Origin of the sequence: Ensifer sp. 4252, from assembly GCF_050434565.1 — a bacterium.
GTDB lineage: Bacteria > Pseudomonadota > Alphaproteobacteria > Rhizobiales > Rhizobiaceae > Ensifer.
Map to the genome: position 1 here is coordinate 1 of NZ_JBNDIU010000006.1, position 56,579 is coordinate 56,579.

At 62.9% G+C, this 56,579-nt stretch carries 55 protein-coding genes and 1 pseudogene (1 of these 56 running past the window's edge); 28 read left to right on the forward strand and 28 right to left on the reverse strand.

Going from position 1 to position 56,579, the window contains the following annotated elements; all coding sequences use genetic code 11:
• The 6 genes from ABIE33_RS14370 to ABIE33_RS14395 form a co-directional block, all read right to left on the reverse strand.
• Positions 1-485 (reverse strand): TIM barrel protein (locus ABIE33_RS14370; RefSeq protein ID WP_429125991.1); only part of this gene is annotated, 485 nt, incomplete at its 3' end.
• 140 nt (positions 486-625) lie between these two features.
• Positions 626-1,585 (reverse strand): substrate-binding domain-containing protein, encoded by a 960-nt coding sequence (locus tag ABIE33_RS14375; RefSeq protein WP_429125993.1) that lies wholly within the window; start codon positions 1,583-1,585, stop codon positions 626-628.
• 73 nt (positions 1,586-1,658) lie between these two features.
• Positions 1,659-2,663, reverse strand: a complete 1,005-nt coding sequence (locus ABIE33_RS14380; protein WP_429125995.1) for an ABC transporter permease — start codon at positions 2,661-2,663, stop codon at positions 1,659-1,661.
• A gap of 15 nt (positions 2,664-2,678) precedes the next feature.
• On the reverse strand, positions 2,679-4,202 hold the full coding sequence (locus ABIE33_RS14385; protein WP_429125997.1) for a sugar ABC transporter ATP-binding protein: 1,524 nt from the start codon (positions 4,200-4,202) through the stop codon (positions 2,679-2,681).
• A gap of 82 nt (positions 4,203-4,284) precedes the next feature.
• Entirely contained in the window at positions 4,285-4,548 is a 264-nt protein-coding gene (locus ABIE33_RS14390) for a hypothetical protein (protein WP_429125999.1), read from the reverse strand.
• 194 nt (positions 4,549-4,742) lie between these two features.
• Positions 4,743-5,111, reverse strand: a complete 369-nt coding sequence (locus ABIE33_RS14395) for a hypothetical protein (RefSeq protein ID WP_429126000.1) — start codon at positions 5,109-5,111, stop codon at positions 4,743-4,745.
• Between the two features lie 370 nt (positions 5,112-5,481).
• Between ABIE33_RS14395 and ABIE33_RS14400 the strand changes: the two genes are divergently transcribed.
• Positions 5,482-6,864: a nucleobase:cation symporter-2 family protein gene (locus ABIE33_RS14400; RefSeq protein ID WP_429126002.1), complete on the forward strand. Its 1,383-nt coding sequence runs from the start codon at positions 5,482-5,484 to the stop codon at positions 6,862-6,864.
• A gap of 72 nt (positions 6,865-6,936) precedes the next feature.
• On the opposite strand, the gene ABIE33_RS14405 is transcribed toward ABIE33_RS14400, so the two are convergent.
• The 5 genes from ABIE33_RS14405 to ABIE33_RS14425 form a co-directional block, all read right to left on the reverse strand.
• The gene (locus ABIE33_RS14405) at positions 6,937-7,089 is read right to left on the reverse strand and encodes a hypothetical protein (protein ID WP_429126004.1); all 153 of its coding nucleotides are present in this window, start codon (positions 7,087-7,089) and stop codon (positions 6,937-6,939) included.
• A gap of 111 nt (positions 7,090-7,200) precedes the next feature.
• Complete coding sequence (locus ABIE33_RS14410; protein ID WP_429126006.1) at positions 7,201-7,617, reverse strand: organic hydroperoxide resistance protein; 417 nt, start codon at positions 7,615-7,617, stop codon at positions 7,201-7,203.
• Between the two features lie 166 nt (positions 7,618-7,783).
• Positions 7,784-9,106, reverse strand: a complete 1,323-nt coding sequence (locus tag ABIE33_RS14415) for a sensor histidine kinase (protein WP_429126007.1) — start codon at positions 9,104-9,106, stop codon at positions 7,784-7,786.
• Positions 9,106-9,843: a response regulator gene (locus ABIE33_RS14420; protein WP_429126009.1), complete on the reverse strand. Its 738-nt coding sequence runs from the start codon at positions 9,841-9,843 to the stop codon at positions 9,106-9,108. The genes ABIE33_RS14415 and ABIE33_RS14420 overlap by 1 nt, the downstream gene beginning before the upstream one ends.
• A gap of 123 nt (positions 9,844-9,966) precedes the next feature.
• Entirely contained in the window at positions 9,967-11,019 is a 1,053-nt protein-coding gene (locus ABIE33_RS14425) for an alpha/beta fold hydrolase (RefSeq protein ID WP_429126011.1), read from the reverse strand.
• Positions 11,020-11,371: 352 nt separating this feature from the next.
• On the opposite strand from ABIE33_RS14425, the gene ABIE33_RS14430 reads away from it, so the two are divergent.
• The 4 genes from ABIE33_RS14430 (at position 11,372) to ABIE33_RS14445 (ending at position 15,489) form a co-directional block, all read left to right on the forward strand.
• On the forward strand, positions 11,372-13,147 hold the full coding sequence (locus ABIE33_RS14430) for a cytochrome c biogenesis protein DipZ (protein WP_429126013.1): 1,776 nt from the start codon (positions 11,372-11,374) through the stop codon (positions 13,145-13,147).
• Positions 13,148-13,205: 58 nt separating this feature from the next.
• Positions 13,206-13,961: an alpha/beta hydrolase gene (locus tag ABIE33_RS14435; RefSeq protein ID WP_429126015.1), complete on the forward strand. Its 756-nt coding sequence runs from the start codon at positions 13,206-13,208 to the stop codon at positions 13,959-13,961.
• 149 nt (positions 13,962-14,110) lie between these two features.
• Complete coding sequence (locus tag ABIE33_RS14440; RefSeq protein ID WP_429126017.1) at positions 14,111-14,815, forward strand: DUF899 family protein; 705 nt, start codon at positions 14,111-14,113, stop codon at positions 14,813-14,815.
• A 164-nt stretch (positions 14,816-14,979) separates the two neighbouring features.
• A complete protein-coding gene (locus ABIE33_RS14445; RefSeq protein ID WP_429126019.1) occupies positions 14,980-15,489 on the forward strand; it encodes a DUF1801 domain-containing protein in 510 nt (169 codons plus the stop codon).
• Positions 15,490-15,619: 130 nt separating this feature from the next.
• Here the strand turns inward: ABIE33_RS14445 and ABIE33_RS14450 are convergent, their stop codons facing one another.
• The 6 genes from ABIE33_RS14450 to ABIE33_RS14475 all read right to left on the reverse strand — a co-directional run bounded on the left by ABIE33_RS14450 (position 15,620) and on the right by ABIE33_RS14475 (position 23,182).
• Positions 15,620-16,417 (reverse strand): M55 family metallopeptidase, encoded by a 798-nt coding sequence (locus tag ABIE33_RS14450; protein ID WP_429126021.1) that lies wholly within the window; start codon positions 16,415-16,417, stop codon positions 15,620-15,622.
• A 17-nt stretch (positions 16,418-16,434) separates the two neighbouring features.
• The gene (locus ABIE33_RS14455; protein ID WP_429126023.1) at positions 16,435-17,541 is read right to left on the reverse strand and encodes an aminotransferase class I/II-fold pyridoxal phosphate-dependent enzyme; all 1,107 of its coding nucleotides are present in this window, start codon (positions 17,539-17,541) and stop codon (positions 16,435-16,437) included.
• Positions 17,538-19,214 carry a serine hydrolase domain-containing protein gene (locus tag ABIE33_RS14460; RefSeq protein ID WP_429126025.1) on the reverse strand — a complete coding sequence of 559 codons (1,677 nt, stop codon included), beginning with the start codon at positions 19,212-19,214 and terminating at the stop codon, positions 17,538-17,540. The genes ABIE33_RS14455 and ABIE33_RS14460 overlap by 4 nt, the downstream gene beginning before the upstream one ends.
• A gap of 54 nt (positions 19,215-19,268) precedes the next feature.
• Positions 19,269-20,141: an ABC transporter permease gene (locus ABIE33_RS14465; RefSeq protein ID WP_429126027.1), complete on the reverse strand. Its 873-nt coding sequence runs from the start codon at positions 20,139-20,141 to the stop codon at positions 19,269-19,271.
• Positions 20,138-21,175 carry an ABC transporter permease gene (locus ABIE33_RS14470; protein WP_429126029.1) on the reverse strand — a complete coding sequence of 346 codons (1,038 nt, stop codon included), beginning with the start codon at positions 21,173-21,175 and terminating at the stop codon, positions 20,138-20,140. The genes ABIE33_RS14465 and ABIE33_RS14470 overlap by 4 nt, the downstream gene beginning before the upstream one ends.
• 78 nt (positions 21,176-21,253) lie before the next feature.
• The gene (locus ABIE33_RS14475; protein ID WP_429126030.1) at positions 21,254-23,182 is read right to left on the reverse strand and encodes an ABC transporter substrate-binding protein; all 1,929 of its coding nucleotides are present in this window, start codon (positions 23,180-23,182) and stop codon (positions 21,254-21,256) included.
• 123 nt (positions 23,183-23,305) lie between these two features.
• Between ABIE33_RS14475 and ABIE33_RS14480 the strand changes: the two genes are divergently transcribed.
• From ABIE33_RS14480 to ABIE33_RS14495, 4 genes are all read left to right on the forward strand, one after another.
• On the forward strand, positions 23,306-24,259 hold the full coding sequence (locus tag ABIE33_RS14480) for a LysR family transcriptional regulator (protein ID WP_429126032.1): 954 nt from the start codon (positions 23,306-23,308) through the stop codon (positions 24,257-24,259).
• A 267-nt stretch (positions 24,260-24,526) separates the two neighbouring features.
• Entirely contained in the window at positions 24,527-25,453 is a 927-nt protein-coding gene (locus ABIE33_RS14485) for an ABC transporter ATP-binding protein (RefSeq protein ID WP_429126034.1), read from the forward strand.
• Entirely contained in the window at positions 25,450-26,406 is a 957-nt protein-coding gene (locus ABIE33_RS14490; protein WP_429126036.1) for an ABC transporter ATP-binding protein, read from the forward strand. Before ABIE33_RS14485 ends, ABIE33_RS14490 begins: the two co-directional genes overlap by 4 nt.
• 39 nt (positions 26,407-26,445) lie before the next feature.
• Positions 26,446-27,672, forward strand: coding sequence for an alanine racemase (locus ABIE33_RS14495; RefSeq protein WP_429126038.1), 1,227 nt, complete (start codon positions 26,446-26,448; stop codon positions 27,670-27,672).
• A 129-nt stretch (positions 27,673-27,801) separates the two neighbouring features.
• Here the strand turns inward: ABIE33_RS14495 and ABIE33_RS14500 are convergent, their stop codons facing one another.
• From ABIE33_RS14500 to ABIE33_RS14510, 3 genes are read right to left on the reverse strand one after another with little or no spacing between them, the layout of a single operon-like run.
• Complete coding sequence (locus ABIE33_RS14500; protein WP_429126040.1) at positions 27,802-28,251, reverse strand: flavin reductase family protein; 450 nt, start codon at positions 28,249-28,251, stop codon at positions 27,802-27,804.
• Between the two features lie 55 nt (positions 28,252-28,306).
• Entirely contained in the window at positions 28,307-29,356 is a 1,050-nt protein-coding gene (locus ABIE33_RS14505) for an LLM class oxidoreductase (RefSeq protein ID WP_429126042.1), read from the reverse strand.
• Positions 29,357-29,379: 23 nt separating this feature from the next.
• Positions 29,380-30,003 carry a glutathione S-transferase family protein gene (locus ABIE33_RS14510; RefSeq protein ID WP_429126044.1) on the reverse strand — a complete coding sequence of 208 codons (624 nt, stop codon included), beginning with the start codon at positions 30,001-30,003 and terminating at the stop codon, positions 29,380-29,382.
• 421 nt (positions 30,004-30,424) lie between these two features.
• Here ABIE33_RS14510 and gcvA point away from each other — a divergent pair, with 421 nt between their 5' ends.
• A complete protein-coding gene (gene gcvA / locus ABIE33_RS14515) occupies positions 30,425-31,333 on the forward strand; it encodes a transcriptional regulator GcvA (protein ID WP_429126045.1) in 909 nt (302 codons plus the stop codon).
• 96 nt (positions 31,334-31,429) lie between these two features.
• Positions 31,430-32,410: a sugar-binding transcriptional regulator gene (locus ABIE33_RS14520; protein WP_429126047.1), complete on the forward strand. Its 981-nt coding sequence runs from the start codon at positions 31,430-31,432 to the stop codon at positions 32,408-32,410.
• 97 nt (positions 32,411-32,507) lie between these two features.
• Here the strand turns inward: ABIE33_RS14520 and ABIE33_RS14525 are convergent, their stop codons facing one another.
• Genes ABIE33_RS14525 through ABIE33_RS14535 form a run of 3 tightly spaced genes read right to left on the reverse strand, consistent with a single transcriptional unit; the run spans position 32,508 to position 36,183 of the window.
• Positions 32,508-33,551, reverse strand: coding sequence for a substrate-binding domain-containing protein (locus tag ABIE33_RS14525; protein WP_429126049.1), 1,044 nt, complete (start codon positions 33,549-33,551; stop codon positions 32,508-32,510).
• 51 nt (positions 33,552-33,602) lie between these two features.
• Positions 33,603-34,670: an ABC transporter permease gene (locus ABIE33_RS14530; RefSeq protein WP_429126051.1), complete on the reverse strand. Its 1,068-nt coding sequence runs from the start codon at positions 34,668-34,670 to the stop codon at positions 33,603-33,605.
• A complete protein-coding gene (locus ABIE33_RS14535) occupies positions 34,660-36,183 on the reverse strand; it encodes a sugar ABC transporter ATP-binding protein (RefSeq protein WP_429126053.1) in 1,524 nt (507 codons plus the stop codon). The genes ABIE33_RS14530 and ABIE33_RS14535 overlap by 11 nt, the downstream gene beginning before the upstream one ends.
• Positions 36,184-36,328: 145 nt before the next feature.
• Between ABIE33_RS14535 and mtnK the strand changes: the two genes are divergently transcribed.
• Genes mtnK through ABIE33_RS14560 form a run of 5 tightly spaced genes read left to right on the forward strand, consistent with a single transcriptional unit; the run spans position 36,329 to position 41,752 of the window.
• On the forward strand, positions 36,329-37,600 hold the full coding sequence (mtnK, locus tag ABIE33_RS14540; RefSeq protein WP_429126054.1) for an S-methyl-5-thioribose kinase: 1,272 nt from the start codon (positions 36,329-36,331) through the stop codon (positions 37,598-37,600).
• A complete protein-coding gene (mtnA, locus tag ABIE33_RS14545) occupies positions 37,597-38,691 on the forward strand; it encodes an S-methyl-5-thioribose-1-phosphate isomerase (protein ID WP_429126056.1) in 1,095 nt (364 codons plus the stop codon). The genes mtnK and mtnA overlap by 4 nt, the downstream gene beginning before the upstream one ends.
• A 3-nt stretch (positions 38,692-38,694) precedes the next feature.
• Positions 38,695-39,630 (forward strand): transketolase, encoded by a 936-nt coding sequence (locus tag ABIE33_RS14550; RefSeq protein ID WP_429126058.1) that lies wholly within the window; start codon positions 38,695-38,697, stop codon positions 39,628-39,630.
• Positions 39,631-39,632: 2 nt separating this feature from the next.
• A complete protein-coding gene (locus tag ABIE33_RS14555) occupies positions 39,633-40,634 on the forward strand; it encodes a transketolase family protein (RefSeq protein ID WP_429126060.1) in 1,002 nt (333 codons plus the stop codon).
• On the forward strand, positions 40,634-41,752 hold the full coding sequence (locus tag ABIE33_RS14560; protein WP_429126061.1) for a RuBisCO large subunit C-terminal-like domain-containing protein: 1,119 nt from the start codon (positions 40,634-40,636) through the stop codon (positions 41,750-41,752). Before ABIE33_RS14555 ends, ABIE33_RS14560 begins: the two co-directional genes overlap by 1 nt.
• 139 nt (positions 41,753-41,891) lie before the next feature.
• Here the strand turns inward: ABIE33_RS14560 and ABIE33_RS14565 are convergent, their stop codons facing one another.
• Complete coding sequence (locus tag ABIE33_RS14565) at positions 41,892-43,175, reverse strand: MFS transporter (RefSeq protein ID WP_429126063.1); 1,284 nt, start codon at positions 43,173-43,175, stop codon at positions 41,892-41,894.
• Between the two features lie 244 nt (positions 43,176-43,419).
• Between ABIE33_RS14565 and ABIE33_RS14570 the strand changes: the two genes are divergently transcribed.
• The gene (locus tag ABIE33_RS14570) at positions 43,420-44,148 is read left to right on the forward strand and encodes a GNAT family N-acetyltransferase (protein ID WP_429126065.1); all 729 of its coding nucleotides are present in this window, start codon (positions 43,420-43,422) and stop codon (positions 44,146-44,148) included.
• Between the two features lie 122 nt (positions 44,149-44,270).
• Here the strand turns inward: ABIE33_RS14570 and ABIE33_RS14575 are convergent, their stop codons facing one another.
• The gene (locus ABIE33_RS14575; protein WP_429126067.1) at positions 44,271-44,456 is read right to left on the reverse strand and encodes a hypothetical protein; all 186 of its coding nucleotides are present in this window, start codon (positions 44,454-44,456) and stop codon (positions 44,271-44,273) included.
• 353 nt (positions 44,457-44,809) lie between these two features.
• Between ABIE33_RS14575 and ABIE33_RS14580 the strand changes: the two genes are divergently transcribed.
• The 8 genes from ABIE33_RS14580 to ABIE33_RS14615 all read left to right on the forward strand — a co-directional run bounded on the left by ABIE33_RS14580 (position 44,810) and on the right by ABIE33_RS14615 (position 53,563).
• Positions 44,810-45,574 carry an IclR family transcriptional regulator gene (locus tag ABIE33_RS14580; protein ID WP_429126069.1) on the forward strand — a complete coding sequence of 255 codons (765 nt, stop codon included), beginning with the start codon at positions 44,810-44,812 and terminating at the stop codon, positions 45,572-45,574.
• Complete coding sequence (locus ABIE33_RS14585; RefSeq protein ID WP_429126071.1) at positions 45,574-46,686, forward strand: ABC transporter substrate-binding protein; 1,113 nt, start codon at positions 45,574-45,576, stop codon at positions 46,684-46,686. The genes ABIE33_RS14580 and ABIE33_RS14585 overlap by 1 nt, the downstream gene beginning before the upstream one ends.
• 129 nt (positions 46,687-46,815) lie before the next feature.
• Positions 46,816-48,534, forward strand: coding sequence for an ABC transporter permease (locus tag ABIE33_RS14590; protein ID WP_429126073.1), 1,719 nt, complete (start codon positions 46,816-46,818; stop codon positions 48,532-48,534).
• A complete protein-coding gene (locus tag ABIE33_RS14595) occupies positions 48,527-49,606 on the forward strand; it encodes an ABC transporter ATP-binding protein (RefSeq protein WP_429126075.1) in 1,080 nt (359 codons plus the stop codon). The genes ABIE33_RS14590 and ABIE33_RS14595 overlap by 8 nt, the downstream gene beginning before the upstream one ends.
• A gap of 22 nt (positions 49,607-49,628) precedes the next feature.
• Positions 49,629-50,843, forward strand: coding sequence for a CaiB/BaiF CoA transferase family protein (locus tag ABIE33_RS14600; RefSeq protein WP_429126077.1), 1,215 nt, complete (start codon positions 49,629-49,631; stop codon positions 50,841-50,843).
• Positions 50,840-51,688: an HpcH/HpaI aldolase/citrate lyase family protein gene (locus ABIE33_RS14605; RefSeq protein ID WP_429126078.1), complete on the forward strand. Its 849-nt coding sequence runs from the start codon at positions 50,840-50,842 to the stop codon at positions 51,686-51,688. The genes ABIE33_RS14600 and ABIE33_RS14605 overlap by 4 nt, the downstream gene beginning before the upstream one ends.
• Before the next feature lie 46 nt (positions 51,689-51,734).
• On the forward strand, positions 51,735-52,763 hold the full coding sequence (locus ABIE33_RS14610) for a hydroxyacid dehydrogenase (RefSeq protein WP_429126080.1): 1,029 nt from the start codon (positions 51,735-51,737) through the stop codon (positions 52,761-52,763).
• Positions 52,764-52,885: 122 nt separating this feature from the next.
• Positions 52,886-53,563 (forward strand): RraA family protein, encoded by a 678-nt coding sequence (locus ABIE33_RS14615; RefSeq protein WP_429126082.1) that lies wholly within the window; start codon positions 52,886-52,888, stop codon positions 53,561-53,563.
• A 229-nt stretch (positions 53,564-53,792) separates the two neighbouring features.
• Here ABIE33_RS14615 and ABIE33_RS14620 read toward each other — a convergent pair.
• Positions 53,793-53,885 (reverse strand): annotated as a pseudogene (locus ABIE33_RS14620) (heme-binding protein); the annotation flags it as partial.
• Positions 53,886-54,278: 393 nt separating this feature from the next.
• On the opposite strand from ABIE33_RS14620, the gene ABIE33_RS14625 reads away from it, so the two are divergent.
• Positions 54,279-55,130, forward strand: a complete 852-nt coding sequence (locus ABIE33_RS14625; RefSeq protein ID WP_429126406.1) for an alpha/beta fold hydrolase — start codon at positions 54,279-54,281, stop codon at positions 55,128-55,130.
• A 140-nt stretch (positions 55,131-55,270) separates the two neighbouring features.
• On the opposite strand, the gene ABIE33_RS14630 is transcribed toward ABIE33_RS14625, so the two are convergent.
• Positions 55,271-55,450: a hypothetical protein gene (locus tag ABIE33_RS14630; protein WP_429126083.1), complete on the reverse strand. Its 180-nt coding sequence runs from the start codon at positions 55,448-55,450 to the stop codon at positions 55,271-55,273.
• A gap of 153 nt (positions 55,451-55,603) precedes the next feature.
• On the opposite strand from ABIE33_RS14630, the gene ABIE33_RS14635 reads away from it, so the two are divergent.
• Together ABIE33_RS14635 and ABIE33_RS14640 are read left to right on the forward strand one after the other, a co-directional pair.
• Positions 55,604-55,801, forward strand: coding sequence for a hypothetical protein (locus ABIE33_RS14635; RefSeq protein ID WP_429126085.1), 198 nt, complete (start codon positions 55,604-55,606; stop codon positions 55,799-55,801).
• A gap of 103 nt (positions 55,802-55,904) precedes the next feature.
• Positions 55,905-56,291 (forward strand): YciI family protein, encoded by a 387-nt coding sequence (locus ABIE33_RS14640; protein ID WP_429126087.1) that lies wholly within the window; start codon positions 55,905-55,907, stop codon positions 56,289-56,291.
• Positions 56,292-56,361: 70 nt separating this feature from the next.
• On the opposite strand, the gene ABIE33_RS14645 is transcribed toward ABIE33_RS14640, so the two are convergent.
• Positions 56,362-56,579, reverse strand: partial view of a GNAT family N-acetyltransferase gene (locus ABIE33_RS14645; RefSeq protein WP_429126089.1) — the end only. The gene runs 370 nt beyond the window's last position; the window shows 218 of its 588 coding nt (coding positions 371-588); the start codon falls outside the window, past its right edge; the stop codon is at positions 56,362-56,364.

A 56,579-nucleotide genomic window follows, 5' to 3' on the forward strand; every position in this document is an offset into this window, starting at 1 on the left:
AAGGCGGTCTCGACCAGGCCGGCCGGGCGCTGCGGCCAGGGATAGACGAACGGCCAGGCAAGCGCCCCGGAAAAGCTCGCCATCGCCTCGAGCCCAAGGTTCTTCGAGGCCGTCAGCGCCAGCTTCACCTGCTCGACCGCCCATTGCTGCCGGGCTTGTGGATTGCCGCGCACCTCCGGCACGGCAAAGCCGTCGAACACCTCGTCATAGGCCGGATGGGTGGCGACCAGCTGGCCCTGCAGATGGGTCGACAGCTCGGTGATCGCGACGCCGTTGTCGCGGGCAATGCCTGAAAGCTCGTCGCAATAGGTTTTGGACGTCGCCGCCAGCTTCAGATCGATCAGCCGCGCATCCCACGTCGGCACCTGCACGCCCTTGTAGCCGCAATCGGCCGCCCATTTCGTGATCGACGCAAACGAGTTGAACGGCGCCGCATCCCCCGCAAACTGCGCAAGAAACAGCCCGGGGCCCTTGATCGTTTTCATGATTCATCCTCGTCTAAGCTGTTGTGATCGGTGTCACGCCCAGGAGGCGCCGGACACAGGGTCGGCCAGGCGCGCTTTCGACCTGAAAAATGAGCGGGAAAAGAAGAGGGCGCGCCCGACCAGCGGGCGCGCTCGATTTATCAGAACGGAGAATCCGGGAAGTAGAACTGGTCCGCATTTTCCTTGGTCACCAGCGTGGCGTCGAGGATGTATTCGCCGCTGACCGGGACCTGGTCATAGAACTTGGCGGCCGTGAGCTGCATCGCGGTTGCGACCATCGCCGGCGGGTAGAGCACATCGACCGGGACCATCTTGTCGCCGTCCATGACCTTCTTGATCATGTCCTTCGAGCCGGCACCGGCAACGATGTACTGGATGTCCGTGCGCTTTGCCTGGCCGATGGCTTCGAGAACGCCGACGGCCATGTCGTCGTCCTGGCACCAGACCACGTCGATCTTCGGATACTTCGTCAGGTAGTCCTGCATGACGCGGAAGGCGTCATCGCGGTTCCAGTTGCCGTACTGGCGGTCGAGAACCTTCACGTTGGAGCCGGCAATGCCCTTGTCGAAACCGTCCTGACGCTGCTGATCGATCGGGATCGGCAGACCGCGGATAACGACGACTTCGGCATCCGGCGTCGTCTTCTTGATGTATTCGCCCGCGACCTGGCCAAGCGCCGGGTTGTTGCCGGCGACATAGAGATCGCGGATCGAGCTGTCGTTGACCGACGGCGCACGGTCGACGAGCGCGACGAAGGCGCCGGAATCCTTGACCTGCTGGATGGCGTTGACGAGCGGATCGGGATCCGACGGCAGGATGACCAGCGCATCAAGCCCCTGGACCGCGAGGTCCTGCACGGCGTTTGCCTGAGTGGCGGCATCGGGCGATGTCTTGACGATAACGTTCAGGCCCGGATGCTCCTGCATCAGGAGCTTGGCGACGCGTTCGGCGTGGAAGACGACGCCGGCCGTCCAGCCATGGTCGGCAGCCGGGATCGATACGCCGATCGTGACCTTCTTGTCCTGCGCCCAGGCGCCTGGTGCGGTGCCCGCAAATGCCGCCACGGCAGCGACGGTCAAACCAATAATTGTCCTACGCATAGTCTCCCTCCCAAGAGTTCCACGGGGCCTCGATTGCGATGAAACCGGGCTCGCCCCAACGGCCCGGCCAATCTCATGTGCGGCGCATGAGCGACCGCTGCACCAGCATGGCGATGATGATGATCGCGCCCTGGATGGCACCGATCAGGTATTCGCTGACGAAGTTCGAGAGCAGCATGATGTTGCCGACGATCTCCAGGATGAAGGCACCGCAGACCGTGCCCCAGACGCGGCCGACGCCGCCTCTGAGCGCCGTCCCGCCGACGACGACGGCGGTAATCGCCTGCAGCTCCCAGAGAATGCCGGTGGTGGCTGAGGTCGAACCGAGACGCGGTACGTAAAGCAGGACGGCAACCGCAACGCAGAGGCCCTGGATCACATAGGCGATCGTCCTCACACGGTTGACCGAGATGCCGGAATAGCGCGCGACATCCTCGTTCGAACCGACCGCGACGACATGACGTCCATAACGGGTGCGATAGAGCACGAAGGCGGCAATCGCTGCGGTTACGAAGATCACGATGATCGGCACGGGAACGCCGGCGATCGAGCCGAAATAGACAGGCCGATAGATCTGCTGCAGTTCGCGGTCCTGCAGGGTGATTGCCCCGCCTTGCGACAGCCACGTCGTCAGCCCTCGATAGATGCCCATGGTGCCGAGCGTGGCGATAAAGGGTTCGATCCTGCCGACGGTGGTGATGAGCCCGTTGACAAGCCCGCAAGCAGCACCGAGCACCAGCGCCAGGATCGCGGCGCAGATCAGCATCAGGACCGGATCGGCGATGACGCCGCTGTTCATGAACAGGATCATCAGGCTGGCGACGAAGGCGACCATCGAACCGACGGACAGATCGAGCCCGCCGGACGAAATCACGTAGGTTGCGCCCAGCGCAATGATGGCGATGAAGGCGCTGCGCGTGATGACGTTCAAAAGGTTGGCGACGGAAATGAAGTTCGGATTGGCGAAATAGCCAAGGATGAGCAAGAGCGCCAGCGCGACAAAGGGCGCGATGGCCGCCATGTCCCAATCTCGCGACGTTCTCGGCGCCCTCTGCGTTTCGGTTGCAACATTCGTCATCATCGTGCCCCGCGCTTACGCGGCCTCCTCGGTGTTGGCGCCTGTCGCAAGAACGACGATCTCGTTTTCGTTCATCTTGTCTCCCGTAACTTCGCCGACGATATGGCCCGCCCGCATGACCAGGATGCGATCGGAAATGCCGATCAACTCCGGCATTTCCGACGAGACGACGATGATCGACCGCCCCTCTTCTGCGAGCTTGGCGATGAATTTGTAGATCTGTTCCTTGTTGCCGATGTCGATGCCGCGCGTCGGTTCATCGATGATGACGATCTCCGGGTCGAGCATCATCATCTTGGCGAGCAGGAGCTTTTGCTGATTGCCGCCGGAAAGCTGTCCGGCAAGAATGTCCTTGCGGCCGGTTCGAATGTCGAACTCGCGGATCGCCTCGTCGAGCGCGTCACTTTCCTTCTTGCGGTCGATCTGCAGGGTTTTGACAAAGCGGGAAAGCGACGCAAGCGTCAGGTTCACCCTCAGGTCCTTGGTCAGCAGCAGGCCCTTGCCCTTTCGGTCCTCGCTTAGATAGACCAATCCGGCCCTGAGGCTTGCCTCGACGCTCGAAAAGTTCACCGCCTGGCCGTGATGCCTGATCCTGCCATGGCCCGGCCGAAGCCCGGCGATGCCCTCCATCAACTCAGTGCGGCCCGCGCCGACAAGCCCGGCAAAGCCAAGGATTTCACCCTTGCGCAGTTGAAAGGTGGCGTTGCGCGCATAACCCGGCACCGAAAAATCCTCGACCTCGAGCACGACTTCGCGCGCCGGCCCACCGTGGCGTTCGGGATAGAGTTTTGCGACATCGCGTCCGACCATCAACCGCGCCATGTCGGCCGGTTGCACGGCGGCGGCATCGTGGGATGCGACGACGCGCCCGTCGCGCAGCACGGTCACCCGATCGGCGATCTCCTTTACCTCCGGCAGGCGGTGCGAAATGTAGAGAACGCCGACGCCCTTGGCGCGGATGTCCTTGATGACCTTGAGCAGCGCTTCTGTTTCGTGCGGCGTCAGGGATGCCGTCGGCTCGTCGAAGATCACCACCCTGTGCGGCACCAGCAGCACCCGTGCAATCTGAACCAACTGGCGTTGCGCGATCGACAGGCGGCGGACAATGGTCCGCGGGTCGATCTCGGCGCCGAGATCGCGGATCGCCTTGGCCGCGCCATCGTTCATGGCCCGGTCGTCGACCGTAAGACCTTTGCGCAGCTCGCGACCGAGATAAATGTTCTGCGCCACCGTCAGATCCGGCGCCAGCAGGATTTCCTGGTGAACAAGGACGATGCCGGCCTGCTCGGCATCGACAGGACCGGAGAAACTCACCGGCTGTCCATCGATCGCCAGCTCGCCCCGGGTCGGCAAATGGTTGCCGGCCAGGATCTTCATCAGCGTGGATTTGCCGGCGCCGTTTTCGCCGATGATGGCGTGGACTTCGCCGGGCCGCACGGACACATCGATGTCGCGCAGAACCTCGACGATACCAAACGTCTTTGAAACGCCCCTCGCCTCCAGGACGGGTTGCGCACTCTGGGATGCCGCAGCCGTCATGTGGCGACCGCAATCGTCAAGCCACGCCCCATAGGGTCGGCCGCCACGCCCCGTGCTCGGGCACGAACGCAACGAAACAATGTCATAAGAACTCCTCCGGGAGTACTGCTAACGTATTTTCTGAGGTACGTAAATCAGAATTTGTTTTTTCAGTCTGCTGATTTCGAACGGCCGCCTCGTCGCTAGGGTCGGAAAGCCAAAGCGAGAACCGCGGCCGAGACGGCATGATGTCAGCAAGGATGATCGATTTTCCGAAAGGAGATGTCCGGTCGCTGCCGGCCTGATGCGGCGTTCCAAATAGCGTGGAAATAAGCGCGGTTCGGCGCGTGGGATCAAAGGAAGGCATGCAGGGTGCCATCCGGCACTCTCACAAACCGAGAGAACACCGCGGACTGGCAGCCACAAGCCGTATCCGCCAGTCCCATTGTCGCATGATCGGGTGTGCTCCGAGCGGGGGCGCCGATTGGAACGCACGCCGCATCAACACACACGCGCGTGCCCAGCCGATCCGCAACAGTCTTGTCGCCTTCGTACTTACGCCTAGAAGCGCGAGAAGCCTTTGAGCGGCGGCATGATCATGCCGCGGCCGTCATCCATGAACTGGGACACGCCTCTCGCCACCTCCTCGTTCGGATCGCCATAGACTTCGAATTTTTCGACGGTGCAATGCTCGGACACGCTTTGAATGTGTGCATCCGACATCTGCCAGTGGCGCAGGACGTCGGCCGAACTTCGATAGAGCTGGTAGCTGACCGCCCGCATTTCGGCCTCGTCGATGAACGTGCGGACCATCAGTTGCGGAGCGTTTTCTTCCACGAAGTCGACCGCGGCCCGCACCGCTTCGCGGAAGGGCTGCAAGTGCCCGGCTTTGATCTTCATGACATTTCTAAAGAGCAGTTGGTCGGTCATCATGTTTCTCCGTAGCGCTGTACGGAGTGCCTTATAGAAGCTCACGCATAGCTGAGGTCAATGGGCGTAATCCGCCGACGGCAAGACCTCACATCAGACTTTGGTCTTGCGGGGCGGGCCGGCAGTACTCCGCATGATTGCGTTCAGCACCAGCGAAACAGCTTCACGTATTTCTGGTGAATGAGAAACGTCGAATTCAGCTAGCTTTCGCCGCGCACCCAACGTTGGAGGACGGCGGGCGCCGCACCGAATGTTTCGAGACATTCGGCGATCGACAAGGAGGAACAATGTCGAAACTTTCAGCGGATCACCGGACTTCAAAATCGTGCGCCCCGATCCTGCTCGTGACCCTGACCAAGGGCCGACGCGCATGAACATACACAATCCTACCGCCGCAACAACGCGGCCGAGCGAACTCGTTCTCGGGCTCGACGATCGCCCCTCGCCGCCGATCGCCTTTCTTGCAGCCTTGCAGCATTTGCTGGCGATCATCGTGCCGATCGTCACGCCTGGCCTGCTGATCTGCCAGGCGCTCGGGGTCTCCCTTCGCGACACCAACATGATCGTGTCGATGTCGCTGGTCATCTCGGGGATCGCAACCTTCGTTCAATGTCGCCGTTTCGGCCCGCTCGGCGCCGGGTTGCTGATCGTCCAGGGGACGAGCTTCAATTTCGTCGGCCCGCTGATCGCCGGCGGCGTGTTGATGGTCAAGCAGGGCACGCCTGTTGAAACCGTGATGGCGTGCATATTCGGCGTCGTCATCGCCGGATCCTTCATCGAAATGGGCCTGTCGCGGGTGCTGCCTTTCGTCAAGCGTCTGATCACCCCTCTCGTCACCGGCATCGTCGTCCTGATGATCGGCCTCACCTTGATCAAGGTTGGCCTGATCAGCATGGGCGGAGGCTTTGCCGCGATGTCACAGGGCACCTTTGCCAACGGCGAAAACCTGCTGCTGTCAGGCGTCGTGCTCGGGCTTATCATCGCGCTCAACCGCATTCCCATCGTCTGGGTCCGCAGCAGCGCCATCATGCTGGCGCTCGCCGCCGGCTATCTGCTGGCGGCATGGATGGGCCGCCTCGATTTTGCCGGCGTGCATCAGGCAGCCTGGTTCCAGGCGCCGGTGCCGTTTCATTTCGGCATCGACTTCTCGTGGTCGCTGTTTGCGCCGATGGTGGTCATCTATCTCGTCACGTCGCTCGAGGCGATCGGCGACATCACCGCAACCAGCAAGATCTCGCGCCAGCCGGTCGAAGGTCCGCTGTGGATGGAAAGGATCAAGGGCGGCGTTCTCGTCAACGGCGTGAACTCGCTGCTGGCGGGCATCTTCAACACCTTCCCAAGCTCGGTGTTTGCGCAGAACAATGGCATCATCCAGCTGACCGGGGTCGCCAGCCGCCACGTCGGCATCTACATCGCCGCGGTGCTGGTTTTGCTCGGGCTGTTCCCGACGGTTGCCGGCGTCATTCAGGCCGTGCCCGAACCGGTGCTCGGCGGTGCCGTCATTGTCATGTTCGGCGCAGTCGCGGCCTCCGGCATCAACATCCTCGCCGGCGTTCATCTGGACCGCCGCGCGCTTCTGATTATCGCCATCTCGCTGGCGCTCGGGCTCGGCGTCTCCCAGGTTCCCGAGTTCGTCACCCATATGCCCCGGGCTCTGGCGGACGTCCTGGAATCGGGCGTGGCGACCGGCGGCATCTGCGCGGTCTTCCTCAACTGGCTCCTGCCAGAGCACCGGGAGGAAATCACCGACTGACGATCAGGGGATCAGCGCCCCGACCGGCCCGGCTCAGCTGAGCGGCGGCCTGTCGGGGCGGTTTTCGCGAGGTCAGCGCCTCATCGGCTCAACGGTTGCACCGTCAATCGCCGAGGCGGCAGCAACAAGCCCTATCAACGGCGAAGGTTCTTGCGAGCTTACATCATAGATGCAGGGTGTTGCAAAAACCGCCGCTCCGAGAGCGATGATGATCATCAGCTTCATTGGATCCTCCGGTGGCGACGCTCAAGCATCGCCCGTTCCCTCTTGCGGCTCCCGTTCCAAAGAATGCACGCCGCGACGCGGAGCCATTGCGCGGCGTGCATTCATCATTTTCTAGGCGATCGTCAGCTCGACATTGATGTTGCCGCGCGTCGCCTTGGAATAGGGGCAGGTCTGGTGCGCCTCTTCGACAAGCGCATTGGCCAGTTCCCGCTCGATACCCGGCACGTTTACCTTCAGCCGTGCCTGCAGCAGATAGGCGCCGTCGGTGGTTCCGAGATCAACCTCGGCAAGGACGGAAAGATCGGTCGGAAGCCTGAGCTTGCGCTTTCCCGCGGCAATGCCGATGGCGCCGATGAAACAGGCCGACCACCCGGCCGCGAAAAGTTGCTCGGGATTGGTCCCGGGCTGGGCGCTTCCCGGCGGCGAGAGCTTGACGTCCAGCTGCCCATCGTCGCTGCGCGAGGCGCCGTCGCGCCCGCCACTGGTGTGCGTCCTGGCGGTATAGAGAACCTTGTCGACCTGTGTCATGGAACACTCCGTTGTTGTGTCGCCCCTGGGCGACTGCGTTGACGGAGAAAGATTTGACCGGCTGAGGTATCCGGCATGTTTCCGAAATCGCCGGAAATGTACCAAAGCGTAGCGGCGGCCGCACCTGACACGCACACGTACAAAGCGCTTCGACGAACTTGCGAGATCAGCGGATGACGACTTCCGCCGCCAGGCCGCCGCCGGCGCGATTGTAGAGCCGCACCGAGCCGCCGATGGCCCCGGCCAGTTGCTGGGCAATCGCAAGGCCGAGCCCGGTGCCGCCCGTATCTCGATTGCGGGACTGTTCAAGCCTGAAAAACGGCTGCATCGCCGCCTCGAGCATATCATCCGGAATGCCCGGCCCACGATCCACCACCGTGATGGCGATCTCGCCACTTTCCCTTCGCTCGACGCTGATCTCTGCTGCTCCGGCAAACTTCAGCGCGTTGTCGATGAAGTTGGAGAGGATGCGGCGAAGAGCATGCGGCTTGGTGGACACCGTCCCTTCAACGGTACTGACGACGCTCACGGATTTTCCGGTGTCCCGATAATCGTAGGCCAGGCTGTCGATGAAGGATGCGAGATCGATGCGCGAGGTCTTCTCGACATTGCCGTGCGCGCTTCGGGCGTAGGCGATGCCATCCTGCACCAAGCGTTCGATCTCGCGGAGATCCTGCACCAGTTTATCCCTCTCCGGAGACTCGTCCGCCATGTCGGCGCGAAGTCGCATGCGCGTTATCGGCGTCTGGAGATCGTGGGAAATGGCAGCAAGGATCTGCACGCGCTCTTGGAGATAATGGGCGATCCTGTCGCGCATGGCATTGAAGGCCCGGGCGGCATGCGCGACTTCACGTGGGCCGGCCTCGCTCAACGGCGCGGCCTTCCTGTTCGGGTCCAGCGCATCGGCGGCAGCGGCAAGGTCGCTCAAAGGGCGGACGACCTGGCGCACGGCAAACCAGACGCAAAGGAGCAGAAGCGCCATCTGGGTCGCCAGCACATAGGGCAGCCATTCGGCGATCGGCATGACGCCCCGTGGCGTCACGTCTATCGTCAGGGGTGCGCCGTCGCTCAGCGTCAGATGGGCCTGCAATCTCTTGTCGTCGCCTGGAATTGCCTCCACGCGCAGCGGAAAGCGATGCCCGGCCGCCTCCTCGATCTTGGCAGCGATCTCCCTGCCGCGGCTGGACAGGTCCGGCACGCCGGGAAGGCCCGGTCCCAGCACGAAACGATAGCTCCCGCGGCTGAGACGATCGAGCCAGCCCGCTCGCTCGTTCGCCGGCAGCCGATCGAGAATGGCGATCGATGTTGCCACATCGGTTTCCAGCGTGCCGAGCATAACCGCCTTGGCAGACATGTAGCGTTCGAGAAAGAGAATGCTGAAGGAAAGACCGTAGGCGATTGCCAGACCCAAGAGGAGAACGAGGAAAAGCCGGGCCCGCAAGGTGCTCGGCCAATACCAGCTGGCGCTCGAGGTGACGCCCAAGCTCATTACCTCGGCTCCGAGATTTCGACAGGAACGGAGAAGACGTAGCCTTCGCTGCGCAGCGTCTTGATGTAGGTCGGTTCACGCGCATCGTCGCCGAGCCGCTGGCGAAGGCGGCTGACGAGAAGATCGATCGAGCGGTCGAACAGCTCGGCGTCGCGCCCCTGTGTCAGGTTGAGCAGCTGATCACGGTTGAGCACGCGCTGCGGATGATCGATGAAGACACGCAGCAGCCGGTATTCGGCACCGCTCAAGGCAATCTCCGTGCCTTGCCTGTCCAGAAGGCGACGGCCGACCGTGTCGAGCTGCCAGTCGCCGAAGGTCAGCAACTGGCCGGCCTCGCTGATCTGCAGGTTCGGAGGCAGCATGCGAGCTCGGCGCAGCACGGCCTTGATGCGTGCCAAGAGCTCGCGCGCTGCAAATGGCTTCGGCAAATAGTCGTCCGCGCCCATCTCCAGCCCGATGATCCTGTCCATCTCGTCGCTGCGGGCAGTCAGCATCAGGATCGGCGTCGCCTTGTGCTTGCCGGCACGCAGTTCCCGGCACAGAACCAGCCCGTCGTCGCCGGGCATCATCACATCGAGCACGATCAGATCGACGGTGTTGGCTTCCAGGAAGGCGCGCATCTGGCGGCCATCCGCGGCAACGGCGGTGCGCAGCCCGTTCTTCTTCAGATAGCTCGACACCAGCTCGCGAATTTCGCGATCGTCGTCGACGATCAGGATGTGATCGACGTGTTCCATATCAGACTTCCCACTCCCCTATGCACTCGGCGGCAACACCGCCTGATAGCCTTAGACCCAAAGCGGCTTGCGCGAGGCACGCATCCACAAGGTTGCGCGCCCTGTTGCCAGACCATCGTCGGTCTAAAAGCGATCCACGTCCATAACCGCCTGTGCGAATGCCTGCGGCGCTTCCTGCGGCAGGTTATGCCCGATGCCGCCGGTGATGTTGCGGTGTTCGTATTTTCCCGAAAACTTGCCGGCATAGGCGGTAGGCTGCGGATGCGGCGCGCCGTTGGCATCGCCTTCCAGCGTGATGGTGGGAACCGAGATCTTCGGTCCCACGGCAAGCCGCTTTTCATAGGCGTCGTACTTGCGTTCGCCTTCCGCCAGGCTCAACCGCCAGCGATAATTGTCGATGACAACAGCGATATGGTCGGGATTGTCGAAGGCCTCAGCCGAACGATCGAAGGTCGCGTCGTCGAATTTCCAGGTGGGCGACGCGGTCTGCCAGATCAGCTTGGCAAAGGCGCGCCGGTTCTCCTCGTAGCCCAGCCGACCGCGCTCGGTTGCGAAATAGAACTGGTACCACCAGGCAAGCTCGGCGCTAGGCGACAGCGGCTTCCTGTTGATTTCCTGGCTTCCGATGAGATAGCCGCTCACCGATACCATCGCCTTGCAGCGCTCCGGCCAAAGTGCCGCCATGATGTTGACGGTGCGCGCGCCCCAGTCGCAACCACCGAGGATCGCCTTTTCGATGCCCAGCGCATCCATCAGCGCGATCATATCCGCCGCAATGGCCGATTGCTGGCCGTTGCGCGGTGTATCCGGCGAAAGGAACCGCGTCGTTCCGTAACCGCGCAGGTAAGGCACGATCACGCGGTAGCCGGCTTGAGCGAGCAAGGGTGCAACATCGACATAGGTATGAATGTCATAAGGCCAGCCGTGCAGCAGCAGAACAGCGGGCCCATCGGCGGGGCCTGCCTCCGCATAACCGATATCGAGCACGCCGGCCCGGATCTGCTTCAGTGCTGCAAAGGAAGTGTGTGTGCCGGGCTTGATGTCTGATACCGGTGCGGCGGATGTTTGCCCCGACTGCGCCATTGCGGCCCCCGTCATACCGAGTTCGACCGCAGCGATGGTCATGGCGGCCATACCGAAAAACCTGCGGCGGTGATGGTTGATTTCGTCAGACATCGGTCTCTCCTTGTAAACTGAGCGTGGTTGCAGAAGGACAGGCCGCATGTATCCCGCGTGTGTCGCGGCCGCTCGATCTTGAATACCAATGTAGCGCCGACCCGCCCGGATACAGTCCGATACAATACACCTTGCAAGCAATCCTCCGCGAATGGCCGATGCGCTTCGACGCCAGACCGCCGGAAACCGATTTGTATCCTTCTGTAGCGCGGCCGCCAGCGCCTACATGCCGGTACAATTTCCCACCTGATAGGAAACATGCGGGATACGTCGCGCCGACCAGATGCCAGTCCATGCTGGTCAAGGCACATCGCCGTCCAGAGCCCGATCAATCGGTTCAAAGGAAACGATGATGACGCTTCTTATCATTGCCTATCTCGGCGGCGCGCTGACGATCCTCAGCCCGTGCATCCTGCCTATCCTGCCCTTCGTCTTCGCGCGCGCCGAACAATCCTTCGTTCGAAGCACGCTGCCGATGCTTGCGGGCATGGCCATCACCTTTGCGCTTGTCGCCACGCTGGCAGCGGTCGGCGGCAGCTGGGCGATCCAGGCCAACGAATATGGCCGCATCGCCGCGATTGCGTTGCTTGCGGCGTTTGGCGCGAGCCTCCTGTCACCGCGGATCGCCAATGCGCTTTCACAGCCCGTCGTCGATCTTGGCAACCGCTTGATGAAGGCCACCGGCCATGGGCGTGCGACGCCCGATGTGGCCGGTTCGTTTGTTCTCGGAATCGCGACCGGCCTGCTCTGGGCCCCTTGCGCAGGGCCGATCCTTGGTCTGGTCCTGACCGGCGCGGCGCTGCAGGGCGCCAACCTTGGCACGACATTCCTGCTGCTTGCCTATGCTGCCGGTGCGGCCACCTCGCTTGCCACAGCCATGTTTGTCGGCGGAAAGGTCTTTGCCGCCATGAAGCGTTCGCTCGGCATCGGCGAGCGCGTTCGCCAGGTCCTGGGTGCTGCGGTTCTGGCGGGCGTTGCCGCGATTGCGCTCGGCCTCGATACCGGTCTGCTGGCCCAACTTTCCTATGCCAGCACGGCATCCCTGGAACAGAGCGTGCTCCAAAGGCTTGATACCAAAGCGTCTGGCGGACCACTCTCCGAGGCTGCCGACAAGGGCGTGGACGTCGCGTCAGCCGATACGACGCGCCCCTTTCAAAGCAACCTGCCCGTCGAAGGCGTTGCACCATCGCTTGATGGAGCGGTGGAGTGGCTGAACTCGCCGCCGCTTACCACGGAAGCCTTGCGCGGGAAGGTCGTGCTCGTCGATTTCTGGACCTATTCCTGCATCAACTGCATTCGCACCGTGCCCTATGTCCGCGCCTGGGCGGAAAAATACCGGGATCAGGGCCTCGTCGTCATCGGCGTGCATGCGCCCGAGTTCGCCTTCGAAAAGAAGATCGGCAACGTCCGCAAGGCGGTCGGCGATTTCAACATCGGCTATCCCGTCGCCATCGACAACGACTACCGCATCTGGCGCGCCTTCGAGAACAGCTACTGGCCAGCCCATTACCTGATCGATGCCAAGGGACAGATCCGCTACCATCATTTCGGCGAGGGCAATTACCCCCAGACGGAGAGGGCCATCCAGGACCTGTTGCGGGAAGCCGGCAGCGACATGGCGGCGAGCGGGCCGGTAGCGCCCGAGACCAAGGGCGCTGAACTCGGTGCCGACCTCAGCAATATCGGCTCAAGCGAAACCTATCTCGGTTACCAGCGCGCGTCGAACTTCGCCTCCAACGAGAGCCTGAGCGCCGATGCGGCCCGCACCTACACGATCGCCGAACCGGGTCTCAACGAATGGGGCCTGTCCGGCACCTGGACCGTAGGCCCGGAACAGGCGACGCTCGATGAGCCGGGAGGCGGCATCGCCTCGCGCTTCAGCGCCCGCGACCTGCATCTCGTTCTTGGGCCTGGTGCGGACGGAAAGCCGGTCCGCTTCCAGGTGACCATCGACGGCAAGGCTCCGGGCAGCGACCACGGCGCCGATATCGACGCCGACGGAAACGGCACGGTCACGGCGACCAGGCTCTACCAGCTGGTGCGCCAGGCCGACGACGTCTCGGCGCGCAGCTTCAACATCCGCTTCCTCGATCCGGGCGTTCAGGCCTATGCCTTCACCTTCGGCTGAGACCGCGAGACATCTTCAACCCTGCGAACCACCATCAACCCGACAAGGAGTGAAATCCATGAACCGTCATCTTTCCATCCTCGCGCTCGCCCTCTTCACCAGCGCCATTGCCTTTGCGGCCGAGGCCGCCGAGGTCAAGAATATCGTCATCGTTCACGGCGCATTGGCCGATGGTTCCGGCTGGCGCCAGGCAACGGAAATTCTCGAGAAGCGGGGCTATGACGTGACGATCGTTCAACAGCCCATCACTTCGCTGGCGGATGACGTTGCTGCCACAAACCGCGTGCTCGATCTGCAGGATGGCCCGACCTTGCTCGTCGGACACAGCTATGGCGGCATCGTCATCACCGAGACCGGCAACCGTGCCGATGTCGCCGGTCTCGTCTATGTCGCGGCCTTCCAGCCCGACAAAGGTGAAAGCCTGCTGAGCCTTGCCAGCTCCAAGCCGGCGGGCGGCATGAACATCAGGGAGACCAAGGACGGAAAATACCTCTATCTCGACCCCAGCGCTTTTGCCGCCGATTTCGCTGCGGACCTTCCAAAGGAGGAAGCCGCGTTCCTCGCAAAGTCGCAGGTATTTGCCGCCAAGGAGGCGTTTTCGGCAAAGGTCGGCGATCCTGCCTGGCGAACCAAGAAGAGCTGGTCGATCGTGGCGACGGACGATCGCTCCATCAATCCCGATCTCGAGAGCGACATGGCAAAGCGGGCGGGCAGCGACGTGACGGAGATCAAGGCGAGCCATGCGGTCTTCGCCTCCCAACCGGAGATGGTTGCGGACGTCATCGAAAAGGCTGCCAAACAGCTCGGCCAGTAAGTCGATGAGCGGCAGCCGACGCCCGAAGGCGCGGCTGCGGCCAACAAGCCGGTCCGGGCGCAGCGGCCGGGGCCGGCATTCCTTCACCTGTTTGGGAACCCGAACGCCTCCAGGCCGTTAGTTGGGATCGACAAAACGAGGGCAAGGATATGAGCTTCGATCAACTCGTTCCCGCGTCGGATCTCGCAGCCAAGGGCAAGTCGCCCTTCCCCGGCGAAACGGCGGAATACAGACGTGCACGACAGGCGCTGCTGCGCGAAGAAATCGAGTTCCGGCGGCAGATGACGCGACTGGTTGAACTGCGACGGTCGTTGCCGGATGGGCCAACGATTGAAAAGGATTATCGCTTCAAGGATGCCAATGGCAACGATGTCTGCCTGCTCGACCTCTTCGGCGACAAACAGACACTCGTTACCTATTTCTGGATGTACGGGCCACAGCGTGCGCGGCCCTGTCCGATGTGCACGAACTGGCTTGGCGCAGTAAACGGCAATGGCGCCGACATCAAGCAGCGCGTCGCGTTCAAGATCCTCGGCCGCAGCCCCGTCGAACGTCAGCTCGCATTTGCGCAGGAACGGGGCTGGCGACACCTCGATTTCGTCCAGACCGTCGGCGACGACTATGCCGAGGACCTCGGTCTCATCAATGCCGACGGAAGCGAAAATCCGGCGCTTTCCGTCTTCAAACGTGACGGCGACGCTGCCAGGCTTTTCTGGGCAAGCGAGATGACGATGGAAATGGCCGACCCTGGCCAGGACCCGAGAGACGCGCCTGACATCGCTTCGCTCTGGTCGATGCTGGATCTGACGCCAGAGGGTCGCGGCACGGACTGGTATCCGAAGCTCAGCTACTGACGGTCGCAGCGAGACAGATTAGATTGACTGGGCCCGCGGTCATTCGTTGTGGCAGTACATGACGCTCAAGAGCGTTGATCGCATCGATGTATTCTCAACTCCGCAAGATTTGTCTGCCCGTTCGTGCAAGCCTCCTCCTTATTGTGAGCGGAGAGGGCACAAACATGCGTAAAGATCTGCCGCAGAGCGAATTGCGGACCGATACCGGAATGGACGAGTTCAGCATGACGAGCCCGGCCATTCCGACCGCTGTTGCCGAGGTGCTGGCGCAGCATGCCGAGCATATACGAACGCGCCTCGTGCAGGTTCGCGATCTCATCTATGTCGTTGCCGCCGAGACCGAAGGCGTCGGGCCGCTGACAGAAACGCTCAAATGGGGAGAGCCGGCCTCTCTTACGCAAGCAAGCAGAGCCGGAACGACCATCCGGCTCGGCGTCGCCAAATCCGCGCCCGAACGATGTGCTGTGTTCTTTAATTGCAGGACGACGCTCATCGAAACCTTCCGCATTCACTTTGCCGATGATTTCACCTTCGAAGGCAATCGCGCCATCCTCATCCCCGCCTCCGGCGATTTGCCGAGAGAACCGCTGGCGCTCTGCCTGCAGGCAGCACTCACCTATCATCGGCGCGCGGCGATGTTGCCGAGGACCTGGCCCAAAACCTCGACGAACTGAGGAAGCCGCCGAGTGCTTCAGTTTTCAAGCAGCGGTCGGCAATCGTTCGCGATGCCCCGGCGCCATGCTCTTGTCGGCGAAGGGCTTGGCCGGCGACGATACACGTCTCGCCCGCCGCAAACCGCCTCGCTCAGACGATGAAGCGGATGGCGCGCTGGATTTCGAAGAAGTCCTTGGCCTCGAAACGCAACGTGCGTGCCGCGACATGCTCGACATCAGGATACCAGCTGCCACGATAGGCCTCGATCGGCGTCGTGTATTCGACGATCAGTTCAAAATTGTCGGCGAGTTTCGGCAGGCAGGCCTTCAGATCACCCGACAGCGCCTTCTCCACCCCCTCGCGAATGGCCGCAACCGAGGCCTTCGGCGTGAGCGATCGGGTCGCCGGGCCGAAACCCTCGCTGGTCGCAACGGTGCCGATGCCGGAAGCGATCGCCTTGGCCTCCGCACACATACCGGCGTCGCCGGAGAGGAACGCCGAGGGCACGCCGTAACGTGCAGCGCAAAACGCGTTCAGCGTGAATTCCGACGCCACTTCGCCATTGATCAAAAGCCGCGACACCGTTCCGGTCAGCGTATGGGCGAGCGGGTTGGTGTCAGTGCCGGCCTTGTTGTGATAGCCGGTGTAAAGCGCTGCCGAAAAGCTCTTGTCGATGCCGAACATCATCAAATCCGGGTGACCGCTCCAGCCCCTGACGATGCTGACATAGGCTGGCAGTTTCGACAGGATCAGATTGCGGGCGGTCGAATGCGCGTCCTTGACAACAACTTCCTTGGCGCCGGCCGCCTTTGCCCCTTCGCAGGCCGCCACCAACTCGTCGGTCATGTATTCGCGGAATTCTTCGTATTCCGCGTGGCCCTTCTTGGCCTCGTCCCAGGCGGTGATCCCCGCGGTGCCCTCGATATCTGCGCTGATGAAAACCTTCATGTTCGTTCTCTCATCTCTCAAAGAAGCTCGGCCATCGACTGCAAAAGCCGATCGATCTGAGCCGGGGAATGTTCGGAAAACACCGCGAGCCGCATTGTCGGCACGTCGGGTGCGTCGGAATAGCCGCCCGCCTGCTGAACCCGGACGATGATGTCGCGTTCGGCAAGACGGTCGCGAAGCTGCTCGAGATCGGTCACGCCCTTGACGGTGACGATCGGCACCGGCGTATCGGCGACCTCGAAGCCAAGCGCCCGCAGTCCGCCGCGCACATGCTTGATGTTGCGGGCGAGATTGGCGCGCTTTTCCGGCGTCGTTTGCAGCACGCGCAACGATGCGGCGGCCGCAGCCGCAAGGCCGGGCGGCGCCGGCGAGGCGCCGCGCATGATCATCGCGTTGCGGGCGATTTTTTCCCCAAGGGCAGCATCGCCGGGAACCACGCCGCCGAGCGCGCCGAATGCCTTGCTCATGGTGCCAGCGAGATAATTGCCCTCGCCTTCGAGCCCGGCATGCTGCAGCGAGCCGCGGCCGGTCTCGCCGAGAACGCCGACGCCGTGAGAATCATCGATGCACAGCAGCGCGCCATCATACGGAGCCATCGCCTGCCGATAGTCTCCGAGTGGCGCGAGCTTGCCAGAGGACGGGAATACGCCGTCCGTCAGCACGGCCGGCCGCTCGCCCGGCTTCACATGTTGTGACAATTGCGCGGCCAGATCGTCGGGATCGGCATGGCGAAACTCGTGGATCCGCTTGTCGAGCGTCGGGATTGCGTCGCGGGTGCTGTAATGCGTGGCGGAATCCATCAGGATGACGTCGAAATCGTCGCGCAGTCCCTGCAGCAACACCATCGGACTGGTGTAGCCGGAGATCATGTAGACGACCTCTTCCGTGCCGAACCAGTCGCGCAGCCGCTCCTGCAGGTCGGCATAGACCTGCATATGGGCGAGCGTACCCGGCCCCATGCCGAACCGCCTCGTGGCGTCGCAGGCCGCCTCGATCACCTCGGGGTGGCCGTGCAGGCAGAAGTAGGACGTACCGCAGTAATAGTCGACCTCGCGCCCGCCGATGAACATGCGGGCGCCGAGCGGCGATTCCATCCTGATCGGAGCGGCCATGATCCGGCTCACGCCGCTTCCGCCTGGGACGGGCTGCGCCGTTCCAGGAACATCGGCCCGACGCGAATGCCGCGTTTGCCGTTGTCATCGACGGCGTCGAGTTCGAGGATTTCGTCCTCGTAGAGCCGGCCATGCATGCGGAAGCGACCTTCTTCGACCGGCTCGCAGGTGTGAGTGCAGAAGTACTCGATCAGGCACTTCAGCCCGCCATGGCTGTAGGTCAGGTAGGTGATGTTGAAATCCGGCCCGTATTCGCCGAGATGCGGCTTGATTGCGTCGGGCACGGTCTCGTCGCCGGGTGCCTCGATTCGTGTCCAGCTGGCATCCTTCCAGACGAGCTTGCCGGCTTCGGGGAAGGAGAGGTTCATATGGGCATAGTCCGCGCCGCGCCCGTAGATACGGCCGTCGATGACGAAGTCGCTGCCGGCGACCGGGCGGATCTGGTGCGGCACGCCCTCGCCCATCAGATAGATCTTGCCGTCCTTGGATTTGACCTCGACGATCTCCTTCGTGGCGTCGTCGCGGTAATAGCCTGGCAGGGTCTTGAACTGCACCTCCGAGATCTCCGGCCGACGCTGGATCCGCTCCGGCATCTTGCCCATCTTGCGTTCGGCAAGAACGATGCGCACGCCGTCGACGCCGAGCCGCGAAGCAATCTGGTTGGCAAAATCAAGGGTCGCAAAGATCAGCACGCCGACGCCGGCAGCCGGAAGAAGCATCATCTGCGAGGCGTAGCCGTAGACGGCGCCACCATGGCCGACGGAGGTCCAGCCGTCGACGTCACCGGAGCCGAAGCATAGGCCGTAACCGTTGAGCGTCTTGTCGTGGCCGGCCGGACGTTTGCCGAACGGCGCCCACATTTCGCGCAGCGAGGCCGGCGAGATGACGGAATTGCCTTCTGTGTCGAAACCGCCGCGAAGCAGGCACTCGGCGTAACGCGCCATGTCGCCGGTGGTGGAGAAGATGTTGCCGGCCGGCGAACCACCGAGGCTGAATACAGGCGCCGGCGTGTCGCCGTCGAGCGTCCACATGTCGGCGGGCGCAAGTCGCTCGCGGATGCCGGGCGCCATGCCGCAGGACGAGTTGTCCATGCCGAGCGGCGTCAGGATGTTGGCGGCGACATAGTCGGAATAGCTCTGGCCGGTGACCGTCTCGATCACGCGACCGACCACGGCGATGCCGGCATTGGAGTAGTGCATCACCCCGAGGCTCGGGTCCTGCTTCAGGGTCGAGCTTGCGAGCTCATTGACCGTATCTTCGAGCGGCGGACGGGTGGCATCGAGATAGTGGCCGCTCTTCGGCTCGCGCACCAGGCCAGCCGTATGGGTCATCAGCTTGCGCAGGCTGATGACCGAGCCGTACGGGCCGCCTTCGGCGCCGGCGAACGGGTTCTCGGGCTTGAAGCCGGGCAGATAGGTCGAGACATCAACGTCGATATCGACAAGCCCCTTCTCAACCAGCTGCATGATCGCCAGCGACGTGAAGGTCTTGGTGATCGAGCCGATGCGGAAGCAGGTGTCCTTGCCCATGTCGAAATGGCGGTCGTGACGCTGGACATGGCCTTCGGCAAGCACGCCGTCGCGGTCGACAAGAGCGTAGGAGATCGACGGGATCGCCTTGTCTTCGACCTCATAGCGGATCAGATCCTCGAAAAGCTCGATCGAGGCGGCAGACAGAGAGGACATCGGGAATGCTCCTTGAACCTTAAACGGATTTGGGGGTCTTAAAGGGATTGGGTCTCAATGGGCGTGGCGGGGGTCGAGCATGTCGCGCAGCGCGTCACCCACAAGGTTCCACGACAGCACGAACAGAAAGACGGCGGCGCCCGGGAACGCCAGCGTGTACCAGAACTGGAAGGGATTGCCGGGCTGGCCGACGATCCAGTTGCGCGAATAGGCGATGAACTGCCCCCAGTCGGCATAGCCTTCTTCGGTGCCGACACCGAGGAAGCTCAGCGCCGACGCCGACAGCACCATGGAACCGGTCGCCATCGTCGCCAGCACCAGCACCGGGAACATGGCGTTGGGCAGGATATGCAGCACGATCAGCCTGAGGTCGCTGGCGCCGTAACTGCGGGCCGCGTGGATATAATCCATCTCGCGAATCCGCAGGATCTCGCTTCGAACGATGCGGGCATAACTCATCCAGCCGAACGTCGTCAGTGCGATGGTGATCGGCACGATGCCCTTGCCGAGCAGCGCCGTCAGCACCATGGCGGCGATCAGGAACGGCACCGCCATGAACACGTCGACGATGCGCATCAGGATTTCTTCGGCAAGCCCGCCATAGTAGGCGGCGACGGCGCCGACGACGGTGCCGATCAGCACGGAGATCGCGACGACCCCGAGCCCGATCTTGAACGCCGTGCGCGTTCCCCAGACCACGCCGTAGAAGATGTCGTACTGGCCTTGCGTGGTGCCGAAAACGGCCTCGGACGACGGCGGCTGCGGCGTTGCCAGGAACCCGGCGCGCGGCGTGTCGTAGGGTGACAGCTGAAAGCTCTGCGGCGGCGCCAGAACAGGTGCGAAGACGGCGATCAGCACGAAGGCGAGCAGAATCACGACGCCGAACAGAGAGACCGGATTTCTTGCGAGGTAACGAAAAAACTTCATTGCGTCTTCACCCTCGGATCGAGCAACGGATAAATGAGGTCGACGATCAGGTTCATCAGCACCAGAACGACCGCGAAATAAAGGCCGAAGCCGAGGACCGCAGGGAAGTCGAGATTGGCGGCGGTCTTGGCGGCGAACTGGCCGAGGCCGGCATAATCGAAGATGGTCTCGGTGATGACGACGCCGCCCATCATCACGGCGAGTTCCATGCCGGCGATGGTCGCAAGCGGCAGAAGCGCGTTGCGCCGGGCGTGGCGCAGTTCGACGACGCGGCGCGGCAGACCCTTGGCGCGGGCGGTGCGCACATAGTCCTGGCGTAGCGTCTCCAGCATCGAGGTGCGCATCACCCGCGTCATGCTGGCGACGTTGACATAGGTCAGCGTGATCACCGGTGCCGCGAGGTGGCGCAGCGCATCGCCGAAGATCGCCAGATTGCCGTTGAGCAATGCGTCGATGGTGTTGGCGCCGGTATAGCGCACGAAGTCGCTGGAGCTGACCACGGTCTGCGCCCATTGGCTGAGCCGGCCGGGCGGAAACCAGTCGAGCGCCGAATAGAAAATCAACAGCATCAGCAGGCCGAAGACGTAGACCGGGAACGACCAGCCGAGAATGGTGAAGATGCGGATGACGTGATCCGGCCAACGATTGAGGTAGATGCCCGCCCGCGACCCCAAAAAGACGGCGAGCAACAGGCATGGAACGAAGGCCAGTACCACCAGTTCCAGCGTCGCCGGAAACAGCGACATCAGCGCGGTCGAAACCGGCTGGCGGGCAGTCTCCGACCAGCCGAGATTGCCGGTCAGGATGCCGCCGATCCAGCGGCCGTACTGGATGTAGAAGGGGTCGTTCAGCCCATACTGCTCGATCATCCGGCGGATGCTTTCCTGACCACCTTTGAGATAGTCAGGCGAGGGGGCATAGGCCGCCAGTCTCTGCGTCGGCGAAAGCGACATCTGCAGCGCGAAGATCATCAACGACAGTGCGAAGAGGACGATCGGCAGCATCATCAGTCGTCTGAGTGCGTAATTCAGCACGGTTCACACGTTCCGATTTCAGGGAAAATGAAACAGGCGCACGCCGGGCGGGTTTGCCGCCCGGCGTGCCCTTGCCAATCAGTCGTTGGCCTTGGTGACCGGGTAGAAATCCCAGGCGCCGTAGAGGATCATGTTGTCGACGTACCCATCGATGTTGCTGCGGGTGACGACGTAGCCGAAGTCTTCCCATAGGAACTGGGTGGTGGCGTATTCGTACGACATTTCCTGCAGCTTGGCGTAGATCGGCTCGCGCACTGCGGGATCGACCGAGGCCCAGGCTTCGTCGAGCAATGGCTTGAACTTCTCCGCCATCAGGTCGCGGTAGCCCTGGCCGACCATGCCGCCGACGAGACCCGTGGGCGAAAGATAGTAGCTGGCGGCACCGAGCGGGCCGCCTGGGTCGGAATAGTCGGGACCCCAGCCCATTACCGTCAGGGGTGCTGCCGGCTTTTCGCGGTTGTTGAGCTTGTCCGAAACGGAAGCCCATGGCAGCGCCTGGATCTGCATCTTGAACTTCGGGTTGATGCGCGACAGGCCCTGCTGCAACGCCGAGAGCGCCGCGGTCAGTTGCGGATAACCTTCGGTCACATAGGCCGTGAAGGCAAAGCCGGTATCCCAGAGCTTGCCGCCGAACGCCTTCTTGAAGTGTTCCTCGGCCTTGGCGGGATCGTAGCTGTAAACAGGCGAATCCGGGCGATAGCCCATGATGCCGCGCACCGTCGGCCCGCGTGATTGCACGGTCTTGCCGAGCAGCACCTGGGTAAGGAGCGCATCGTAGTTCTGGGCATAGTTGAAGCCCTTGCGCACATCGATGTCGGCGAAGAAGTCCGGCGGAATGCCGGCACCGTCGAGCTTGCCGCTACCGATGGCCGGATTGTCGTTGTCGTCGAGCGGCCAGGCGAAGAAGACGCCGCGCGAAAACACCTTCTGCAGGCCGTCGATGACCTTGACGCCCTCGGTCTTGCTGAGTTCGTCGATGAATTCCACGGGTGCAGTGACGAAATCGGCGTCACCGGACAGAAGCTGCAGCCGCCGCGTCGTCCATTCCGGAACGGTGCGCATCACCACCCGCTCGAGCTTGGCCGGCCCCATGAAATAATTGTCGAAGCGCTTCAGAGTGATGCGCCGGTCGGTGCGGTCCCATTCCTCGAGCATGAACGGGCCGGTGCCGTTTTCTTCGGCAAACAGCGGATTGGCGCCGAGTTCCGGACGGTAATGGGCCTTCCAGGTGTCACCCGAGCCATCCCAACCGCCGACCGAAGCAACCCATTCCTTGTCGAGAACCGAGGTGCCGAAGGGCAGCGCGATCACGCCGAGCGTAGCCGGAAACGATTTTGGCAGTTTCAGCGTGACATTGTCGCCGTCAACGACGATCTGCGAGGCGAGCTGGTCATAGACCTTGCGCAAAACCTCGGGGCTGGCGTCATTGATGGATTTGACTTCGCCTTCGGTTTCGACCCACTTGGCGATGTCGGTGTACTTGCCGGCGGTGATCACCTCGGTGATCGCGTTCGACATCCACGACTGGCCTTGCAGAATGGCGCGCAGCAGCGAGTAGCGCACGTCTTCGGGCGTGATCTGGCCGTAGCCCGGCTCAATCGTCGCCTTCTGGGCGTCGGTCAGCTTGTCGTAGTATTCCCAGGTGACCTTGCCGTCGGCGCCCTTGACGCCGACCTTGTGGGCGAAAACGCCCTTGCGGATTGGGAAGGTATAGCTCACCGAGCCATCGTCGGCCTGCTTGATCAGGCCGTTTTCAAGCGAGGGCACCTCGGTCGAAAGCGACGGCACGAACTCGGAAATCTTCGAGCCGTTGAAGTTCAGCAACCGGCTGTAGATGTTGAGCGAGCCGTAGGAGCTCGGCGTGTTGGCGATATAGGCCGGATCGAACGACTGGATGTCGTCGGTCCACATGAAGACGAAGGTGCCGGGGTTCTTGGTCTCGGCCATAGCGGGCGCAGCCGCGATGCCGAGCCCCAGGCAGAGGGCTAGGGCTAAGGTGCGTTTCATCGTTGTTCCCATTTGGTGGAGGCGGAAGTTTTCTTCTCGTTATAGGAGAGGCTAGAAGAGCGCTTGCAGGTCTGTCCAATGTGTAGTTAGGATAGACTATGCAAAACACGCATGAGGGCCGGCATGGAACTGCAATGGCTTGAAGATTTTCTGGAAATTGCGGCCACGCGGAATTTCTCCACGGCGGCGACGGCGCGCAATATTTCCCAACCGGCCTTCAGCCGGCGCATCAAATCGCTGGAGAACTGGATCGGCGCTGACCTGATCGACCGCAGCACCTATCCCGTGCAGTTGACGCGCGCCGGCACGATGTTCCTGCCCGGCTGCCAGCGGCTCGTGCGGGAAGCCTACCGGCTGCGCACCGACTGCCGCAATGTCGCCGGCGAAAGTTCGGCCATGCTCACCTTCACTTCGCTGCATACGCTGGCGATGTATTTCTTCCCGAAATGGATCGGCTCGCCGCTGATCTCGCGCATGCCGCTTCGCACCAGCATGCATGCCGCCGACTTCCTCGAAAGCATCGACCATCTTTGTTCGGGCCAGTGCGATTTCGCCATCACCTATGTTCATCCTGATGGACCGCCGGTGCTGGAGGGTGGCCCGTTCGAATCCCTGCAGATCGGCAAGGATCGGCTTATCCTCGTCTCGGGAACCGACGATAGTGGCCGGCCGCTCTTCGACATCGACGGGCCTGAAACGACGGAAATTCCCTACCTCGCCTATTCCTGGAGCGATGGTTACATCGGCAAGCTGGCAACGCTCATCCAATCGCGCTGGCGCCGCCCTCTCAACCTTAGCACCGTCTACCAGTCGGGCCTTGCCGACGGCCTGAAGCACATGGCCGTCGCCGGACGCGGCGTCGCCTGGCTGCCACAGATCTGCGTCGCCGAGTCCATGCGGCAGGGGCGCCTTGCCCAGATCGGCGGCCAGCAGATGTCCCTGGAATTGGAGATTCGGATCTTCCGGCGCGCAGGCTCCGGCAGCCATGACAGCGACGCCCTTTGGCAGCACCTGAAACAATGCGCCGCCCTGCCCCAGTACAAGAACGATTTCGACGCCGCCAACGACGCGGCGTGAGGCGTCGATCCGTCCCAAATTGCGTGTGCAGTGCGATATGCGAAGACAGGCGATACAATGCGCAACGCGCATAGTTTTGCCTGCCACAATCGTGACACATTGATTTTATTCGCTTTTGCCGATGCAGCTGTCCCACCGGATCAAAGAGAGCAGCTGCAGCGAAGCAGCCGAGCACGGCAACCGCTCCCCTCGCCCATATTGACAGGATGCGACCTCGTTGCGAGACCTGAGGACACAACGTCCCCTCGAAATCGGGTCCCTGTGCTGATGCTCCTGTCCAAATCCGCGACGCCTGAACTGCCTGAAGATGTCATCCTTTCCGTGGAGGATCTCGAAGTCTCCTTCGCCGCCGGCACCAGGGCGCAGCTGCGCGCCGTGCGCGGCGTCTCGTTCCAGATCGCCCGCGGCGAGACGGTGGCGCTCGTTGGAGAATCCGGGTCCGGCAAGTCCGTCACAGCCATGACCATCATGCGACTGACCGAATATGACGGCGCTGCGATCACCGGCGGGCGGGTGCTGATGCGCCTGAAGGACGGCAAGGTCGCCGACCTCGCCAAGCTCTCGGACAAGCGGATTGAGGCCCTTCGCGGCGCGGATATCTCGATCGTGTTCCAGGATCCGATGTCGAGCCTGAACCCGGTCTTCACCGTCGGCGACCAGATCGCCGAGGCGGTGATCCATCACCAGAACAAGACGCCGCAGGAGGCACGCCAGATCGCGCTCAACACGCTGAAGCTAGTTCGCGTGCCCGATGCAGAACGCAGGCTCGATCAGTATCCCCACCAGCTCTCCGGCGGCATGCGCCAGCGCGTCATGATCGCGATCGCGCTTGCGTGCCGCCCTTCCCTGATGATCCTCGACGAGCCGACGACCGCGCTCGACGTGACGATCCAGGCGCAGATCCTCGATCTGGTGCGCGCCCTGCAGCACGAGATCGGCATGTCGGTGATGTTCATCACCCATGATATGGGCGTGGTTGCCGAGGTCGCCGACCGCGTCTGCGTCATGCTCAAGGGCGAAATCGTCGAGGAAGGCTCGGTCTACGACATCTTCGCCCAGCCGAAACATGCCTATACCCGCGCCCTGATTTCCGCCGTGCCACGCCTTGGCAGCATGGCAGACAAGGACGCACCGGAGAAATTCCCCTTGCTGGTGTTCGAACCCGAGCGTGCGCTCGCAGAGGTGACAGAATGAACGCGTCCGCCCCGGTGAAGGAAACCCGCAAGCCACTCGTCTCGGTGCGAAATCTCGTGACGCGCTTCGATCTCAAGGCCGGCCTGTTCGGCCATGTCTCCGGCCGGGTGCACGCGGTGGAGAACGTCTCCTTCGACATCTTCCCTGGTGAGACGCTGGCGCTTGTCGGCGAATCCGGTTGTGGCAAGTCGACCGTCGCCCGCTCGATCATGCAGCTCGACCGGCCGCGTTCGGGCTCTATCCGCTTCGACGGGACCGAGTTGATCGGAGCGCCGCGTGCCGTGCTCGCGCGCTTCCGACGCGACGCCCAGATGGTCTTTCAGGATCCATTCTCCTCGCTCAACCCGCGCATGACGATCGAGCAATCGCTGATGGACCCGATGCGCGTTCACAAACTAGGCTCGACCGATATGATGCGCGCCCGCGCCGCCGAGCTCCTCGCCAAGGTCGAGCTATCGCCCGAGCACCTCGAGCGCTATCCGCATGCTTTTTCCGGCGGCCAACGCCAGCGCATCTGCATTGCCCGCGCGCTGGCGCTCAGCCCGCGCCTGATCGTCGCCGACGAGGCCGTCGCCTCGCTCGACGTGACGATCCAGGCGCAAGTCATCAACCTGCTCATGGACCTGCAGCGCGAAATGCAGATTGCGCTTCTTTTCATTAGCCACGACATGGCCGTGGTCGAGCGCATCGCCCACCGGGTCGCGGTGATGTATCTCGGCGAGATCGTCGAGATCGGCGATCGCCGCTCGGTGTTCGGCAATCCGCAACATCCCTATACCCGCAAACTCCTGTCGACCGTGCCGATCGCCGACCCGACGCGCCGTCCGGAAGGACGCCAGCCGATGTCGGACGAAATCCCAAGTGCGGTACGCGCACCGGACTTCGTGCCCCGTGAACTGCCGATGCATCAGATCTCATCGACCCATTTCGTAAGGCAGGTCGCAACCGGCTGACAGCCCAGCAACTCCCTCTTCAAACCAGAGCAATCCAAAATGACCACTTCCGAAGTGACGGTGGCGGCTGCGTCCGCTGTCGGCAACGCGACCGCCAAAATTGACAACAGTGCGACCGAAACAACGGCCACAGGCTACTCGCGCCCGGCGGCCGCCGAACGGCCGACGCCGTATATCGAGGTCGATGAGGTACGTCTTGCCCGTAACATGCGCGCCATGCAGCAGCGCGCCGATGCGGCCGGCATCTCGATGTTTCCGCACGTCAAGACGCACAAGAGCCTCTATGTGGCGCGCGAGCAGCTGGCGCTTGGGGCCCGCGGCATCACCGCATCCAAGCCGAGCGAGGCGCTGGTCTTTGCTGAAGCGGGGATCCCGTCGATCATCCTTGCCTATCCGATCGTCAAGGCACAGTCACTCGACCGCCTGCTGCCCGCAGTGAAAGCGCGCGGCACGCAGCTGCGGACAATCGCAGCAAGCAGTGCGGGCGTCGATGCTCTCGCAGAGGCCGCCGAGCGCCACGGAGTCGAGATCGGCGTTTTCCTCAAGGTCGATGTCGGTCTCGGCCGCGTCGGCGTCAAGCCGAACGATCCGTCAGCGCTCGAATTGTGTGCCCGGATCGCGACGACCAAAAGGCTGCATTTTGCCGGCCTGCTGTCCCATGCCGGCCATTCCTACGCTGCGGCAAGCCCACAAGATCTCGCCAAGGTCGCCCGCGACGAGGCGGCGGACCTTGCCGGTCTCGCCGGCCGGCTTCGGGAACGCGGCATCGCCGTCGAATGCCTTTCCGTCGGCGCGACACCGACCTGCCTCGGGGCACCATTGCCACAAGAGATCGACTGCATGCGGCCCGGCAATTACGTCTTTCTCGACGGCACAGCGCTTCGGCTCGGCATCTGCACTGCCGACGATCTGGTGCTTTCGGTCGTCGCCCGGGTCGTCGCGTCCAACGACAGTCATTTCATCATCGACGCCGGCTCGAAATCCATGAGTTCCGACCGCGGCGCCCACGGCATGGGCGGCGCCGGCTTCGGAACCGTCGTCAGTGCCGAGGGCAATGGCGAAACCGGCATGTGGACGCTCGAGCGGATGTCCGAGGAGCATGGCTTCGTTCCCGTTTCGGGGCGCGCCCTGCCGCTCGGCAGCCGGGTGCGAGTCTTCCCCAATCACTCCTGCGCCTCGATCGCCAACTTCGACCACTTCACGCTGCGCCACGCCGATGGCGAGGCGACGACGTTGCCTGTCGATGCCCGCTCCTGCCAGACCTGAGGGTTTGCGCAGCGCTTGGATACATTGCCACCGCGCATGATCTGCGCGGCGCCCAGCGCGGGCAAACGCTGAAGGCGAAGGTTCGCCTCCAGCCGGTGGAGCCTGGCGTGAGGTGCGACACCTCCACCTCTAGGGATCGGCTCCGCTCTCAAGCGGCCCCAGTTGGCGGAACGCCCGCTTCCAGTACATCAGCGGCAAACGCTCTTCCGTTTCGCCGTGCTGGATTGCCGCGGTAAACAATACGTGGTCGCCAAGCGGCAGGCGGTCACGCACCTGCGCCGCCATCCAGACCAGCGTGTCATCGATCCGCGGCAGGGCATGCTCCTCGCACCAGCGCGTATCCGCGAAACGATCGATGCCAGGTGTTGCGAAGCGGCGAGCGATGATCTGCTGGCAATCGGCCAAGACATTGATGCCGATGGTCGTGCCTGCCGTCAGCCGCTGCAGGAGGCCGGAGCCCTGTTTTATCGCGAACATCAGCAACGGCGGGTCGAGAGACAGCGCATTGAGGCTGCCGACCGTCGCCCCGTAGCGGTTCTGGCCACTTCCGACAGTGATCACCGCTACGGAAGTCGGCATGTGGCCGAAAAGCGTCTTGAAGGTCTCGACCGTGGAGACCGGATGTTCGCTGCAGTCACCATTTCTGAGACAGCGGCGCCGGCCCCTCCAGCGAGGGAAACAGCGGCAGCACCTCCTCCGCAAGTTCCTGGATGATCTCGCTCGCCGGACGCTCCGCAAACTGCATGCCCAGTGCCGCATGGTTGACGCCGGCGCGCTGCCATTCGCCGAGGAGGTCGATCAACCCCTTGCGTCCTGTCTTCAGCACGAAGCCGCCGAGAAGCGGGGTCCGTGGGAAATTGGGATCGTCGACGAGATCGAGCCATTCATTGGTCATATGCGGCCGGAAGCCGCCGCCGGGGATCTGGTTTCGCCAGGCGAGAATGTTCTGGGCCAGTCTCTTCGGGCCCTCCGGGATATGTGTCGGCTGCGGATAGGTCAGCCAGCCGTCGGCATGCTCAGCCACCCATGACGGCGACTGCCGGCTCGAGCCGGTGATCATCAACGGGATGCGGCCGGTGGCAGGCTTCGGCAGGAAGTCGACACCGTCCATAGTCCCCAGGCTCGACCGGATCGCCGGGCGCCCCGGCGCGATCAGCTGGCGAAAATACGCGATCGTCTCGGCAAAGCGCTCGCCGCGACCATCCATGTCGAGGCCATAGGCCGGGAACTCGACCGGCCGGTCGCCGGAGGCGATGCCGAGGACGAGGCGTCCACCGGAGAGGCGGTCGATGGTGGTTGCGGCCTTGGCGAGATCGATCGGATGGCGCAGCGAAAACACCGCACTGCCAGTCGCCAGCGCGACCCTTTCGGTTCGCGCTGCGAGGTAGGACAGATAGGTAAAGGGGTCGAAGAGCTGGCCGGCATCGCCGAAGTTCGGGTCGAATAACGGCACATCGCGGACCCAGACTGCGGCAAAGCCGCGCCGGTCGATCTCGGTGACGAGATCTGCCTGTCCTTCCAGCACGCTCATATCACCGCGATAGAAGCGAAGCGGCAGAAAAATGCCGACAGTCAACCGCTCCGGCGCGAACATGCGCCGATAACCGGGGTGACCAGCAAAGGCGTCGGATGACGCGCCGGACAGAAATGGCGTCTGATGCGCCATGGTGGCTGCAATGGTCACGGTATTTTCCTTTCAGATTGATGTCAGGGTCCGGTCGCGGGAACCGGCAGAGCGACGCCGCGCTGGACCGCCGGCCTCTCGTAGACACGGGCATGCCAGCCGGCCAGCTGCCGGTGACGAGTAAAGTCGAAGCCGCAGATCACGGCGATACGGGTCCATCCGAACGTAGCGATGTCGGCAATCGAATAGTCGTCGCCGGCAAGCCACGGGGCATCGCCAAGGCGGGCATCGAGCGTCGCGAAAATCTCCTCGCTCAGCCGGCGGTAGCGCTCGATGGCCGGCGCCGATTTCGTCGTCGCAAACATCTCGAAATGCACACGCTGCCCCAGGATCGGCCCCATGCTCGCCGCATGAAACTGCAGCCATTGGATCGCCTGCCACCGGGCTTTCTCCTCTTTCGGCAAGAGGCGTCCCGAGCGCTCGGCGAGATAGAGCAGAATGGCCGCGGATTCGAACAGGGTGATGCCGGTCTCGTCATCGGTGATGACCGGGATGCGGCCGTGTGGGTTGAGCCTGAGGAATTCGGGACGCCGGTTTTCACTGTCGTCGATCTTCACGTGATGAAGGCGGTAAGGCATCCCCAGCTCTTCAAGCGCGATCGTCGCCTTGAAGCCATTGGGCGAGGCGTCGGTGTAGAGATCGATCATGCGCGCCGCCGCGACGAAAGACGGTCGTCACCGTCGTTTTCGGGGAAGGCGATCCTGACGGAAGCGCAAGAGAGACTATCTCCGGGCGCAAGCCATTCGCCATCGCTGAGCGAGAATCGGGACAGGGTCTCAGGACCGTTGTTTTCATGCCATCATCGTGGGCGACGGGAGGAGTGTGAGCTGATTGGAAGCGCCGCCAAGGAGAAAACTAGGGCATCCGAGTGCACCGAGGGAAACGATGATACCTGCCATATGAATTTAGATTTACTAAATATTGAAATTGGCGGCGCCGATACGGTCGGCAGCAACACCCGCGCGATTGTCTAGCACTAAGACGACTTAAGTGATATTGCGTGGGATCGTCGCTCCGTCTTGGCTGTGCGCTACTTGATCGAAATTCTAAATTCTTAATGGAGCCTCGGTGGGCCGCGTTCTTCCCCTGCTGGCGCTGCGCGCCTTTGCCGAAACCGGCCGTTATGCGAGCATCAAGCGTGCAGCGGCGGCGATGGGCGTCACATCCGGCGCTGTCAGCCAGCAGGTACGGCTGCTTGAGGAGCGACTGGGCGTGTCGCTGTTTTCGAGGACGCGCTACGGGGTCGAGCTCACCGAAGCGGGCGCCAAGGCACATCCGGCAATTCTGTCTGCATTCGACCAGCTTGAGCGCGGACTCGAGGTGCTAGAGGCCAGCAATGCCGCCGCATCGGTGACAGTCTGTACGGTTCCCTCTTTCGCCGCCTCCTGGCTGGTGCCGCGGCTTGGCCGGTTTACCAGCCGGAATCCTGGCATCGAGGTGCGGGTGGAGGCGTCGGCGACATTGACCGACCTGCGCCGGGAACGGGTGGATGTGGCCATCCGACATGGCCTCGGCGACTATCCGGGCCTGGAGAGCCTCCATCTGATGGCGCCCGAACTGATCCCGGTGGCAAGCCCTGCTTTGCTGACGGACGGCCCTCCGATCCACGCCCCCGCCGATTGCCTCTCCTATCCGCTGCTACAGGATTCGGCACGCGCCGACTGGCGCCTGTGGCTGAAGGCGCTCGGCACCGAAGACGACCCGCGCATCGAGCGCGGACCCTCCTTCGACGATGATTTCCTTCTGGTCAGGGCGGCGGTCGCCGGCCAGGGCATAGCGCTCGTCCGGGATATCTATGCACGGGAGGAAATCGCCGATGGTCGACTGGCTGTCGCGATCGACCGGCCATGGCCGAGCGAATTCGCCTACTATATCGTGACATTGCCGGCGGCGATCGAGCGTCCTGCTATCGCTCATTTCGTCGACTGGTTGATGGAAGAGGCACAAGCACAGCCATCGGCGTGCGCCGGCGTTTAAGGCGAAGCACTCGCTTTCGTCTACCCGGTCCAGCAACGATTTGACTTATGTCACGGGCGATGAATAATGTCAGAAATCGACGACTGAAGGACCCCCATGCCCATCCGCAACACCGACCAGATCATGCACAAGGCCGCGTGGCTCTACTACAGCCATGGCTTGAGGCAGGACGAAGTCGCACAGAAACTGGGGATATCACGTGCCTCGGTTGCCACGTATCTCAGGCGGGCGCGCGAGACCGGGATCGTCAATATCAGCACATCGACGGAGCTTTTCACCGACGACGTCCTGGCACGCGAACTCGAGGACGCAACCGGTGTCACCTCGGCATGGATCGTGCCGGAAGATCGCCAGGCCATGGACCCGACGGCGGAAATGCCGGTGCTGGCCGCATCCGTGTTCCTCGAACTGATCAACAAGGGTGACCGCGTCGGCGTCGCCTGGGGACGCACGGTCTATCATATCGCCGACGTCATGCCCTTTGCCGACCTGCGCGGCGTAACGGTTGTCCAGCTCTGCGGCAACCTCGGGGCGCCCTATTCCTATCGGCCGGACCAGTGCACGACGGAGATCGCGCGCCGGCTTAATGCCGAAGGCATCAATTTCTATGCGCCGCTGGTCCTGTCGTCTGAGCGGCTGGCCGAAGAGCTTCGCGGCGAACCCGTGATCCGCGAGCAACTGTCGACGATCGCGGACTGTCATCTGGCGCTCTATTCCGTCGGCGGCATCGAAGACGACAGCCATCTCGTCAAGTGTGGTGCGCTCAGCGCCGAAGAAATGCACCGCATGGGCGAAGAAGGCGCCGTCGGCGTCATCGCCGGTCAGCTGATCGACGGCGACGGCCAATGGATAAATTGCGCCCACAATCGCCGCTGCATTTCCGCCGACCTTTCGTCGATCCGTGCCATCGAGAAACGCATGCTGGTCGTCCAGGAAAACAGCAAGTTCGAGCCGCTGATGGCCGCGCTGAAGGGAGGCTTCGCCTCGCATTTGGTGGTCACCACATCGATGGCGCGCCGGGTGATGGACCGCTGGAAACGCGACGGCCTCGGCAGTGTAGGCCACGCGTGCGTCTAGCGGGGCGTCGAAGCGACGGTACAGGGCCAAAGCTCGGTAATATGCAAACGGGGCGGCCCTTCGACCGCCCCGCTCTTTTTTCATGACGACACCGCGATCAGGGCTTCGGCATCCATGCCGGCATGGCAACATCTGCATGGGCGAACTGCGGCAGCTTGGTGCCGAGCTCTTCCATGTTCTTGATGTCCTGATCGTTCAGATCCTTCTGGGTGATCAGCGTCGGCGGCACGATGACGCTGCGGCCCGGATCTTCGCCGGCAAGCAGCATGGCGAGCGTTCGGACCGAGACTTGTCCGACCACGGCCGGGTTGGTGGCGGCCGTCGCGGCCCAGGCGGAATCCGGCTCGCGCATCGCCGCGATATCTGAGGTCGAGATATCGGCGGAATAGATCTTCACGCTGGACGAAAGACCGGCTTCGTCGACCGCAATCTTGACGCCCTTGGCGAACTCGTCATAGGGCGCGAACATCACGGTGATATCCGGGTTGGCGGAAATGACCGAGCGCGCCTGGTTGGCGACCGAGTTGGCGATCGGGTTGTCCATCGTGCCAAACTGCGAGATCTCGTTGATGCCCGAATACTTGCCCTTGAATTCCTTCCACGTTTCGTCGCGCCGGTCGAGCGGCGCGATGCCGGCGACATAGACGTAGCCCGCCTTGAAGCTCTCGCCGTTGTCCTTGATCGCCTGCTCGAGGGCAAGGCGGGCGAGATCGCGGTCTGACTGCTCGACCTGCGGGATCTTCTCGTTTTCGACATTCACGTCGAAGGCCACGACCTTGATGCCGGCATCGACGGCGCGCTGGGCCGCTTCCTTCATCGATTCCGTCAGTCCGTGCTGGATGATGATCCCCTGCACGCCAAGCGCGATCGCCTGGTCGACCATGTCGGCCTGAAGCGCTGCGTCCTGCCGGCTGTCGAGAACCTGAAGCTGGACGCCGAGTGCCTTTGCCTGCGCCTCCACGCCGGCAAGGTAGGACTGGAAAAAGTCGCCGGTCGACAGATAGCGCACCAGCGCGATCTTGACGTCGCCCGGCTTGTCGAACGGCTTCGGCATGTCGGCGGCGAAGGAAGCGGTGGCAAACGCCACGGTTCCGGCAAGGCCAAGCGCCAGCTTGCCCATTGCTCTGCGTGTAATGTTCATTTCAGTCTCCTCCACTGGTGAACGTTTGTTTTCGGCCGGCGGGGCTTCCCGTCAGCGTTTGCCTCTTTTCGAGAGCGCAAAGGTGAAGATCAGGGCGATGACGAGAACCGCGCCCTTGATGAAATCCTGCGTGTAATAGGGCGCGTTCATCATCGTCAGGCCCTGGAGCAGGATGCCGACGAAGAGCGCGCCGATCGCCGTACCGAACGCATTCGGCTTGGCCGCACCCAACACGGCAAAGCCGATCAGCGCGGCGGCGACCGCATCAAGCAAGAGGTTGTTGCCCGAGGCGATGTCACCGCGGCCGAGACGGGCGGCAAGCAGAATGCCGCCGATCGAGGCAAAGACGCCCGAGATGACATAGGCCGCGATCTTGTAGGCATTGACCGGCGCGCCTGCGAGGCCCGCGGCGCGCTCGTTGGAGCCGACGGCATACATCATGCGCCCGAAACGGGTGTATTCGAGGAAGAACCAGATCAGCACTGCCAGTACGATCAGCACCACGACGGCAACCGGCACGAGGTTCGGCAGGATCAGATCGAAGCGATGACGACCAAGTGCCAGGAAGGCGGGACTGAAAGTGCCTGTGGCCACCGAACCATCAGGAAGCGTCATCCCTGCGGCGATCGAACGACCCTCGGTCGGTATACGTTGCAGGCCGAGCAGCAGAAACATCATGCCGAGCGTCGCCAAAAGGTCCGGCACGCGCATATAGACGATGATGACGCCGTTGATCAGTCCGACGAGGACGCCGATCGCCAGACAGGCGAGCGTGGCCGTCAGGGCGTCGCCGCTCATCACCACCATGACATAGGATGACGCCATCATCGACGTGGTCGCGACCGAGCCGATCGACAGGTCGAAACCGCCGACGACCAGCGTTGCCGTGACGCCGAGCGCCAGGATGCCGGTGATCGACACTGATTGCAGGATGAAGACGGCACTCTGCGGCGAGGAGAACCCGTTCGTCACCAGCGAGAAATAGACAACAAGACCGACGAGGAGAACAAGGAAGCCGTATTTGATCGCGAGGTCGCGCAGGCTGACCGCGGGAATTGGCGCCGGGGCCGGCAGCGCGGAAGCGGCGGGAGACGCGGGTTTCATCTGTTCACTGCTCATGGGGCTGTCCCTGCTGATGATGTTGGCCGGCGATCTCCTGGAGGAGGCGCTCGACGTCGACCGAAGCGTTGCGATGCTCGCCGACGATCGTATGTTCCGACATCACGAGAATGCGGTCGGCGATCTCGAAGGCTTCGTCGAGTTCGGTCAGGAAAACGATGGTTGCACGGCCTGAGGCCGAGGCGCGCAGTTTGGCGCCGATATCGCGGCGCGCGGCAATGTCGACACCTTGGAAGGGCTCGTCGAGGATCAGCAGACGCGATGGCTCGGAAAGCCAGCGCCCGACCATGACCTTTTGCTGGTTGCCGCCGGAAAGCGTCTGCATTTCGTCGCGCTCGCTGCGGCAGACGACGCCAAGTGCTGCGATCTGCGCCCGCGATTTCGCCCGTTCGGCCCGGCGGTTCGATATGCCGAAGCGCGACAGCCGCTTGAGGAACGGCAGGCTGATATTCTCGTAGATGTTAAAATCAGGAATGATGCCGCTGTCGGATCGATCCTTGGCGACCAGATATACGCCCTGGCTGATCGCCTGGCCGGTGCTGTGTGGCCGGTAGGGCGCGCCGTCGAGCGTCATCTGGCCGGCTGCTGGCGAGCGGGCGCCGAAAAGCGTCTCGGCCAGCGCCGTCTTGCCGACACCGACGAGACCGGTGACGGCGACGATTTCGCCGTCGCCAAGCGCGAGATCGAACGGTCGGGACGCCTCCGTCAGCCGCAGGCCTTTGAGCGAAAAGACGGGACCGGACCCGTCGCGCACGATCACGGCCCCCGCCGAAACCTTCTGCCCGAGCATTGCGTTGACGGCACCTTCATAATCCAGATCCGCCCCTTCGAAGCGACCGGTTATGCGCCCGTCGCGCAGCGTGACGATGCTGTCGGCGAGCCTGCGGATGTCGGACATCCGGTGCGAGATATAGAGGATCGCGACGCCGCGCGCTTTCAGTCGATCGAGAAGCTCGAACAGGCGATCGGCCTCCGCGCTCGACAGCGACGAGGTCGGCTCGTCAAGGATCAGCACCTGCGGCTCATGCGCCATGGCGCGGGCAATCGCCACCATCTGCCGGTCGGCAAGCGTCAGATCGTTGATGTCGGCGGAAAGATCGATGGCGAGGCCCATGCGGGCTGCAACGACGGCAGCCTCGCGCCTTACCCGGCGCGGGTTGAAGAACAGGCGTGCGCCACGGCCGCTCAGACGGTCGAGCGTGAGATTGGTCGCGACGTCAAGATCGGCGACGACGCCATCATTGATGTTCTGGTGAACCGTCACCACGCCTGCCCGGATCGCCTCTGCCGGCGTTGCCGGCGCGAAAGGGAGGTCGCTGAGCCGCATGTCTCCGGCATCGCTGACGTAGACGCCGCTGAGGATGCGCACCAGTGTCGACTTTCCAGCGCCGTTGGCGCCCATCAGCACCGTGACGGCACCCTTGCGCAATTCGAGATCGACGCCCTTCAGGACCGGTATCGGCCCGAAGGATTTGCGCACGCCCTCGATGCGAAACACTGCTTGTTCGCTCATGCTCTCCTCCCAATAGAGGCAGGTTAGGATGGCTATCCATCAAATGTCAAGGCGATTGACATTTGACAGAATGCCGACTTAGCTATGGCGCATGACGGCATGGCGAGGAGCAGCCGAGGCCGGCCATGCGCGTAGGGAGGACCATATGGACAAGCACGTTTTCGAGGCGCTTAGCGCCGAAACGCTGCCATTGAGACTAAGCGGCAACGCAGCACTATGCGACAGGATCGGCGGCGATCATGGCCGCTGGCAGGTCAAGGAGGTCGGCGACGGCAACCTCAATCTCGTCTTCATCGTCACGGGGGAGAAGGGAGCTGCGATCGTCAAGCAGGCGCTTCCCTATGTCAGGCTCGTCGGCGAACGTTGGCCTTTGCCGCTGAAGCGCTCTTTCTTCGAATATCACGCCCTCATCCGCCAGGCGGCGCGCGACCCGGGCATGGTGCCGGAAATCCTGTTCTTCGACACCGAGCAGGCGATGATCATCATGGAATACCTGACGCCGCACGTGATCCTGCGGCGCGCACTGATCGCGGGGCGCACGCTGCCGAAGATCGGTCGCGATCTCGGGCTTTTCGCAGCCCGCACGCTTTTCCGCGGCTCGGATCTTTCGATGCCGACGCGCGACAAGAAAGCCGATCTCGCGCTTTTCGCCGACAATGTCGAACTCTGCGACATCACCGAAAACCTGGTCTTTTCCGATCCTTACTTCGAGGCGGAGATGAACCGGCATACGACCCCGCACCTCGACGGCCTGGTCGAAGAGCTCCGCCGCGACCGCGACCTGAAGGTCGAGGCCCAACGGCTGAAACACATCTTCTCCGCCAAGGCCGAGACCCTCTGCCACGGCGACCTGCATACCGGTTCGGTCATGGTCACCGACGACGAGACGCGCGTCATCGACCCGGAATTCGCCTTCTACGGCCCGATCAGCTTCGATGTCGGCATGCTCTTGGCGAACTTCTGGATGAGCTATTTCTCGCAAGAAGGCCACGAGACCGCCGCCGGCGAACGCGACCAGATGCGTGCCTACCTCTTGGATACCGTCGATACGATCTGGGAAACCTTCTGCGACGAGTTTTCGACACTGTGGCGCAGCGAGCGCAAGGGCATCCTCTACCAGGCAAGCCTTTTCGAAGACTGCGACGACCCGTTCGGCTCGGAACAGGCGCTGACCATCGTCCTTGATGAGATCTACCGCGAGATGCTCGGCTTTGCCGGGGTCGAGATCCTCAGGCGCATCCTCGGCCTTGCCCACAATGCCGATTTCGAAACCATCGGAGACCTCAGCCGCCGCGCCGAATGCGAAAGCAAGGCGCTGAAGCTCGGGCGCCATCTTGCCGTCAACCGAGATCGCATTGCGAGCCTCAGAGACATTCGCGCCACGGCGCAACGGCTTCAGCAGGAGACACTTTCGTGAAAGTCGGAGAAAAGCACTACCATACGATCTGGCTCAACGCCGACGGCCGCTCCGTCGATATCATCGACCAGCGCTGGCTGCCGCATGAGTTCCGGGTCGTCACGCTGAAGACGGTCGAAGACGTGGCGGTTGCCATCCGCGACATGTGGGTGCGCGGTGCGCCGCTGATCGGCGTCACCGCCGCCTACGGCATCGCGATTGCCATGGCGGACGACCCGTCCGACCGCCATCTCGACGCGGTATGGGAAGAACTCAACGAGACCCGGCCGACGGCGATCAACCTGCGCTGGGCGCTCGAGGCCATGCGGCAGTTCCTGCGGCCGCTTTCTGTCGAAGACCGTGCCGAGGCAGCCTACCGACGCGCCGGCGAAATCGCCGAAGAAGACGTGCAGCTCAACCGGGCGATTGGGACCAATGGCCTCAAGATCATCCGCGAGATCGCGGCAACCAAGAAGCCCGGCGAGCCGGTCAACATATTGACCCACTGCAATGCGGGGTGGCTCGCGACCGTCGACTACGGAACGGCCACCGCCCCAATCTACATGGCGACCGAGGCGGGCATTCCGGTGCATGTCTATGTGGACGAGACCCGGCCGCGCAACCAGGGTGCGCAACTGACGGCCTGGGAGCTGAACGGCCACGGCGTGCCGCACACGCTGATCGTCGACAATGCCGGCGGCCACCTGATGCAGCACGGCGCCGTCGACATGGTGATCGTCGGCACCGACCGCACCACCGCCAACGGCGATGTCTGCAACAAGATCGGAACCTATCTGAAGGCGCTTGCCGCCAGCGACAACAATGTCCCCTTTTATGTCGCCCTGCCGTCGCCGACCATCGACTGGACGGTCAAGGATGGCGTCAAGGAGATCCCGATCGAGGAACGCACCGGCGACGAGGTGAGCTTCGTTCAGGGCCGCGGCCCCGATGGCTCGATCATCTCGGTTCGCGTCTCGCCCGAAGGCAGCCCTTCGGCAAACCCGGCCTTCGACGTGACGCCGGCGCGGCTGATCACCGGCCTCATCACCGAGCGCGGTGTCGCAATGCCTTCGCCGCAGGGCCTCAAAGCGCTGTTTCCGGAAAGGAGCTGACCGGTGAGCCTCACGAACCAGAAGACCACCGAAGAGATCGCGCTCGGCATTCGCCGTCGCGTCTTCTTCCACACGATGAAGAACAATGGCGGCTATCTGAGCCAGGCCTGCTCGGCCGCAGAAAGCCTCGCGCTGCTCTACAACGAGATCCTCAAGCTCGGAGAGCCGACATTGCCGAAGGTGCCGCTGCCGTTTCGCGGCGTGCCTTCCGCCGATAATCCCGATGCCTTTACCGGCGCCGGCTACCACGGTCCGGCAGCCCCGGAATATGATCGTTTCATCATCTCGCCGGCACATTATGCGCTGGTGATCTACTGCGCGCTGATCGAGGTCGGCCGCATGGATGAGCACGCGCTCGACCATTTCAACAAGGACGGAAGCTCCGTCGAGATGATCGGTGCCGAACACAGCCCGGGCATGGAGGTAACGACCGGCTCGCTGGCGCAAGGCCTTTCCATGGCTGCGGGCGTCGCCTTCGCCCGCAAGAAACGCAACGAGCCTGGCAAGGTCTGGGTCTACATGTCCGACGGGGAATTCCAGGAGGGCCAGACCTGGGAGTGCCTTAACGCCATGGCCCACCACGGCATCGACAACATTCGCGTCATCGTCGACGTCAACCGTCAGCAATGCGATGGCGCCATGTCCTCGGTTCTCGATCTCGGCGACCTTGCCGGCCGGGTTGCAGCCTTCGGTGCCACCTGCCGCTCGATCGACGGCCACAATTTGCAGGCCATGCGCGACGCGGCCAACAGCGCTGAGCCGGGCAAACCGCTGATCATCCTCGCCAATACGTCGCCGTTCCAAGGCATGAATTTCCTGCAAAAGCGCTTCCCGCGCCTTCACTACGTGCGCTTCAAGAGCACTGAAGAGAGGCTTGAGATGCAGACGGCACTGGCCGCCGAACTGGGCGTGAGCCCGAACGAAATGGAAGGGGCCTGACCATGGTCGAAATCGTCAACCGCCCTTATGCCAAAGCCTTCGAGGCTTTCGCCACGGCGCGCCCGGAAGTTCTTTGCCTTTCGGCCGACCTGACCTCCTCCTGCGAGGTCGATAGCTTCCGCGACCGGCACCCCGAACAGTTCCTGTCGCTCGGCATGGCCGAGCAGAACATGCTCTCCTTCGCCGGCGGCCTTGCCATGCAGGGCTATCGGCCCTTCATCCACACCTTCTCGGTCTTCCTCTACCGGCGCCCCTACGACCAGCTGATCAACTCGATCGCCTATTCCAATCGCAAGGTGCGGCTGATGGGCTTCCTGCCGGGCATCACCACGCCCGGCGGCATCACCCACCAAGCGATCGAGGATATCGCCGTCCTGCGTGCGGTCCCGAACATGACCATCCTGGAGACCGGCGACGCGACCGAGGTCGAAACAGTGCTCGAGGTGGCCGACGCGATCGACGGACCGGTCTACGTCCGCATCCTGCGCGGCGAAGTCCCGCGTCTCTTCTCGACGCCGTTCGCGTTCAACAAGCTGCGCACACTCTCGGAAGGCGACGACATTCTCGTCGTCAGTTCCGGCGTCTGCACCGAGGAAGCCTTGCGTGCCACAAAGCCGATCGAAGCCCGCGGCATCGGGCTTCATCATCTGCACGCCTCGACGCTGAAGCCGTTTGACCGCGACGGCCTGCTCAGGGCCGCGCGCGGCAAGAAGGGCATCGTCACGCTGGAAAACCATACTATCGTCGGCGGGCTTGGTTCGATTGTTGCCGAGATCGTTGCCGAAGAGGGCCTTGGCGTCCGCCTTAAGCGTCTCGGCCTGAAGGACACGTTTGCCCATGGTGCCTCGAAGCCTTACCTGATGAAGAAGTATGGCCTCGACGCCGGCGCGCTGGTGTCGGCGATCGAGGAGCTGACCGGCAAAACGCTCGATATCGGCGAGGACGAACTGACCGAGGTCCGCCTCGATCACGTGCACTCGGCGCAGAAGGCGGAGGCGCTCTGATGGCTCCGCGGTTCACCGTCAGCTACTACGTCAGGGCCGCGGACGAGGCCGAGGCGCGAGCTCGGGCGCTTGATATCGCCCTGGAACAGACGGTCGAGATCCCGCGGGATGTCGTGCCCAAAGGCTATGTCGAGGACGAAATCCTCGGCAAACTCGAAGGCCTCGCGCAGGACCCGAATGGCCGTCCCGGTTATCTCGCTGATGTCTCCTACAGCGAAGACGATGTCGGCGGCGACTTCCTGCAATTCCTCAACATCGTCTTCGGCAACAGCTCGATCAAGCCGGGCCTGAAGGTCGAGGACATCGGCCTGTCGAAGGGTATCCTCGCGCTTTGCCCTGGCCCGCGGCACGGCATTGCCGGGCTGCGGCAAAGAGCCGGCATCGGCGCGCAGCCGCTGCTGATGTCGGCGATCAAGCCGGTCGGATTGTCCTCAGCCGAACTCGCGCGCCGCGCGCACGACTTCGCCCTCGGCGGCATGCATTTCGTCAAGGACGACCACGGGCTGGTCGATCAAAGGACGTCGCCATTCGCCGAACGCTTGGCAGCCTGCGTCGACGCTGTCGGCGAAGCCAATGCCAAGAGCGGCGGGCGGGCGAGGTTCGTCCCGAATATCACCGCGTCGGCAAAAGAGCTGTTCGAGCGGGCGATCATGGCCGAAGAGGCCGGCGCCGGTGCGGTGATGATTTCCCCGGCGCTGGCCGGCTACGATGTGATCCACACGTTGGCGTCCGATCCGGCCTTCACCCTGCCGATCGTGTCGCACCCGGCGTTCTCAGGCGCCAATGTCGTCTCGCCGGATACCGGCTTTTCGCATCGTTGCTTCTACGGCGCCTTGCAGCGGCTGATGGGCGCCGATGCGGCGATCTATCCGAATTTCGGGGGGCGCTTCGGCTTCACTCGCGAGGAATGCCAGTCGATCGCCAGGGCCTGCGCCGTCGACATGGGCGGCCCGAAGGCGATCGTGCCGGCTCCCGGCGGCGGCATGAACCTCGGCCGCGTGCCGGAAATGCGCGAGGCTTACGGCAACGACGTGATGTACCTGATCGGCGGTGCATTGCTTCAGGACACCGACATCGTTTCAGCCAGCCGCCGGATCGTCGAAGCGGTCGTAAGCTAAGCGCCGGACGGTTGAGCAACAGGTAACCTCCCCGGGTACTGCCGAGCGCGATGGTGCGCTCGGCAGTCTTGATCACCGTCGCGGCAAGGACAAGACCTGCCTTTTGGCCGTGCACCCGCAAAGGCGCTTTCCGGGGTGCCTACTCCTTCGCACGAACGACTTCGTCGCCTGTGGAAGAACTTGCAGCACTCCCGGTTCGTCTGATGTCGAGCTGTCGCAGTCCCGGAAGAAACAAAGCAAGCAGCGTCGTGGCCGCCAAGGCAACTGCGCACCCGAAAAGCAGGCGCTGCGCCCCGAAGACTTCGACGGCTCCACCGGCGAGAATTATGGCCAGCGGGATTGCCGACAGTTCCAGCGCATCCGCCGCCCCCAGCACCCGTCCGCGCAGTTTGACCGGCACGCGGCGAAGAGCGGCTGTCGCGACAATCGGACCGATCGGCCCGGTTGCAAATCCGGCCATGCCACCGGCGGCAATCAGCACCGAAGCCGGGGGCGCGAATGCGAGCACGAGGATGGCGAGCGCCTCGACAGCGCAGCCGAAGATCAGGATGCCACGTCCGGAAAGCCGGTGTCCCCAGGCGGCATAGGCAAGCGTGCCGACGATGGCGCCGCCGCCGGTTGCCGACAGGAACAGGCCGAGGCTCATCGCGCCTTGCCCTGTTGCCTTGAAGAAGGCCGGCATGATGACGGCCTCCATCGCACCGAAGACGATGCCGAACAGTGTTCCGAGCATGATCAGACTGCGTAGCAGCGGATCGCGCAGCAGAAACCGGACGGCTTCCAATGCGCCGCCCAGACCGATGGCAACATCCTCGGCTCCAACCGATTTGCGGCGCGTCGGCAGGGAGATGACGTCGAGTATGGCCGCTGCGAGTGAACATGCCGCGGTCAGCCACAGTGTGTCCTCGACGCCGACCAGCGCGATCATCACACCCGCAAGCGCCGGGCCTACCAGCACGCCGGCGCTCTCGGTCAGTTCATCGACGGCCTTGACCCGCTCCAGCCGGAACCCGGCGAGACGCGCCAGCTCCGGATGGCGGCTTTCGGCGGCGATCGATGCCGGGCCGTCCATTGCCGCACCGATGGCGATCAAGACGACGAGCGTGCCGATTCCGAGCATTTCCAGATGATAGAGAAGCGGCACGGCTGCGACCGCGAGCGCGCTTGTGAAATCGCCCGTGAACGCGATCCAGCGTGGGCCGAAGCGATCGACAAGGCCGCCGCCAAACAGCGAGCCGGCAATCATCGGCAAAACGCCCGCCGCAGCCGCGATACCGGTCCACAACGCGCTTCCGGTCAGCGTCAACACGAACCATGGCAGAGCCACCATGGCAACCGCATTTCCGAGCGTCGAGAATGCGCCTGCCATGACGCTGCCCAAGACCGGCAGCCGCCGGCGGATGCGAATGGGATAGCCTTTCATGCGGCCGCCATCGGGCGGAGACGGAGTTGGTCTTGCCTGACAAAGGCTTGCATCGGATCGCACTTGGTGTTGGAGGCCGGGCAAGATTGCGCATGACCGGGCGGGATCTAGCCACTTAAATTAATTAACCGATTACTTGATCTATTATTCGCACATGCTATTTCTGCCGTCAAGCAGGTGCCTGACCTCGCTTGAATCAGCCACTGTCCGCATCGGCGTGCGACCAACCAATTTGAAGGGACTTATGTCTGTGTTTGCACAAGAAATAACCGAGTTCTGGCGGAGAACCTTCCTGGGCGGAGTTGTCCTCCATCGCGACGACAGCTTTACTGTCTCGGTGAACCCCGATTTAAGCGATGAAAACAGGGTGATGATGCTGGAAGCCACCGACGGCCAAACGATGGCGGTGCTGACGGCTGAACTCGCCGATCGCCTGAACCTCGCAAGGCGACCGGACCTCACAGAGCCGGCCTTTCGCCGGATACTGGACGAAGCATCGGTCACGGTGCACGGCGCCGACTATGTATTCTACTTCCCTGAAGCGGCGAGGAGTTCGCTGATGCGTGACAAGCTGACGAGCGATTTGCGACTGCTGACGGCGCGAGACGAAGCGGCCTTTGCCGCCTTCGAGGATGCCGCGTCGGAGCAGGATCTGGAGGACGCCTATGTGGAATTGGTTCACTGGGCGGTGTTCGGTGCTTTCGAGCAGGGTCGCCTGGTCTGTGCCGCCAGCATGTATCCTTGGGAGGATGCACAGATTGCCGACACAGGCGTCCTGACGCTCCCGTCTTTCAGAGGAAAAGGCCACGCGCGCAACGTCGTCCGCGCGATTAGCAGGTATGCCTACGAACAGGGCTTCGAGCCCCAGTACCGATGCCAGCTCGACAACCAGGCCTCCGCGGCGCTTGCCAAGGCGGCGGGCTTGGCCCTGTTTGGAAAGTGGGAGGTGATTTCCCCTACATCCGCGAATTGAGCGACTGCCGTCGCTCAACGGCTGCCGGCCCCCACTCTCAATATCGCCGGATTACTTACCGCTCCTGCGACGATGCGCATCCCGCCTTCGGGAGACGTCCGAGCGAAGCGGGCGCCCGCTCGTCAGTCGGTGTCGCGATCGAACTGGTTGACGATGCGCATGGTCGCCTTTCGCTGGGCGTGGCGCACCTCGGCATCGCTTCTGCTTTTCAGCATCAGGTGGGCGGCACGCACCGCCGGCAGGGCTACCGGCTTGTAGCCGGGCTCGGTGATCGTACGGGCTGTCGAGTTAAGCTTTGACTTATGCATATGTTCACTCCTCATTCGAACACTGCCCAGGTCGTTCACGCACCTGAAGAGGCACGATCTGAGACCGGACACGGTGGGAGCGTGCCCGCCAATGGAGGCGAGCGTTTGATCAGACGATTCAAGATTTGTTGCGGTCTGAAATGACGTTTCGGTGTGATCGGATGAACCAGAACCTCCCAACTCCGCAATCGCCTCGAGAAGCCGGAACTCTCCTTCTGCATGCAGACGCTCTCTAGCGAACAGCAAAGCCCGCACGAAACGACAGCACTGGCCGCACCTTGACAAGGGCAGCCGCGCTCGGTAAGTTCATTATATAGCACACGTTCAGTATATTGAACAAGGGAAAAATCGCGATGAGCGGCCGGGGCGCGGAACGAATTTTGGACCTGATCGAGTGGCTGGCGTCGCGCAGCGAGGCCGTCTCGCTCGCCGAGGTCGTGCAGGCTCTTTCCCTGCCGAAGAGCAGCACGCTGCTTCTGCTGCGCACCCTGGTCGAGGCCCGGTACGTCGCCCGCCAGACCGACGGCCGCTACCTGCTGATCCGGCTGCCCGGCGAGCCATCGGAAGCAAACAGCGGCTGGGGTACGATCTTGCGGGTGGCCGAGCCGCTCCTTCGCGAAACGGTCGCGGCGATCGAGGAGACCGGCTTCATCGCCGTGCTGACGGACGACCGGCAGGTTCGCTATCTCAATAAGATCCTGCCCATGCGCGAGATCCGCTATGACCGCGATATCGCCACCCAGCGTGTCGCGCACTACGTCGCAAGCGGGCTGATGCTGCTGTCCGGCCTCACGGATCAGGAGCTCGAAACCTATCTCGGCCGATCCGTCCCTGACGAAGACGACCCCGAAGCCATTGCCGAGCGCGTGAGCGCCGGGCGCCGGGACGGCTATGTCGCCAATCTCTACGGCCGGGTCGAGGGTGCTGCCGGCGTTGCGGCACCGATCCGAGATCCCGATGGCCGCATCGTCGCCGTCGTCAACATTTCCGGTCCGCGCGAGCGGATCGCCAACAACCTCGACCGCGTCACCAAGGCGACGGTCGAGGCCGCGCGTCGCGCAAGTGAGGAGCTTTCGCGACGCATATTCAAAAATGGGAAAACCCACGGGAGGAATTGATGTCCTATTTGAAGAGAGAGCTTGCCGGTTGGCTGCTTGCCGCATCGGCGACGTTCTCAACCAGCGCCTTCGCCCAGGAACCGAAGCTGCCTGACTACTATCCGGCCGATTACGGCCAGATCGTCGAAGCGTCGCGCAAGGAAGCAGGACTCGTCGTCTACTCCAACATGGCCGACAACAACTGGCAGCCTGTCATCAAGGGCTTCAACGAACTCTATCCCTGGATCAAGATCGAGACGCTCGACCTCGGCTCCGGCACCGTGCACACCCGCTGGGAAGCCGAGGCCGGCAGCGGGGCGCGCACCGCCGATGTCCTGGTTTCGGGCGCAAACGACCGCTGGGCACGCTATGGCAGCGAAGCGCGCATGCTCGACTATCCGAGCCCGGAAACCGAACGCCTGCCGGGCTTCGCCAATCCTTACCCGGGCATCTACGTGATGTCGGCGGACCCGCTCGTCATCACCTATAACGCCGCCCTGCTGCCGGAGGGTCAGCGCCCGACCGGCTTCGCCTCGCTCGTCAAGGCGGCCGCAGCCGACAAGGCGACGTTCGACGGCAAGATCACCACCTATGATGCCGCTCGCAACTCCTTCGGTCTTGCTGCCTGGTGGAAGACCCTGCAGGTCAAGGGCGACGACGGCTGGAAGGGATTGCGCGAAATCGGCCCGATGATCCGCGGCGAAGTCTCCGGCGGCCCGATGAACGAAAAGATCGCCACCGGCGAATATCTCGTCGGCATCGCTGTCTCCGGCATCACCATCTTCCCCCGCCTGGAGCAGCCCGGCGGCGAGATCCTCGGCTTTGCCTTCCCCGATGACGGCACCCCGGTCATGCTTCGCGGCCTCGGCATTCCGAGCGAAGCGGCCAACCCGAACTCGGCGAAGCTTTTCGTCGACTACCTCCTCAGCCAGAAGGGCCAGACCCAGGTCGGCAAGGGCGGACTGACCCCTTACCGCGAGGACGTCGACGAAGCCGAGGTTCGCTACACCTATCAGGCGATCGCCGCCAAGGTGGGCATGGAAAATCTGATCGCCGTCGGCTTCGACAAGGCGCTCATCGATGACGCTGGGGGTTTTGCCACCAAGTGGACCGCCGCGATGGCCGGCAACTAACGAGCTTCGGCTCGGGAACCGTCTGCCGCGATACGGTCAGCCGGCGGTTCCCCCTGCTCTCATTTTCAACTCTACGAAGCCTGGCGACCGTCTTTTCGCGTTTGCAGACGGCTTTCGAGGACTATTGCCATGACCGAGCTCTCAGCAGGGTCGGCACCGAGCGCCACGCGTGACCGGTCGACCATCACCTTTTGGGCCGTAAGCATCCTGACCACGATCCTGGTGATCGGGCCGATTGCACCCATCATTCTCCAGGCGTTTCTCGATCGGCCGCTCTACAAGCCCGACGCCGTCGTCACTGCGGGCAACTTCGTTCGCCTGTTCACCGAGGCGGGCATGGGCAAGATCGTGCTCAACACGCTCTTCTTCGCCGTCGTCACGATGGTCGTCGCCCAACTCTTCGGCTCGGTCATGGCCGTCATCGTCGGCCGCACCAATCTGCCCGGGCGCAAATGGATCGGCGAGATCCTGATCTGGCCGCTTTTCGTCAGCAACCTCGTCATGGCTTTCGGCTGGTTCACCATGTACGGCCCGTCGGGCTATATCACCCTCGCCTTCAAGGCCAGCACCGGGCTCAGCCCGTGGAACCTTTACAGCCTGACCGGCATGAGCATCGTTGCCGGGCTTAGCCAGGCGCCGCTTGCCTACCTCATGTGCATCGGTGCTGTCACCAAGGCCGACGCACAGCTCGAGGACGCCGCCCGTTCGGCAGGCGCCAGCCCCATGCGCGCACTGATCAGCATCACCGTTCCGATGATGCGGCCGGCAATGGTTTATTCCGCGGTGCTGAACTTCGTCATTGGCATCGAGATGCTGGCGATCCCGCTGGTCTTCGGCGGCCCGAGCGGCATTCACACGGTGACGACCTTCCTCTACGACCAGGGCATCAATGCCGCGGTGCAATCCGACTACGGCATCGTCGGCGCCGGCGCGGTCATGCTGCTTTTGATCGTCGGCCTGCTCGTCTGGCTGCAGGGCCGGTTGATGAAGGACAGCGGTCGCTTCGTGACGGTGCGCGGCAAGGCCTCCCGCCCCTCGCTCGTCGATCTCGGACACTGGCGCTGGATCGCCTTTGCGGCCGTCGCTGCCTATGTGCTCTTCACCATCGTCGCCGTCTTCGCCGGCATTTTCATGCGCGCAAGCGTCAGCTTCCTGACGCCGTTGGTCCCGTTCTGGAAACTGCTGACCTTTGCCAACTTCGAGCTGATCTTCAACCAGCCGGGCTATGTCAGGGCGATCCTCAATTCCGTGGTCATCTCCTTCCTCGGTGGCATCATCGGCACCGCCTGCGTCGTGCTCATCGCGCTTGTCGCCAAGCGCTCCGAATTCCGCTTCCGCCGGGCACTGGAGTATGTCGCGCTGTTCCCGCGCTCGCTGCCCGGCATCATCGCCGGCCTCGGCTTCTTCTATGCGGTTGTCTGGGTGCCGGGCCTCGACATGATCCGCGGCACGATCTGGATTCTGATCGCCGCCTTTGTCGTGCGTTACATCCCGATCGGTTTCGGTGCGATCGCGCCGGCGCTGTCGCAGATCGGCGAAGAGCTTGACCGCGCCTCGCGCATTTCCGGCGCCGACTGGTGGACGACGGTCACCCGCATCGTCCTGCCGCTGTTGAAGCCGGCACTGTTTTCAAGCTTCGCGCTGCTCTTCATCCACTTCTTCAAGGAGTATGTGACGGCGGTTTTCCTCTACCAGCCGGGATCCGAAATCATCGGCTCGACCATGCTGCAGCTCTATGCCCAGGGCGACAACGGTCCCGTTTCTGCCCTCGCAACCATCCAAGTCATCATCACGGCCTTCTTCGTCTTCATGGCGCGCCGTCTGCTGGGAGCCAAGATCTATGGCTGATCTCATCCTCGACAATCTGTCCATCAACTACGGCTCCTACAAGGCCGTCAGCGACGTCTCGCTCACCATCCCGAAGGGCGAATTCCTGACATTGCTCGGCCCTTCCGGCTGCGGCAAGTCGACGACGCTGTTTGCAATCTCCGGGCTCAACCACGCGACGTCGGGTGCAATCCGCATGGGCGATCGCGTGCTCTTCGACGGCAAGTCCGGAACGGTGGTGCCACCTGAACAGCGCAACATCGGGCTGGTCTTTCAAAGCTACGCGCTTTGGCCGCATATGTCGGTGGCGGAAAACCTCGCCTTCCCGCTGAAACTGCGCAAGATCGGCCGCGCCGAGCAGGACAAGCGCATCAAGGAAGCGCTTGAACTTGTCGAGATGGCCAAGTTCGCGGAGCGTTATCCTTTCGAACTTTCCGGCGGCCAGCAGCAGCGCGTGGCGCTTGCCCGGGCACTCGTCTATCGCCCTGGTCTGCTCTTGCTCGACGAGCCGCTATCCAATCTCGATGCAAAGCTGCGCGAACGCGCCCGCGTCTGGTTGCGCGAGTTGCAGGAGCGGCTCGGCGTCACGACCGTTTACGTCACGCACGATCAGGCGGAAGCGCTTGCCGTTTCCGACCGCATTGCGGTGATGGACACGGGGCGTATCCGTCAGCTCGGCACGCCGAAGGAGATCTATGAAACGCCGGCCGATGCCTTCGTCGCCGACTTCATCGGCTCCTCCAACTTCCTGACAGGCACCGTGGTCGATCGTGCGGCGGGCATTGCCAATGTTCGCCTCGAAGACGGCACGGTGATCAAGGCAAACGCCGGCAGGAACGGTGCGGACAAGAACGTCGTCATTGCCGTGCGTCCGGAACGGCTGCAAATCGTCGGAAGCGCCGGCGAGAACGTCGTGCAGGCAACCGTCCAGGGCGGCTCCTATCTCGGCTCCGTCTATCAGTACGAGCTGACAGGTGCGGGCAGCACTTTCCGCGTCCAGACCGCACGTGAGGTCGCCGACAAACATGTCTTCGTCTACGTGCCGCCGGAAGCCTCGACGCTGTTTGCCGCGCAATCCCGGCCGCAGGCCTGAGCCCGTGAGCGCGGAGAACGTCATGACAAAGGAACCCATAAGCTTCGACGCTGACGCGAAAGGGCCGCTTGCCGGCATTCGCGTCGTCGATCTTTCGCGGTTGGTCGCCGGCAACATGCTGTCGCTGCAGCTCGGCGATTTCGGCGCCGACGTCATCAAGGTCGAGCCGCCGGTCGGCGATCCCTTGCGCGACTGGCGCGACGGCGGAAGCTCGCTCTACTGGAAGACCTATGGCCGCAACAAACGTTCGGTCATGCTCAACCTTCGCGAACCGGCGGCGATGGACGCCATGCTCAAGCTGCTCGACACGGCCGATGTGTTCATCGAGAACTTCCGCCCGGGTACGCTCGAGGAGATGGGCATGGCGCCGGACACACTGCTCGCCCGCAATCCAGATCTGGTCATCGTGCGCATTTCCGGCTTCGGCCAGACCGGCCCTTACGCCACCCTGCCGGGGTTCGGCACGCTGGTGGAAGCGATGAGCGGCTTTGCCGCCCGCACCGGTTTTCCCGATCGCGAACCGGTGCTGCCGCCCCTGGCGCTCGCCGACATGATCGCCGGCATCTACGGTTCTTCCGCTGTCAGCATGGCGCTTTTGGCGCGGCAACGCGGCACGGCGCGCGGCCAGGTCATCGACCTGTCGCTGCTGGAGCCGATGTTCTCCGTGCTCGGACCGGAGGCCGCGATCTACAAGACGACCGGCAAGATCAAGGAACGGGTCGGCAGCGGTTCCAACACGACATCACCGCGCAACGTCTACCGATGCGCCGATGGCAAATATGTGGCCCTTTCCGGCTCCACCCAGGCGGTCGCCAAACGCATCTTCGAAATCATCGACCGGCCCGAAATGATCACTGATCCGCGCTTTGCCACCAATACCGACCGGGTTCGCAACCGGCCACTGGTCGATGAGGCTGTCGGCGCGTGGTTTGCGACAAGGGAGCGCGACGAGGCGCTCGACATCATGCGCCGGGCCGGCGCGACAGTCGGGCCGGTCTACAACATCGCCGACGCCTTCAGCGACGCGCATTTCATCGAGCGCGAGGTCTTCACCGAGGTGGAGGATCGCGAGCACGGTTCGCTACCGATGCACAACATTCTACCGCGGATGTCGGTAACGCCCGGCGTCTGGCGCAACCCGGCACCGGCGCTTGGCGAAAACACCCGCGACGTCCTCAACGAAGTCGGCCTGTCGACCGACGAAATCGACCTGATCATGGGGGGAAGAACCGAATGATGCTGCGCTCCCTCCTTTATGTTCCCGGCAGTTCGCCCCGCTTTCTGGACAAGGCCCACGAACGCGGCGCCGACGCGATCATCATCGACCTGGAGGACGCTGTCGCTGCGAACGAAAAGGATGCGGCAAGGGCTGCCCTTGCTCGAACCGTGCCGATGGTTGGCCAGAGCGGTGCTCTGGTGATCGTGCGGATCAACACCCATGACGAAACCACCATGCTGGCCGACGCCAGCGCCGCCTGCGAGGCGGGTGCATATGCGCTTTACATTCCCAAGGTGTCGTCGCCTGACATTCTGCACCAGCTCGACGGGCACCTGCAGCCGCTGGAAACCGCCGCGCACCGGCTGCCGATGCGGTTTGCGCCGCTGATCGAAGATCCCAAGGGATTGCTCAACGCCTCGCCGATCGCCGCAGGCCCGCGTGTCTTTGCGCTGTCCGCCGGTGGTGAGGATCTTGCAACATCCATGGGCGCGCAGCCGACGCCCGAGGTTCTGCGCGTACCGAAGCTGATGATCCACTACGCAGCGAAAGCCGCTGGCGTCCTCTCATTCGGATTGCTGCGCAGCACGGCCGACTATGCCGACAAGGCAGTGTTGGCTGCAGCCATAAAGGAAGCCAAGGACTTCGGTTTCGACGGTGCCACCTGCATTCACCCGAGTGTCGTTCCCCTGTTGAACGACGGTTTTTCGCCTTCCGAGGAAGAGCTCGACCGTGCGCGCCGCCTGATCATTGCCGCCGATGCCGCCGCGCAGGCGGGGATCGGCGCATTTACCTTCGAGGGCAAATTCGTCGACCTGCCGATCGTCACGCGTGCCCGCGCATTGCTCGCGCGCTCCTCGGGCTGATCCGATCACGCGGCGCCCGCCCCCCGCATCTATCCTGGAGAACAGAGTGTCCGACCTTCCAGCTGCCGAGAGACCTATGAACCGCAAATGGCGCGTCCTCGTGACCCACAACAGAATTGCTGAGAGCGCCGTCGAGTTGCTCAACGCCCATGACTGCGACGTCTTCTTTTCTCCCCCCTATGACGCCTCGGATGTCGTTGCCGCACGCGCCGCCGATCTCGGCGTCGATGCGATCATGGTCCGCCAGGGCCAGATCAACGAGACCGTCATTGCCGCATCGCCGAAGCTGAAGGTCATCGTCAAACATGGCGTCGGCGTCGACAACGTCGATATCCAGGGCGCGGCCGATCGCGGCATACCGGTGTTGCGCTCGATGGGCTCGAACGCGCGCGCGGTCGCCGAGCACACGATCGCGCTTTCGCTGGCGCTGATCAAGGAGATCGGGCCGCTGACCGCGGCGGTGAAAGGCGGCCAATGGCCGAAACCGACCTTCATGGGACGCGACATCGCCGGCACGCTCATGGGGCTCATCGGCTATGGCGCGATCGGTCGCGAAACCGCGGCCATGGCACGCGCACTCGGCATGACCGTGATCGTCTACGATCCGCATGCCTCGGCCACGCTCGCACAAGAAAACATTGCCGCCATCGACGACGTTGACGAGCTTGTCGCCCGCGCCGACATCGTCAGCCTGCATTGCCCCTTGACGGCAGAGACGCACCACCTCATCGACGCCCGTCGTCTGGCGCTGATGAAGCCGACGTCCTTCATCGTCAACACGGCCCGCGGCGGCATCATCGACGAGGCCGCGCTTGCCGACGCCCTGCGTGACAGGCGTATAGCCGGTGCGGCGCTCGACAGCTTCGCTGCCGAACCGCCGACCTCCGACAACCCGCTCTGGGCCTCGCCGCTGGTGCTGGCCACACCCCACATCGGCGGTGTCACCCACGGCTCGTCGAAAGCGATGGCCGAGATCGCGGCGCGCCACATCATCAGCGTCCTCAACGGCCAAGCGCCGGATGCCTTCAGCCTTGCGACACCGCAGAGTCTCGGCCTGCGCAAGGTGACCGCCTGAAGCTTCTTCAGGAAAAGTGCGAAGCGGTTTTCTGCCAGGAAATACGTAAAAACAACGAGATAGTGCATTTCCGCGACCCCGTTCAAGCCGGAAACGCGCTAAAGCTCCACAAGGAAGAACACATGCCCATCGGTTTCAGAGTGAAAAACAGCATGGAACGCGTCGATGCCTCGTACGTCGGGGCCTTCCGCGTTCTGCCCGTCGCCAACGTGTCCGACAGCATGTCGCGGCTTGTCGCGGGCGGCGATCGGCTACGCCCGATGCATGGCGGCGGCGTGCTTGCCGGCCCGGCGCTGACGGTCAAGACCTGCCCGGGCGACAACCTGATGCTGCACAAGGCGATCGACATGGCGGCGCCGGGCGACGTGATCGTCGTCGATGCCGGCGGCGACACGACCAATGCGCTGATGGGCGAACTGATGCTGGCGCACGCGATCAAGCGCGGCGTCGGCGGCTTCGTTCTCAACGGTGCAATCCGCGACGCCGAAGCCATCCGCGCCCAGCACCTGCCGCTCTATGCGCTTGGCGTCACCCATCGCGGCCCCTACCGTACCGGACCGGGCGAGATCGGCTTCCAGATTTCCATCGCCGGCATGGTCATCAATCCGGGCGACCTGATGCTCGGCGACATCGACGGCGTCGTCTGTGTCCCGACGGCTGATGCCGAGGCAGTCTTGAAAGCAACCCGGGCCAAACACGACGCCGAAGCCAGGCAGATGGCAGCGACGCTTTCAGGGACGACCGACAGGTCCTGGGTGGACCAGGAACTTCAGCGGCTGGGCTGCGCCCTGGTCGACTAGCCTGCTCGATCAACAGGCGGGGACCAGCCACTGACCTGGTTCGCAAGGCAGTTTTCGGCAAAGGGGGGGGCAAGCAACTGTCAGCGAAAGAGTTCGCCCGGCTGATCGGCCGTGAGCGTAGAGAAACAAACAGCCGGGTTCCCATCCGCTCGTTTTACGACGATAGCTGCCCGACCGCTCCAACAACGCAGCGCTCAAGGTTGCCGCCTGCCGATCGTCGGCCAAACACCCCGGCGTCGGTGACGGAGCCTGCGGCCTCTATGCCGGCGACGGCGCAAGCCTCGTCATCGTCAAACGCACCGCCGGTGAGGCCGAGCGCGCCGGCGCGTGCGATCATTGACCCTGCTTACCCTTGACCGTTTGGTGCGGTGGCAGGCTCTCGACAAGGGCAGTGACCGCGCATTCCTCCGCCATCAGAGCCCTTTGGTCATTCTCGGGAACCCGCCGGTCTAGACGCGACCGAACAAGAACTGCGCCATGAACCTCACCGCGGCGCCACGACGTACATTACGGTGGCACGAATGCCCCGATTTTGTCCAATTCCTCTCTCGAGCGACGAGATCCGGTCCCATAGTGTCTGCCGATGCCGACGTTAGATGTCGCGGGGGAGACGAAGATGAAAAGCACGCTAGATACCTACATCGCAAGCCGGCGCCAGTTCCTGCTCGTCGCAGCAGCCTTGGCCGCCACTGGTGCAACAGCGAGGAGCAAGGCCATGGCCGAGGAAGCATCCAAGAATGTCGTAGGCGGCAATGGCGTCACCATCGCCACGGGGACCTTTGGCGATCCCTCCGCGCCGCCGGTGCTTTTGATCATGGGGGCGATGGCCTCGATGCTGTGGTGGCCCGACGAATTCTGCCGCAAGCTGGCGGAGCGTGGCCGCTACGTCATTCGCTATGACAACCGCGACACCGGGCTTTCCACCAAATATGCCCCTGGCAATCCCCCCTATTCGATGGAGGACATGGCCGGCGACGCGGTTGCCGTGCTCGACGCCTATGGCGTTGCGTCGGCTCACGTCGTCGGCATGTCGCTCGGCGGCATGATCGCCCAGATCCTGGCTTTGTCAGCCCCGGAACGGGTGTCGTCGCTGACCCTTGTCAGCACCACGCCGATCGGCCTCGAACTTGAGCTACCGCCGATAAGTGCTGCCTATATGGAACATGCCGCCGCAGCCGAAAGCCTTGACTGGTCGGACCGGGCCCAAGTGATCGACTTCATGGCCAAGGATGCCCGCATCGTTGCAAGCACCGCGCACGCCCATGACGCGGACTGGATCCGTGCCTTCGTCGAGCGGGATTATGATCGCTCGGCCGGCCTGCTCTCCGCCACGAACCACTTCATGCTTCAGGGCGGCGGCACCGTCAAAGGCAAACTCAAATCGCTCGAGGCGCCGCTGCTGGTGTTCCACGGCACCACCGACCCGATCTTCTCGGTCGAGCATGGGCTGGCGATTGCCGATGCCGTGCCGGGTTCCGAATTTATCGCGATCACCGGCGGCGGCCATGAGCTCCACAGGGACGATTGGGGTATCATCATTCCGGCTATCGTAAAGCACACCGAATAGGCGAAGGGCACCCCACCATCAGCCATCCACATCACAGACACGCAGGGCGGAACGAAACGCTCTGCATTCCACGCTATCTCGTGTTCATTTTTTAAATAGCCAAAGTCGGGAGCCAGCCACGGCGTCGGCGCCAACAGACGTCAGCGACAACGGGTTCTGTTGCGGGCAATATCTCGCCTGATTTCCTTGAGCGTGTGTCGCAACTCGGTGAGAGTGCCGTCATCGCTGAGAGCGGTGCTGGTGCACTCGAGAAAATCGAGCTTGAGCTCCAGTTCGTCGTGTCTTTCGATCAATCCGGCCAGTATTCGAGATGTGCGCATGTCATACCCATCAAACGTCGGCGCCGTCATGGGCGGGCGCGGACGTCAAAATTGCTTCGCAGTCTCCGATACGCGTCCCGTGCGACAGTTTGTTGAAGCGTGAGCGCCTTTCACGCCGAGTCTCCTGATTCGATGGGCACTGCGCGGAAATCGTTGACGTTTGGTCTGGTCGGGCCGGTGACGATCAGATCGCTGGCCGAAATCGCGGACCTGTCTGGGGATTCCGGCATGGACGGCGCCGCGACAGTTCAGATGACGTTCGGATCGAAGGGCCATTTCGACCTCACGCTGCTCTGCGAACTTGTCGACAGCCTCGAACCGTTCCTTCGACTAAAACGTGCACGCCCATAGTCTGCGCGCCGATCCGGCCATATATTCGCGGCGAAGCTTACCAAACACGTCCTTATAGTTGTTTGGCTGGGCGAAGACCGCGAACGCGCAAGGGAGATGTTTGATGTACTACGCCATCCTCGCCTATCACGAAGAAGGAGTGGTCGAATCCTGGACCGAGCAGGAGGATGCCGCGTTGATGACCGAACTGCTCCAGGTCAATGACCGCCTCGTGCGCGAAAAATCCTTGGGCCCCGCCGCGCGGCTTGGCCCCACCCAGCGTGCGGTGACACTGCGAGGCAAAGGCGAGGGCACGGTCATCGATGGCCCCTTTGCCGAAACCAAGGAGCAACTGCTCGGCTTCTACGTCGTGGATTTTCCAACGCTTGAGGCGGCCGTTACTGCGGCCCGTGAGCTGCGTCGCGCCAACCCGACGGCCACCTACGAAATCCGGCCAATTTCGCTTTACCTTCCCGGCACATCCCTGGATTTCAAGCAAGATTATTTGTAAGTCATGACTTACAATGCAAACAGGGCTTTCCAATCTAGGAAGCCCTGCCGTCAGTGCCTGCCGGTCTGCCCTATTTGGCCGCCGGTTCCAACCTTTTCGATGACGGAGCGGCAGCGGCGACGACGCCATTCCAATCATCCTGCCGCAGCCGGAAGCACATCCACGGCGACGGCGTGCCCGACAGGTCCAGTGTCGCATCATAGACATGCGCCGCACCGAGCTTGGCGGTCGCCTTTTGCGAGCGAATGTTTGTCGGCGCAATATGAAACCAGACATCCGGATAGGCGC

Coding starts and splice junctions, on each gene's coding strand:
- ABIE33_RS14375 (WP_429125993.1), bottom strand. CDS start 1,585: ATGCGTAGGACAATTATTGGTTTGACCGTCGCTGCCGTGGCGGCATTT.
- ABIE33_RS14380 (WP_429125995.1), bottom strand. CDS start 2,663: ATGACGAATGTTGCAACCGAAACGCAGAGGGCGCCGAGAACGTCGCGA.
- ABIE33_RS14385 (WP_429125997.1), bottom strand. CDS start 4,202: ATGACGGCTGCGGCATCCCAGAGTGCGCAACCCGTCCTGGAGGCGAGG.
- ABIE33_RS14390 (WP_429125999.1), bottom strand. CDS start 4,548: ATGCCTTCCTTTGATCCCACGCGCCGAACCGCGCTTATTTCCACGCTA.
- ABIE33_RS14395 (WP_429126000.1), bottom strand. CDS start 5,111: ATGACCGACCAACTGCTCTTTAGAAATGTCATGAAGATCAAAGCCGGG.
- ABIE33_RS14400 (WP_429126002.1), top strand. CDS start 5,482: ATGAACATACACAATCCTACCGCCGCAACAACGCGGCCGAGCGAACTC.
- ABIE33_RS14405 (WP_429126004.1), bottom strand. CDS start 7,089: ATGAAGCTGATGATCATCATCGCTCTCGGAGCGGCGGTTTTTGCAACA.
- ABIE33_RS14410 (WP_429126006.1), bottom strand. CDS start 7,617: ATGACACAGGTCGACAAGGTTCTCTATACCGCCAGGACGCACACCAGT.
- ABIE33_RS14415 (WP_429126007.1), bottom strand. CDS start 9,106: ATGAGCTTGGGCGTCACCTCGAGCGCCAGCTGGTATTGGCCGAGCACC.
- ABIE33_RS14420 (WP_429126009.1), bottom strand. CDS start 9,843: ATGGAACACGTCGATCACATCCTGATCGTCGACGACGATCGCGAAATT.
- ABIE33_RS14425 (WP_429126011.1), bottom strand. CDS start 11,019: ATGTCTGACGAAATCAACCATCACCGCCGCAGGTTTTTCGGTATGGCC.
- ABIE33_RS14430 (WP_429126013.1), top strand. CDS start 11,372: ATGACGCTTCTTATCATTGCCTATCTCGGCGGCGCGCTGACGATCCTC.
- ABIE33_RS14435 (WP_429126015.1), top strand. CDS start 13,206: ATGAACCGTCATCTTTCCATCCTCGCGCTCGCCCTCTTCACCAGCGCC.
- ABIE33_RS14440 (WP_429126017.1), top strand. CDS start 14,111: ATGAGCTTCGATCAACTCGTTCCCGCGTCGGATCTCGCAGCCAAGGGC.
- ABIE33_RS14445 (WP_429126019.1), top strand. CDS start 14,980: ATGCGTAAAGATCTGCCGCAGAGCGAATTGCGGACCGATACCGGAATG.
- ABIE33_RS14450 (WP_429126021.1), bottom strand. CDS start 16,417: ATGAAGGTTTTCATCAGCGCAGATATCGAGGGCACCGCGGGGATCACC.
- ABIE33_RS14460 (WP_429126025.1), bottom strand. CDS start 19,214: ATGTCCTCTCTGTCTGCCGCCTCGATCGAGCTTTTCGAGGATCTGATC.
- ABIE33_RS14465 (WP_429126027.1), bottom strand. CDS start 20,141: ATGAAGTTTTTTCGTTACCTCGCAAGAAATCCGGTCTCTCTGTTCGGC.
- ABIE33_RS14475 (WP_429126030.1), bottom strand. CDS start 23,182: ATGAAACGCACCTTAGCCCTAGCCCTCTGCCTGGGGCTCGGCATCGCG.
- ABIE33_RS14480 (WP_429126032.1), top strand. CDS start 23,306: ATGGAACTGCAATGGCTTGAAGATTTTCTGGAAATTGCGGCCACGCGG.
- ABIE33_RS14485 (WP_429126034.1), top strand. CDS start 24,527: ATGCTCCTGTCCAAATCCGCGACGCCTGAACTGCCTGAAGATGTCATC.
- ABIE33_RS14490 (WP_429126036.1), top strand. CDS start 25,450: ATGAACGCGTCCGCCCCGGTGAAGGAAACCCGCAAGCCACTCGTCTCG.
- ABIE33_RS14495 (WP_429126038.1), top strand. CDS start 26,446: ATGACCACTTCCGAAGTGACGGTGGCGGCTGCGTCCGCTGTCGGCAAC.
- ABIE33_RS14500 (WP_429126040.1), bottom strand. CDS start 28,251: ATGCCGACTTCCGTAGCGGTGATCACTGTCGGAAGTGGCCAGAACCGC.
- ABIE33_RS14510 (WP_429126044.1), bottom strand. CDS start 30,003: ATGATCGATCTCTACACCGACGCCTCGCCCAATGGCTTCAAGGCGACG.
- ABIE33_RS14520 (WP_429126047.1), top strand. CDS start 31,430: ATGCCCATCCGCAACACCGACCAGATCATGCACAAGGCCGCGTGGCTC.
- ABIE33_RS14525 (WP_429126049.1), bottom strand. CDS start 33,551: ATGAACATTACACGCAGAGCAATGGGCAAGCTGGCGCTTGGCCTTGCC.
- ABIE33_RS14530 (WP_429126051.1), bottom strand. CDS start 34,670: ATGAGCAGTGAACAGATGAAACCCGCGTCTCCCGCCGCTTCCGCGCTG.
- ABIE33_RS14535 (WP_429126053.1), bottom strand. CDS start 36,183: ATGAGCGAACAAGCAGTGTTTCGCATCGAGGGCGTGCGCAAATCCTTC.
- mtnK (WP_429126054.1), top strand. CDS start 36,329: ATGGACAAGCACGTTTTCGAGGCGCTTAGCGCCGAAACGCTGCCATTG.
- ABIE33_RS14555 (WP_429126060.1), top strand. CDS start 39,633: ATGGTCGAAATCGTCAACCGCCCTTATGCCAAAGCCTTCGAGGCTTTC.
- ABIE33_RS14560 (WP_429126061.1), top strand. CDS start 40,634: ATGGCTCCGCGGTTCACCGTCAGCTACTACGTCAGGGCCGCGGACGAG.
- ABIE33_RS14565 (WP_429126063.1), bottom strand. CDS start 43,175: ATGAAAGGCTATCCCATTCGCATCCGCCGGCGGCTGCCGGTCTTGGGC.
- ABIE33_RS14570 (WP_429126065.1), top strand. CDS start 43,420: ATGTCTGTGTTTGCACAAGAAATAACCGAGTTCTGGCGGAGAACCTTC.
- ABIE33_RS14575 (WP_429126067.1), bottom strand. CDS start 44,456: ATGCATAAGTCAAAGCTTAACTCGACAGCCCGTACGATCACCGAGCCC.
- ABIE33_RS14580 (WP_429126069.1), top strand. CDS start 44,810: ATGAGCGGCCGGGGCGCGGAACGAATTTTGGACCTGATCGAGTGGCTG.
- ABIE33_RS14585 (WP_429126071.1), top strand. CDS start 45,574: ATGTCCTATTTGAAGAGAGAGCTTGCCGGTTGGCTGCTTGCCGCATCG.
- ABIE33_RS14590 (WP_429126073.1), top strand. CDS start 46,816: ATGACCGAGCTCTCAGCAGGGTCGGCACCGAGCGCCACGCGTGACCGG.
- ABIE33_RS14595 (WP_429126075.1), top strand. CDS start 48,527: ATGGCTGATCTCATCCTCGACAATCTGTCCATCAACTACGGCTCCTAC.
- ABIE33_RS14600 (WP_429126077.1), top strand. CDS start 49,629: ATGACAAAGGAACCCATAAGCTTCGACGCTGACGCGAAAGGGCCGCTT.
- ABIE33_RS14605 (WP_429126078.1), top strand. CDS start 50,840: ATGATGCTGCGCTCCCTCCTTTATGTTCCCGGCAGTTCGCCCCGCTTT.
- ABIE33_RS14615 (WP_429126082.1), top strand. CDS start 52,886: ATGCCCATCGGTTTCAGAGTGAAAAACAGCATGGAACGCGTCGATGCC.
- ABIE33_RS14625 (WP_429126406.1), top strand. CDS start 54,279: ATGGCCGAGGAAGCATCCAAGAATGTCGTAGGCGGCAATGGCGTCACC.
- ABIE33_RS14630 (WP_429126083.1), bottom strand. CDS start 55,450: ATGCGCACATCTCGAATACTGGCCGGATTGATCGAAAGACACGACGAA.
- ABIE33_RS14640 (WP_429126087.1), top strand. CDS start 55,905: ATGTACTACGCCATCCTCGCCTATCACGAAGAAGGAGTGGTCGAATCC.